Here is a 57,671-nt window from a genome sequence, read left to right as displayed (position 1 = left end):
AAGAAGCGACAATCTATATAAAACTACCATCGCAGTATGAAAAGAAGTTGTTAAATCAGGTTACAAAAATATTGTTTCACTATTCAGGTTTTGCGAAAGTACTAATTTATTATGAAAAGGAACATAAAATGGTACAATTATCTCGTAGTTTGTCAATCCATCCAAGTGAAGAATGTTTAGGCGCACTTCGTGAAATAGTCGGTAAGGAAAATGTCGTAGTGAAAATATAATGGACAATTTCCCTATAGTTCGATTATTATAGTAATAGTGTTCGTGGTCAGACCACTTGGAGAGAATGATAGCAGCAAGAATAATTTGAGGAGAGTGGATAGTTTGTCAACACTTCGTGAAGAAGCACTTCACATGCATAAAGTGCATCAAGGAAAATTAGAAACTGTGTCAAAAGTAAAAGTAGAAAATGCTAAAGATTTAAGTCTTGCGTATTCTCCAGGGGTTGCAGAACCTTGTAAAGAAATTTATGACGATAAAAGTAAGGTATATGAATATACAATGAAGGGAAACATGGTAGCAGTTGTGACGGATGGAACAGCTGTACTTGGTCTTGGTAACATTGGACCAGAAGCATCTCTTCCAGTAATGGAAGGTAAAGCTGTATTATTCAAGAGCTTTGCTGGCGTAGATGCATTCCCAATTGCCTTAAATACAAACGATGTAGATAAGATTGTTGAAACTGTAAAATTAATGGAGCCAACATTTGGCGGTGTAAACTTAGAAGATATCGCAGCACCAAACTGCTTTATCATTGAAGAACGTTTGAAAAAAGAAACAAATATTCCTGTATTCCATGATGATCAACACGGAACAGCTATCGTAACAGTAGCGGGTCTTGTAAACGCGCTTAAGCTAGTTGGAAAGAAAATGTCTGACATTAAAGTTGTAGCAAATGGTGCAGGTGCAGCGGGTATTGCAATCATTAAACTTTTATATCGCTACGGTGTACGCGACATTATTATGTGTGACCGAAAAGGCGCGATTTATGAAGGTCGTCCGGTTGGTATGAATCCTGTAAAAGATGAAGTTGCAAAATATACGAATAAAAATCGTGTAGCAGGTTCATTAGCAGATGTTGTAAAAGATGCGGATGTATTTATCGGTGTATCTGTAGAGGGTGCATTAACTGAAGAAATGGTTCGTACAATGAATGACGATGCGATTATCTTTGCGATGGCGAATCCGGTTCCAGAAATTATGCCAGAAATTGCGAAAGCAGCAGGCGCAGCTGTTGTTGGAACTGGTCGCTCTGACTTCCCGAACCAAGTAAATAATGTACTAGCGTTCCCTGGTATTTTCCGTGGTGCACTTGATGTACATGCTACGCAAATTAATGAAGAAATGAAAATGGCAGCTGTAGAGGCCATTGCAGAGCTTGTAGCGGCAGATAAGCTAAATGCAGACTATATCATTCCAGCGCCGTTTGACCCGCGTGTAGCGCCTCAGGTGGCCGCTTACGTTGCGAAAGCTGCGATGGAAACAGGAGTAGCTCGCCGTCAAGTAGATCCCAATGAAGTTGCTGAGAAAACAAAACAATTAGCATTGATTGGTAAAGAATAAGCGAGGAATTTCTATTGACATCATCAAATACAAAAGTATATCTCGAAATTGTAAAGAAAATCCGTTCCATTATGGAAGAGGATGGTTTAGTGGCAGGTGACCGCTTACCATCTGAGCGTGAGTTAAGTGCGCGTTTAAACGTTGGGCGTTCATCTGTACGGGAAGCATTACGAGCTTTAGAACTCGTAGGATTAATTGAAACAAGGCGCGGTGAAGGGACGTTTATTCGAAACTTCTATGACAATGGCCTTGTTCAGTTAATCGCACCATTTCTATTACAAGATGAGAAAACAATTCGTGATTTATTACAGACGAAACGATTGCTCGAAAAAGATATTCTTCGAATCGTATGTGATTTACCGAAAGAAACGTTCTCTAGTGTATTAAGTATGTTGCAACAGGTTCTTAAAAAGGACAAGAGTTCTATTCAGGAGTTTCATCAAACGTTTTTTAAAACACTTATTGAACAAGTGGACAATTATTTATTATATCGAATTTGGAGAATTGTAAATGATTATGTTGCGACTCTTTCTTCTGAAATTTCACTAGAGTCTGTAGAAATTTATAGAAAACTTTATGAAGCGCTATACGCAAAAAAAGAAGAAGAGGCGCTAAAAATTTATGATGAATTGATGGAAATGTACAGTTTCATTCGTAATGTATAAAATTTGTCGAAATGACCATGACACGTTATGACAAACAATCTATCGCATAGCGGTTAAAGTTAAACGTAAAGAGAGAGGTTATTAGACAGGGTTCAAAAAGGAGGATAAAGAGAGCCGAGCAGTTCGAGGCACGGAAGCCAGGAGGACACGGAGTGTAGATGGAACTACATAAGTGCCGGACTGGCGAAGTAACGAAGAAATGCGAAAGCTATCTTTACCGGAATTTTTGAACATCCTCTATTAGACAGATTAGGAAAAGAAGGCTAACATCGATCTTTGATGTTAGCCCCATTTTCTTCCTAACCTAACCTTAGCTCTCAACAAAGGGGGTCAAATTGTGCTAAGAGATTTATTCGTAAAAAAGAAAAAGTACGCTGCAATTCCTTCGGAACAAGTACGAAAAGATGTACCGGACGGTGTTATGACAAAATGTCCGAAATGTAAGAAAATCATGTATACAAAAGAGCTTCTTAAAAATTTAAAAGTATGTGTAAACTGTGGTTATCATCACCCTATGAATGCGTGGGAACGCCTTGATAGTGTATTGGACGAAGGATCATTTCATGAGTATGACAAAGAGATGGTTTCGTTAAATCCACTCCAGTTCCCAAATTATGAAGAAAAATTAGAGAGTGATCGAAAAAAAACAGAATTAAATGAAGCTGTTGTGACAGGTGAAGGAACAATTGATGACATGCTAGTTGTAGTTGCAGTAATGGATTCTCGCTTTCGAATGGGCAGCATGGGCTCTGTTGTAGGAGAAAAAATTGCACGTGCAGTTGAAAAAGCATACGAATTACAAGTTCCATTTATTATCTTTACTGCATCGGGCGGTGCGCGTATGCAAGAAGGTATTTTAAGTTTAATGCAAATGGCAAAAACGAGCGTAGCTTTGAAAAAGCATAGCAATGCTGGAGGATTATTTATTTCTGTTATGACTCATCCGACGACAGGCGGTGTTTCAGCGAGTTTTGCTTCACTTGGTGACTATAATCTTGCAGAGCCAGGTGCACTTATCGGATTTGCTGGTAGACGTGTAATTGAACAAACAGTGCGTGAGAAGCTGCCAGAAGACTTTCAAACGGCAGAATTTTTACTAGAGCACGGTCAATTAGATGCGGTTCTGCATCGCGATAATATGAAAGATTCACTCCGTAAGATTTTAGAAGTTCATCAAGGAGGGGAAACGGCGATATGGCAGAGTTAGAATTTGAGAAACCAGTTGTGGAGCTAAGAAATAAGATTCGAGAACTGAAAGACTATACGAAAAACAGCCAGATGGACTTCAGTGAGGAGATTCGTATTTTGGAAGATAAGCTAGAAAATCTAGAGGAAGAAATATACGGCAATATGAAAGTATGGGACCGCGTTCAAATTGCTCGTCATGCAGAGAGACCGACAACGCTCGATTATATTGAGCACTTATTTACTGATTTTTTTGAATGTCATGGAGATCGTCTATTCGGCGATGATGCAGCGATTGTCGGCGGCATTGCGAAGTATAAAGGAATGCCTGTAACAGTAATTGGGCACCAGCGCGGGAAAGATACGAAAGAAAATATTCATCGTAATTTTGGAATGCCTCATCCAGAAGGATATCGAAAGGCGCTACGTTTAATGAAACAAGCGGAGAAATTTAATCGTCCCATTATTTGTTTCATTGATACGAAAGGCGCTTATCCTGGTAAAGCAGCTGAAGAACGTGGCCAAAGTGAAGCGATTGCACGTAATTTATTTGAAATGGCAGGGCTTACTGTACCTGTTATTTGTATTGTTATCGGTGAAGGTGGTAGCGGTGGTGCGCTAGGTTTAGGGGTAGGCGATTACATTTACATGCTAGAAAATTCCACTTATTCTGTTATTAGTCCAGAAGGTGCGGCGACAATTCTTTGGAAAGATGCTACGAAAGCAAAAGATGCCGCTGAAGCTTTAAAAATTACAGCAGCGGATTTGAAAGAATTAGGTGTAATTGACGAAATTATTCCAGAAGCGCGCGGCGGTGCACATCGTAATATTTTAAAACAGTCTGAAAATATCGATCTAATGATCGGAAAAACTTTCCAACAATTAAACGGTATTTCGAAAGAGGAATTAATCGAAAAACGTTATGAAAAATATATGAAAATTGGGCAAGTTTCGTTTTCAAACGCTTCCATTTGGATAAAATAAGAAAAGCGTGCGTTCCATTTCGCGAATGCACGTTTTTATTGTGAAAAGACACATCTTCTCCATTGTTTTTTTGTATTTTTTCGTGTTATTTTATTATAAGGCAAATAATCTTTATGAGGTGAGTACAAATGAAACGTATTGGTGTATTAACAAGTGGTGGAGATTCGCCTGGTATGAATGCTGCCATTCGTGCAGTTGTTCGTAAAGCGATCTTTCATGATATAGAAGTATATGGTATTTACCATGGATACGCTGGATTAATTTCTGGTCACATTGAAAAATTAGAACTTGGTTCTGTTGGTGATATTATCCATCGCGGTGGTACAAAATTATATACAGCAAGATGTCCTGAGTTTAAAGACCCAGAAGTAAGGGAAAAAGGAATCCAGCAATTAAAGAAACTTGGTATTGAAGGACTTGTTGTTATTGGTGGCGATGGTTCTTACCAAGGTGCTAAAAAATTAACAGAGCAAGGATTCCCATGTGTCGGTGTACCAGGTACAATCGATAATGATATTCCTGGAACAGACTTCACAATCGGGTTCGATACAGCGTTAAATACTGTTATTGATGCGATTGATAAAATTCGTGATACTGCTACATCTCATGAACGTACATATGTGATCGAAGTAATGGGACGTCATGCTGGAGATATCGCATTATGGGCTGGTTTGGCTGATGGTGCAGAAACAATCTTAATTCCAGAAGAAGAGCATGATATGGAAGATGTTATTGCTCGTTTAAAACGCGGTAGTGAGCGTGGTAAAAAGCATAGTATCATCGTTGTAGCTGAAGGTGTTGGAAGTGCAATTGACATCGGTAAGCATATCGAAGAAGCAACAAACTTTGATACTCGCGTAACTGTATTAGGTCACGTACAACGTGGTGGATCACCAAGTGCACAAGACCGTGTATTAGCAAGTCGCCTTGGCGCAAGAGCAGTTGAACTGTTGATTGAAGGTAAAGGTGGACGTTGCGTTGGTATCCAAAACAACCAACTTGTTGATCATGATATTATCGAAGCGTTAGCTCAAAAACATACGATTGATAAAGACATGTATCAATTATCTAAAGAATTATCCATCTAATCGGCTTAATGTCGAATATTTGGGAACGGTTTCATAATTTTCGGAGGTGCAATATGCGTAAAACAAAAATTGTATGTACTATAGGTCCTGCTAGTGAAAGTATTGAGAAATTAGAGCAGTTAATCGAAGCGGGTATGAACGTTGCTCGTTTAAACTTCTCTCATGGTAGCCATGAAGAGCACGGAGCACGTATTAAAAACATTCGTGAAGCTTCAAAGAAAACTGGTAAAACAGTTGCAATCTTACTTGATACAAAAGGTCCAGAAATCCGTACACATGACTTTGTAGACGGACAAGCTGAACTAGTAACAGGTGCAGAGGTAGTTATTTCTACAGAGCAAGTATTAGGAACTGCAGAGAAATTCTCTGTATCTTATGCTGGTCTTTATGATGATGTAGACCCAGGTTCTCGCATTCTAATCGATGACGGTCTTATCGAACTAGAAGTAATCGAGAAAGCTGACGGAAACATCCGTACAAAAGTATTAAACAGCGGAACTGTCAAAAATAAAAAAGGTGTTAACGTACCAAATGTAAGCATTAAGCTTCCTGGTATCACTGAAAAAGACGTAAAAGATATCATCTTCGGTATCGAGCAAAAAGTTGATTTCATCGCAGCATCTTTCGTGCGTAAAGCAGCTGACGTATTAGAAATTCGTGAATTATTAGAAGAGCATGGTGCACAATACATTCAAATCGTGCCAAAAATTGAAAACCAAGAAGGTATCGATAACATCGATTCTATCTTAGAAGTTTCTGACGGTTTAATGGTAGCTCGTGGTGACATGGGTGTAGAAATTCCACCAGAAGAAGTACCATTAGTGCAAAAGCGTCTAATCAAAAAATGTAACGTATTAGGCAAACCGGTTATTACTGCAACACAAATGTTAGATTCTATGCAACGTAACCCACGTCCAACTCGTGCGGAAGCAAGTGACGTAGCGAACGCGATCTTCGATGGTACAGATGCAATCATGCTTTCAGGTGAAACTGCAGCAGGACAATACCCAGTAGAAGCAGTAACAATGATGGCAAACATTGCAGTGCGTGTTGAAAAATCATTACAATATGAAGATATGTTCAAAAAACGTATTAAAGAGTTCACGCCAACAATTACAGATGCGATTAGCCAATCTGTTGCACATACAGCACTTGCTCTTGATGTAGCTGCAATCGTAGCTCCAACAGAAAGTGGCTACACTGCGAAGATGATCTCTAAATATCGTCCGAAATCTCCAATCGTTGCTGTAACATCTGACGAGCAAGTGGGTCGTCGTCTTGCACTTGTTTGGGGTGTACAGGCATTTATGGCTGGAAAACGTGCAGCATCTACTGATGAAATGTTAGATACTGCAATTCAAACAGGTATGGATGCAGGTCTAATTGGACTTGGAGATACTGTTGTAATTACTGCGGGTGTACCAGTTGCTGAAACTGGTACAACAAACTTAATGAAAATCCATGTTGTTGGTGAAGAAATCGCTAAAGGGCAAGGGATTGGTCGTAAAGCTGCAAAAGGTAAAGTAGTTGTAGCGAAAACAGCTGAGGAAGCTGTAGCGAACGTAACAGAAGGTGATATTCTTGTTACAACAAGCACTGATAAAGATATGATTCCTGCAATTGAAAAAGCTGCAGCCCTAGTTGTAGAAGAAGGTGGCTTAACAAGTCATGCAGCTGTTGTAGGTGTATCAATCGGTATTCCGGTTATCGTTGGTGTGAATGGTGTAACAGCCACTTTAAAAAATGGCCAAGAAGTAACAGTTGATGCGGCGCGCGGAATTGTTTATAATGGACATGCGGAAGTGCTATAAGAAGTAATGTGAAGAGAGGGATGGGAGTCCTTCTCTTTTTTTACCTCTAGAACAAAAAATATAGTGAAGATATCAGGTTCATAGCGATAGGGATCCCGTTATTAACGTCTAGGAGGCTCTTAGAGGGTTGTTTGCTGGATAAGGTTTTCTTATATAAGAAGGGAAATGAAACGTTATTTTGAGGGTGTAGGAGATGTGAAGAGAGTTCTTTTGGTGAAAGGAGTGGGAGAATGAAGTGGATGTTGTTTCTTTTTATTTTAATTCCAGGACTTGAAGTTACGGTGCTAATTGGCTCTAGTCATTTGATTGGTATGTGGCCAACGTTCGCTATGATTGTATTTACGGGTGCCTTAGGTGTCTATTTAGCAAAACGACAAGGGTTTATGGTATTGAGGGAGATTCAATTAAGGCTGAATAGAGGTGAGATGCCAGGTGAGGCTGTATTAGATGGTATTTTTGTCCTTGTGGGCGGAATGCTTCTGTTGGTGCCTGGATACGTAACGGATGTAATAGGAGTTATTTTTATATTTCCGGCAACAAGAAAGTTATGTAAACCTGTAATAATGAAATGGTTAGAGCGGAAATTAAGAAGGAATACAACCGTTATAGTACAAAAATAACACTTAGAACACGAATCGTTCTAAGTGTTATTTTTTGTCGAATTGTAAAGTGAATATTTATTCATTTGTAGAAAAAGGAAGAAAAGGGAATAATAAAAATGTGGAAAATAGAATAAAAATGTAAAACGAACCTTAAAAGTGTCATTTTGCGCAAAAAACAAGGGAATTATCCATTTGTTATGGGTAATTCCCTTGTTTTATTTTTTGAAGAAAATTTGAATGCAAGACTTGGATGAGAGTGAAAATTTTATTTTAATGGTGGACCTTTAATAAATTTCCATAAATCATGAAATACATGGGCTTTGTGCAATGTGTTTAATAGTACCAATGTAACTGGGCCGATGATTAATCCTAAAAAACCATACAGCTTAAACCCGACGAATAATGCGATAAGTGTTGGTAATGGATCAAGTCCTATATTGGATGATAACACTTTTGGTTCCATGATTTGCCTTTGAACAATGACAACAATGTATAAAATAAGCAGACCAATTGCGAATGCTGTGTCTCCTGTGAAAAATACATATATAACCCAGGGGACAAAAACTGCTCCGGTTCCTAAATAAGGAAGTAAGTCTACAATTCCTGTAATGATTGCGATTGTAATGGCATATGGTACGCGCAAAATTAATAGTCCAATTAGTACGATGATGGTTGTCATAGATACAAGGGTGAGCTGCGCTTTTACAAATCCGAATAAAGCTTTTCGTAAATCGACAAAAATAGTCTTTCCGTATCCGTGTACGCGATTTGGAAGCAATCGTTTTACTTTATTAGCAAGCGTATGCCAATCAAAACTAATAAAGAAAGTTGCTAATAAGATGAAGACGAGGACTGTTAAAGTCGTTGGAAGTGCACTGATGAAGTTTGTTAAGCCACTTATAATAGCGGTCAACAATTCTTTCATCTGCTTTGTTGCTTCCGTTCCTAGATTTTGAATATTTTGTGTAATTGTAAATTGCTGTGATTCACCAAGATGATTAAATTTAGAAATTAAATCATCATATAAAGGCATAATATTATTGAGTGCAAACTGCTGTGCATACTGTACAATTGCTGGGAACTTTTCTGTGACAATTTGCAGTAAGTAAGTTGTGGCGGAAATTGCTTCTGTCACAAGGTATGTAACAAGTCCGACGATGGCGCCGAACACCAGAATTAAGCTGACGAGTACCGCTAAGGCACGAGGGAATTGTAGTTTTTGGTTGAGAAAATTTACGACTGGATTGATCAAATAAGCAAAAGCTAATGCGATGATAAAAGGGTATATAAGGCCTGAGACATATAAAAGTGCATAAAACCCAATTATTGTTGCAAAAATGACAAATATAAGTCGTAATATGATATACAATGAATTTCGATTCAAAGGTGCTTACCTCCCATTCCAAATGGTATTTATCCTGCTATTTGCGGACAGTAACAATCTCGCATTAAAGTTCAGCGGGAACAGAAAAGTTAGATGGGAGATGAACTGTCTGTAAAAGCTCGATTGGTGAATGCTAATAACCAGTAGAGATAGAGCTCCGCGCTGATTAAAGTTTCACTTTATGTTATAGTGGAATGATGGATTTATCCTGCCGTTTGCAAGTCTCAAGGCATGAAACAATCTGTTCGTAAACCCCTGATGGGAATTGCTAATCAGGGGTGGGAATTTTCTTTGTATTGATTGGCAAGAGTCTCATTTTATCTATCTTTTATTTTACCTGTTTCTTATAAGAAAAGAAAGAAGTGTGCTTTTCTTTCTTGGTAAGTATAAACATCTCATTCAAGGTTTTGGAAGTTTGTGTGTATCATCTATATTGATAGATGAACACTTTCATCTATAGCATGTATAATGATATGTTTAACAGCAATTTATTTTGTAAACAGGTTCATTATTTTCAGAAAGGAAGTGTAATCATGATTAGTCAATCAACGTTATTTTTATTCATACTACTTATTATTGGACTTATTGCTAAAAATCAATCACTTACTGTAGCGGTTGGTGTTTTATTTTTATTAAAATGGACGTTTTTAGGAGATAAAATTCTTCCATATCTACAAACAAAAGGAATTAATCTTGGTGTAACGGTTATTACGATTGCGGTCCTTGTTCCGATCGCTACGGGTGAAATTGGATTTAAGCAGCTAGGTGAAGCGACTAAATCTTATTATGCGTGGATTGCTTTAGCTTCAGGAATAGCGGTTGCTCTCTTGGCAAAAGGGGGAGTACAGTTATTAACGAGTGATCCTCATATTACAACTGCGCTCGTATTTGGCACGATTATAGCAGTTGCGTTATTTAATGGAGTCGCTGTAGGACCGTTAATTGGAGCGGGAATTGCCTATGCTGTGATGAACATTATACAGATGTTTAAATGAGAAATTTTATAGTAATATAAATTTTTTGAATTCTTTCCATTCACAAAAGTCAGATAATTGTTTATAATAGGATTAGAAGACATGTAAAAGCTACATAGCAACGAAGACTTACACCAGATAAAATAAAAACAACATAAAATAATTTATCTGCTGATATTGTTTTATGTTGTTTTTATCATAAACTCTTCGAAACTAGTTTTCCTCACCATCTGTTGTTCTAAGCGTGAGGATTCGGGGAGAAACTCACGCTCATGCTCGGATAAAGCAATGGAACAACGAGATGGGAACATCACAACAAATTTGCATGATCGTGCATTTTGCTTGCCTAAAGAGTGAACGGGTGTTCATAATCTAGAAGGAAAGCAAACGGATACAAGGGAGCAAGGTTGGGAGAATTTTCAGGAAAAGGAGAGAGTGTAATGACTGTTATTCGAGGATTAGAAGGGGTAGTAGCAACAACGTCATCCGTGAGTTCAATTATTGATGATACATTAACGTATGTTGGGTATAATATTGATGATTTAGCGGAAAATGCTACGTTTGAAGAAGTGGTATACTTATTATGGCACCGCAAGCTTCCTAACGAAGAGGAATTAAATGAGTTAAAAGAAACTCTATCTGAATATTCTAAAGTTCCAAGTGAGATTTTAACATACTTAAAACAAGTAGATTTAAAGATTGCTCATCCGATGTCTGTTTTACGAACAGCGATTTCCATGTTATCATTATACGATGAGAGTGCTGAATTAATGGATGAAAAGTCCAATTATTTGAAAGCGGTTAAATTACAAGCTCAAGTAGGTACTCTTGTTGCAGCGTATGCAAGAATTCGTAAAGGTTTAGAAGTTGTTGAGCCACGAAAAGATTTATCATTAGCTGCAAACTTTATCTATATGTTAAATGATCGCGAACCAAATGAAGTGGAAATTGAAGCTTTTGATAAAGCGCTTGTGCTTCATGCGGATCATGAGTTAAATGCTTCTACATTTACAGCGCGTGTCTGCGTTGCGACACTTTCAGATGTATATTCTGGTATTACTGCAGCAATTGGCGCGTTAAAAGGTCCTCTTCACGGCGGGGCAAATGAAAATGTAATGAAGATGTTAAAAGAAATTGGCGAAGAAGAAAATGTAGAATCCTATATTCATAATGCACTTCAAAATAAAGTGAAAATTATGGGATTTGGCCATCGCGTATATGAGCACGGTGATCCTCGTGCGAAACATTTGCGTGAAATGTCTAAGAAATTATGCGTGCTTTTAGGGGAAAAGAAATGGTATAATATGTCTATCAAAATCGAAGACATTGTCACAAAAGAAAAAGGTCTTCCACCAAATGTCGATTTCTATTCTGCTTCTGTTTACCATTGTTTAGGAATTGATCATGACTTATTTACACCAATCTTTGCAATTAGCCGTATGTCAGGATGGTTAGCTCATATTCTAGAACAATATGAAAATAATCGCTTAATCCGTCCGCGTGCTGATTACAATGGACCAACGCATCAACGTTATGTACCACTGGCACAACGATAAGCTAAAAACACTATTTGGATAGTGTAAATACGCTTTCAAAAGTCAGATTTTTTGGGAAAGATGTAATGATTGGAATATTTTAATTTGACTAACGGTTTGAACTGAGGGTTTTATTCCCTCAGTTTCATACATATGAAATTTCAAACATGGGGGTTATCACAGTGATGACAGGACAAAAAATTACTGTAACGAATGGTGTTATGAATGTACCAAACAATCCAATTATTCCTTTTATTGAAGGAGATGGAATTGGACCAGATATTTGGGCTGCAGCATCTCGTGTATTAGAAGCAGCTGTTGAAAAAGCTTATGATGGTGAGAAGAAAATCGTTTGGAAAGAAGTGCTTGCAGGGGAAAAAGCATTTAACCAAACAGGCGAATGGTTACCAGAAGAGACGCTAAATGTGATTCGTGAATATTTAATCGCAATTAAAGGCCCGCTTACAACTCCTGTTGGTGGCGGTATCCGCTCTCTAAACGTAGCACTTCGTCAAGAGTTAGACTTATACGTATGTTTACGTCCAGTTCGTTATTTTGAAGGTGTTCCTTCACCTGTAAAACGTCCGGAAGATACTGATATGGTAATTTTCCGTGAAAATACAGAAGACATTTATGCAGGTATTGAATATGCACAAGGATCTCCAGAAGCAAAAAAAGTTCTTGAGTTCTTAAAAGAGGCAATGGGTGTAAACAAAATTCGCTTCCCAGAAACATCGGGAATTGGTATTAAACCAATTTCAGAAGAAGGGACAAAGCGTCTTGTTCGTGCTGCGATTCAATATGCAATTAATGAAAAGCGTTCTTCTGTTACATTAGTTCATAAAGGAAATATTATGAAATTTACAGAAGGAGCTTTCAAAAACTGGGGTTATGAAGTTGCGGAACAAGAATTTGGTGATAAAGTATTTACTTGGGCTGAATATGACCGCATTGTTGAAAAAGATGGTAAAGATGCAGCGAATAAAGCAATGACAGAAGCTGAAGCAGCTGGTAAAATCATTGTGAAAGATTCTATTGCAGATATCTTCTTACAACAAATTTTAACACGTCCACGTGAGTTCGATGTTGTTGCAACAATGAACTTAAATGGAGATTATATTTCTGATGCGCTTGCAGCACAAGTAGGTGGCATTGGTATTGCACCTGGTGCAAACATTAACTATGTTACTGGACATGCTATTTTTGAAGCGACACATGGTACAGCTCCAAAATATGCAGGTTTAGATAAAGTAAACCCATCTTCTGTTCTTCTTTCAGGAGTATTATTATTAGAGCATTTAGGATGGAATGAAGCTGCGAAATTAGTAACTGCTTCAGTAGAAAAAACAATTGCTTCAAAAGTGGTAACATATGACTTCGCACGTCTTATGGATGGTGCAACTGAAGTGAAATGTTCCGAATTTGCTGATGCCCTTATCAACAATATGGACTTAGCGGTAATCAAAAACGCATAATTCAGAGTGGGGGAGAAATTATGACAATCAAACGCAAAAAAGTTTCAGTCATCGGTGCAGGATTTACAGGAGCGACAACAGCGTTTTTATTAGCTCAAAAAGAGCTTGCAGATGTTGTATTAGTGGACATTCCACAACTGGAAAATCCAACAAAAGGGAAAGCGTTAGATATGTTAGAAGCAAGCCCTGTACAAGGTTTTGATGCTAACATTATCGGCACATCTGATTACGCAGATACTGCTGATTCTGACGTTGTCGTTATTACAGCAGGTATTGCACGTAAACCAGGAATGAGTCGTGATGATTTAGTAGCAACCAACTCTAAAATTATGAAAAGTATCACGCAAGATATTGCAAAACATTCACCAAACGCAATTATTGTTGTGTTAACAAATCCAGTTGACGCAATGACATATTCTGTATTTAAAGAAGCTGGATTCCCGAAAGAGCGCGTTATCGGCCAATCTGGTGTATTAGATACAGCTCGTTTCCGTACATTTATCGCGCAAGAATTGAATCTTTCTGTAAAAGACATTACAGGATTCGTTCTTGGTGGTCATGGTGATGATATGGTACCTCTTGTACGTTACTCTTATGCAGGTGGTATTCCGTTAGAAACCTTAATTCCGAAAGATCGCTTGGAAGCAATCGTAGAACGTACGCGTAAAGGCGGCGGTGAAATTGTAAGCTTACTAGGAAACGGTAGTGCATACTACGCGCCAGCTGCTTCCTTAGTTGAAATGACTGAAGCGATCTTAAAAGATCAACGCCGCGTATTGCCAGCTATCGCATACCTTGAAGGTGAATATGGCTATAGCGACCTTTACCTAGGTGTACCAGTAATTCTAGGTGGTAACGGAATTGAAAAAATTATTGAATTAGAACTTCGTGAAGAAGAAAAAGAAGCGTTAAATCGTTCAGTAGAATCTGTACGTAACGTTATGAAAGTTCTTTCTTAATACAAAATATATGTTAGGAAAAAGATTCGGAATCCCGAATCTTTTTCTACTATTTATTGGATTGTTTTTTTGAAATAATATGAAAGCGTTATCATTTGTGTATCCTACAATGGGAAACATAGACTTATAATATACATTGCCCTCATTATAGTAGCATTTCGGATAATATCTTGCTTTTGGTAGGATAATAAAATAAAACTTGGAGGGGGATTGTAACATGTTAAAGAAAAAAGTTCAAATTGGTCGTCGAATGGATGAAATTACAGTAGGGGAAAAGTTATCTATCACTGAAAAAATTGAGGATAAAGATCTATTATTGTATTTAGGGTTAACAAATGATTCAAACCCACTATATATCCAGCATGATTATGCATCCCAAACTCCGTATGAAAAACCGATTGTACCAAGCATTATGTTAACGGGCATGGTTACAACAGCGGTAACGAAATATTTGCCAGGTCCAGGCAGTCATGTTGTTAGGAAGGATCTTACTTTTGTGAAGCCTGTGCATCATTATGAAACTTTGCAAATTCATTTTGAAGTTGTAGCTGTTTCTCACGAGGAGCATACAATTGATATGCGTGTATTCGCTTATGATGAAAAAGAAGCAGTGGTTGTAAAAGGGGTATTAACAGTAGCGCCGCCTTACAAATCAGCTTCTATTTTAGAAAAAGCGTTGGATAATTTTTAATAATGAGTTAGTAAGAGTGTAATGAAAAATAGTGCTATCCTACTGTTATATGCTAGGTTAGCACTATTTTTTTAGATTGAATGTAAGTATAACTTAACTGAAAAAACCTTTTACAAACCCTTCTGAGAAATCAGAGATGCCAGTTTGTAATGCTTCCCAGTTTGAAAAGCCGGCAGTAAAACCAACTACAAATAATAAAGCAAGGCAAGATAGTACCCAATTTTTACGATTCATTTTGAAGTTGCTCCTTAATGTTTTAATCTCTATATAATAATTTTATTATATTGATTATTATATTTTAAGGAGATATAAGTCAAATGTGTATCTGTTTTTAGCCACGTGGCCAAAGAATGATAAATACACCGACAAGGCAAATGGCTGCACCAGCCCAGTCAAAGATATCTGGTGTTTTCTTATCAATCATCCATCCCCATAATAAACTCATCACAATAAAAACGCCGCCATAAGCTGCATATACACGTCCGAAGCTAGAAAATACTTGAAATGTAGCGATTACGCCGTATAAACATAAAACGATTCCTCCAATTAGACCGAACCAAATGGAGCCACCTTCTCGTAGCCATTTCCAAATGAGATAACCGCCACCGTCCGGCAAGAATGAAAATAACAGCTGCTTTAAACATGAATAGGTACCATCTCTTTCTATTAAATATATTTTCCTGTTTAACTATATTACAATCAAACTTAGTGAATGGACAATTCTATTGAGAGGGGGATTGTTTTTTAGTATGATGGGAATAGTGGGGAAATACTAGGATGAAGAAGGTTTCAAGTCTATTACTTGGAGGAAGAGAATGAGCAATCGAATTTTAGTTGTTGATGATGAGGAGTTTATTTTAACTTTAATTGAATTTAATTTGCAGCAAGCAGGGTTTGAAGTTATAACAGCGATGGATGGTGAAGTAGCGCTTCATAAAGCGACAACGGAACGTCCAGATCTAATTATATTAGATTTAATGCTTCCAAAAATGGATGGTATGGAAGTGTGTAAAGAATTACGTTTGCAACGTATTATGACACCTATTTTAATGCTAACAGCGAAAGATGATGAGTTCGATAAAGTGTTAGGTCTTGAGCTTGGGGCTGATGATTATATGACAAAGCCATTTAGCCCAAGGGAAGTTGTCGCACGTGTGAAGGCAATTTTACGTCGTACGAAATTACAAGAAGAACAAGCTCCAGAAGTGCAGGACGAAAATAGTATCAATATTGTTGATTTGAAAATTTTACCTGAATTTTATGAGGCGTATTTCCAAGGGGAAAAGTTAGAGCTGACGCCAAAAGAATTTGAGTTACTTGTATATTTAGCAAGAAATAAGGGGCGTGTGTTAACACGTGATCAGTTATTAAGTGCGGTATGGAATTATGACTTTGCTGGCGATACAAGGATCGTCGATGTTCATATTAGCCATTTAAGAGATAAAATTGAAAAGAATACGAAAAAACCAGCATACATTAAAACAATTCGTGGATTAGGTTATAAATTAGAGGAGCCAAAGGGGGATGAATAAATTTCGTTCGAGGCTTCTCTTTACATTTGTGTCTCTTATTATTCTTATTTTAGTTGGACTAGGAGTACTCTTGGAAACGGTGTTTGAGAATTATTATATTGATCATGCGAAAGAGCGGACAATAAAAGAGACACGTTATGTTGCTTCATTAGTAGAGGCAGAGGGCGTTGATCATGTTTTAAAAGTGCCAAGCATATTTGAAAAATTAGAAGAGCAAGTTCCTGTTTCGATTGTATTTGCTGATGAAGAGAAGAAAGTCCAATATAGTAAAGGGAAAGAGCCTATATTCAATCAAGCGTCAATCGAGGAACTTTCCTCTGAAACAGCAAAACAAAAGAATAGAGTAATTACGAAGGAAACAAATGATAAGAATGTATTTCACCATGCAATATTTGTCCAAGATGCCCATGGTAAGCAAGGGTATATTCTTATAAAAAGTATGATAGCTCCTTTGAAAGATGTTCACCAAAAAACGTGGGGATTATTAATTATAGGATTTGTAATTGCTTGTCTTGTCGTTGTCTTTCTTGGTGTGAAAATTACAGGGCAATATATTCGTCCGATAGAGTCTGTTACGAAAGTAGCGATTGAATTGGCGAAGGGGAACTATAAGGCGCGTGCTTATGAAAATCATTCAGATGAAACAGGGATGTTAAGCAAGGCAATCAATATTTTAGCACGTAATTTACAAGAAATGACATTAGAGCAAGAAATGCAACAAGATCGTTTACATACACTGATTGAAAATATGGGAAGCGGTATGATTTTAATTGATAGTCGTGGTTATATAAGCCTTGTAAATCGTTCATATAAAGAAATCTTTCATGTAACAGATGAAGAATATTTAGATCGCTTATATTATGAAGCGTTTCTTCATGCAGAAATCATTGAACTTGTGGAAGAAATTTTTATGACGGAAGTAAAAGTGCGGAAGCAAATGCTATTGCCACTTGGAATTGAAAGAAAACACTTTGAAGTATATGGCGCGCCAATTATTGGGACGAATCATGAGTGGAAAGGAATTGTTCTTGTATTCCACGATATAACAGAACTAAAGAAACTAGAGCAAATGCGAAAAGACTTTTTAGCAAACGTTTCACACGAACTAAAAACGCCAATTACTTCTATTAAGGGCTTTTCTGAAACATTACTTGATGGTGCGATGGAAAATCAGCAATTTTGTGAGCATTTCTTGCATATTATTTTAAAGGAAAGCGAGCGTATGCAAGGGTTAATCGAAGACTTATTAGATTTATCAAAAATTGAACAACAAGGCTTTAAGTTAAATATAGGTACTGTTGATATGAAGGAATTACTTGGAGAAATCAAAATGGTACTGGAGAATAAATCACAAGATAAAGAAATCTCCTTGCAAGTTGATGTACTGAGACATGTATCTGTGATAGGAGATCCAAGCCGATTAAAGCAAATCTTTATCAATTTAGTTAATAATGCAATTGTATATACGCCAGCCGGTGGGACAGTTTCTGTAGAGTTGTTAGAAGATGAGCATAATGCTTATATAAAAGTATCTGATACGGGAATTGGGATTAGTAGCGAAGAAATCCCGCGTATTTTTGAACGTTTCTATCGCGTGGATAAAGCAAGAAGTCGAAATACAGGCGGTACAGGTCTAGGATTATCGATTGTAAAACATTTAGTAGAAGCGCATCAAGGGACGATTACTGTGGAGAGTACAGTAGGAGAAGGTACGACATTTACAGTAGCTTTGCCAAAAGCGGATTTGGAGAAGTAATGATAGTGTGAAACTTTTATTAGATGAGGGTTATATAAATTCATTTTAATTTTCCAATATTTAAGTCGCCATGGGGCAGGAAGAGGATCTGACTGCTTTTATGCATGACCGGATGCTCTTTCTCCTAAAAAGAAAGGGTTTATGTTGTTTTTTAAAATTTGGGTTTATATATGAAGAGCCTTGGACGGAATATATTTACATTATATTAACAATAGCTTCATTAAATATTAATAAAGTCCTGTTAATATAATACATGAAAACCCCTTCATCCAAGGAGTAGTTTTGGACGAGGATAGTGCTCTATTCTCGTCACTTCCCTTTTTGCGTAGCAAAACATGTTTTTTGTTAAGATAGAGATAGAACGAATTCAAGCGTGGTTGCTTGTTGTGAAAATAGAGCTTGTCTGGTGGTTGTCGTTCACCTATACCATTCGAAAGTCGCAAAGAGAATAAACCGTAAATCTGTGACACGAAAACCAAGTGTCAAATCAAAAGCCAACACTGAAATACCATACGATTTTCGTAGGAATCCCACGCTTCAAGCGTTAGCTAAGTGGGAGTAGTTCAAATGCCTAAATGTATGTAATAGAAAGAACCGTTATTTTTCTTCTCTCTCGTAGTCGTGTTAATATAGAGAGAAGGAAAAGGCGGTTTTTTCTATATAAAAGAATCGTTTTAAATTTGTATGGGGAGGTTTCTGATTTGGAAAAAAAGGTCGTATTAGTCGATGGAAACAATATCGCATATCGTGCTTTCTTTGCACTGCCGCTTTTAAATAACGACAAGGGGATACATACGAACGCAATTTACGGTTTTACGATGATGTTAATGAGAATATTAGAAGAGGAAAAACCAACGCATATGCTTGTTGCGTTTGATGCGGGTAAAACAACATTTCGTCACAAAACATTTAGCGAATATAAAGGAGGACGTCAAAAAACGCCACCTGAATTGTCAGAGCAATTCCCATTTATTCGTGAACTGTTAGACGCGTTTCACGTACCACGCTATGAATTAGAGAACTATGAAGCAGATGACATTATGGGAACACTCGCGAAAGAAGCGAGTGAACAAGGTGCTCACGTTAAAGTGATTTCTGGAGATAAAGATTTATTGCAACTTGTTTCTGACAACACACTTGTATGTATTCCGCGTAAAGGAATTACAGAAGTAGATGAATATACGAAAGAAGCTCTATTTGAAAAATATAGTTTATCACCAAAGCAAATTATCGATATGAAAGGTTTAATGGGAGACCAATCTGATAATATCCCAGGTGTACCAGGAGTTGGTGAGAAGACTGCGATTAAACTGTTAACGCAATTTGAAACAGTAGAAGCAGTATATGAGAATTTAGACCAAGTGAGCGGAAAGAAACTAAAAGAAAAGCTAGAAGCGAATAAAGAGCAAGCGCTTATGAGTAAAGAGCTTGCAACGATTATTACGGATGCTCCGATAACGGTACATGTAGATGATATCGAATATAAAGGATACGAAGCAAGCGACGTCATTCCAATGTTCGAGAATTTAGGGTTTACTTCGTTATTAAATAAGCTAGGTGCTACTCCTGAGGAAACAGCGTCAGCTGAATTAGATGAGATTTCATTTGATATTGTAGAAGAAGTGACAGATGAAATGCTGCAGCAAGATAGTGCAATTATCGTTGAAGTACAGGAAGATAACTACCATAAAGCTGATATTCAAGGATTTGGTATTCAAAATGAAAATGGTTGTTATTTCATTCCATCTGATGTTGCGCTCAACTCTAACGCTTTTACGAAGTGGCTTGCAGATGATGAAATGAGAAAATATACGTTTGATGCGAAGCGTGCAATTGTTGCACTTAAGTGGAAAGGTGTAGAAATCAGAGGGATTGACTTTGACTTACTAATTGCCGCTTATTTACTTGACCCAGCTGATACAGATAAAGATTTCCGTGCCGTAGCAAAAATGAAAGAGACGCACGCTGTTAAATCTGATGAAGAGGTATATGGAAAAGGTGCGAAACGTGCAGTTCCAGAACAAGGTGTAGTTGCGGAGCATGTAGCGCGCAAAGTACATGTATTATATGATGTTCAACCAACATTTGTAGAAGAGTTGCAAAACAATGAACAGTATGAACTGTTTACAGATCTTGAAATGCCACTTGCGCGCGTGTTAGCTGAAATGGAAGTAAAAGGTGTTAAGGTTGATACAGAGCGCTTACGTAATATGGGAGATGAGCTTGCTGGTAGACTGAAAGAAATGGAACGAGAGATTTATGAGCTTGCTGGGACAGAGTTTAACATTAACTCACCAAAGCAGCTTGGTGTTGTTCTATTTGAAAACTTAAACTTACCAGTTATTAAAAAGACGAAAACAGGATATTCTACATCAGCTGATGTACTGGATAAGTTAATGGATCATCATGAAATTATCCCGAAAATTTTACACTATCGTCAATTAGGGAAATTAAATTCAACATATATTGAAGGATTATTAAAAGTTGTTCATGAAGATTCTGCTAAAATTCATACGCGCTTTAATCAAGTGTTAACACAAACAGGTCGATTAAGTTCTACAGATCCAAACTTACAAAATATCCCGATTCGTTTAGAGGAAGGAAGGAAGATTCGTCAAGCGTTTATTCCTTCAAAAGAAGGGTGGGTTATGTATGCTGCCGATTATTCACAAATTGAGTTGCGCGTACTAGCACACATTGCAAAAGACAAAGGGCTAGTAGAAGCGTTCCAACATGATATGGACATTCATACGAAAACAGCAATGGACGTGTTTGGCGTTGGAAAAGATGACGTAACATCGAATATGAGACGTCAGGCAAAAGCGGTTAACTTCGGAATTGTGTATGGTATTAGTGATTATGGCCTTTCGCAAAACTTAGGAATTACACGAAAAGCAGCAGGGGAATTTATTGAAAAGTATTTCGCAAGCTTCCCTGGTGTAAAAGAATATATGGATGAGATTGTACAAGAAGCGAAGCAAAAAGGGTATGTGTCTACATTATTAAATCGTCGTCGTTATATCCCAGAAATTACGAGTCGTAATTTTAATTTGCGCAGCTTTGCGGAGCGTACTGCAATGAATACGCCAATTCAAGGTAGTGCGGCAGATATTATTAAAAAAGCAATGATTATTATGGCGGATCGCTTAAACGAAGAAGGATTACAAGCTCGTCTTCTCCTGCAAGTGCACGATGAATTAATCTTTGAAGTGCCGAAAGAAGAGGTAGAAAAACTAGAGAAGATTGTACCTGAAGTAATGGAACATGCGATTGAACTTGCTGTTCCGCTAAAAGTGGATTATTCTTCTGGTCCAACTTGGTATGACGCAAAATAAGGAAGTGATTGAATGCCTGAACTACCAGAGGTTGAAAACGTTAGAAGGACTCTTGAAAACCTTGTAACGGGAAAGATAATTAAAGATGTAATTGTAACATATCCGAAATTAGTAAAGCGACCTGATGACGCTGAGCTTTTTAAAGAAATGTTACGCGGTGAAAAGATTGAACGAATTGAGCGAAGAGGTAAGTTTTTACTTCTATATGTAACAAAATATGTGATTGTTTCACATTTGCGTATGGAAGGCAAGTATTTGCTTCATGAAGGCGATGAACCAATTGATAAACATACGCATGTGCGTTTTCAGTTTACAGATGGGACGGAATTGCACTATAAAGATGTAAGAAAGTTTGGTACGATGCATCTCTTTAGAAAAGGAGAAGAATTCGACCAAATGCCACTTGCAGATTTAGGGCCTGAGCCGTTTGATGCAAAATTGTCACCAGTGTATTTACAAGAAAGACTGCAAAAAACAAACCGCAAAATAAAAGTTGTATTGCTAGACCAACGTCTTTTAGTTGGGCTTGGTAATATCTATGTAGATGAAGTTTTATTCCGTTCCGGGATTCATCCGGAACGAGAAGCTTCGTCTTTAACGAAAGCTGAAATAGAAAAGATTCATGCGGCAACCGTTGAGACGTTAGGAGAAGCGGTTAAGCGTGGTGGAAGTACAATTAGAACGTATATCAATTCACAAGGACAAATCGGCTCGTTTCAGGAGCTTTTAAATGTGTACGGAAGAAAAGGTGAACCGTGCGTAACTTGTGGGAACGTGATTGAAAAGACAGTTGTTGGTGGACGAGGGACACACTATTGTCCTATATGCCAGCCAAAAAGCTAAGAAAGATATTTTTTCTAATAACATCGGATAGGCATTTGTCATATACATACAGCAAAGCTATGTATAGGGAAGGAGCTTACCGATGTATCAATATTTCTCTCTTATTTTATTAGCTTTTACATTAAGTTTGGATAGCTGTAGTGTAGGGCTTACTTATGGTCTGCGGAGCGTACGGATTCCGTTAAAATCGATACTCATCATTGGAATGTGTTCAGCGGCTGTTATGCTTGTGTCGATGGGAATTGGACATATGATTGCCAAAGTGTTTTCCCCAGTGATTGCAACGCGTATTGGCGGAATCGTTCTAATAGCTATTGGAGCGTGGGTTGTATATCAATTTTTTCGGAGTGAGAAAAAAGATGAGCCGCAGCACGAAGAGAAAGTTTGGAAATTAGAAATTGCTTCACTTGGATTAGTCATTCAAATTTTGCGGAAACCGACTGTTGCCGATTTTGATAAATCAGGCACAATTTCTAGTGGAGAAGCATTGCTGCTAGGTATCGCTCTTTCTGTAGACTCGTTTGGAGCAGGGATTGGTGCATCCTTACTGGGATATACACCAGCCATGATGGCAGTGTTAGTTGCCGTTATGAGTTCTTTGTTTTTATTTATCGGAATGAGGCTAGGAACTGTTTTATCAAATATGCGATGGTTACAAAAATTTACGTTCCTACCTGGGATTTTACTCATTATTATTGGTATTTGGAAGATGTAAGTGGGAGCGTGAAACATAAGTTTCACGCTCTTATTCATAAGGAGGGAGCATAATGACAATTGTTATTGGTTTAACGGGAGGTATTGCAAGCGGAAAAAGTACGGTTTCACAAATGTTTCGTGAGCTGAGTATACCTGTTATTGATGCGGATATTATTGCAAGAGAAGTTGTAGAACAAGGTAAAGAAGCGTATAAAGAAATTGTAGAGGTATTTGGTGAAGAAATATTACAAGCAGATGGTGAACTTGATCGTCTGAAGCTTGGGAGTATTGTATTTCATAATGAAGAAAAACGATTGCATTTAAACAAAATCGTTCATCCAGCTGTCCGCAAAGAAATGAATGCTCAGAAGAATATGTACATAAAGGAAGGTGTGCAAGCGGTTGTGCTAGACATTCCGCTGTTATTTGAAAGTAAGTTAACAGAAATTGTGGATCAAATTTTAGTTGTAGCTGTATCGCCTAGTACACAGTTAGAACGCTTAATGAAGCGGAATGGCTTTACAGAAGAGGAAGCAAAAGCGCGCATTGGTTCGCAAATGTCTTTAGCAGAGAAAGTAACATTAGCTAATAAAGTTATTTATAATGATGGCACAATTACTGAGACAAAAGCACAATTACAACTCATTTTAAAAGAGTGGAACATCATTAATTAAAAAAATATGAAATTAGTGAAAATGCTTAGTGACATATCTTCTTTTTGTGTTATACTATTATTGGGATTGGAGATAAATAGTATAACGCATTCAAGGGGGATAACATATTATGATTCGTGTGGCAATTAATGGATTTGGACGTATTGGAAGAATGGTATTTCGTCAAGCAATAAAAGAAAGCGCATTCGAAATTGTAGCAATCAACGCAAGCTATCCATCAGAAACATTAGCACATTTAATCAAGTATGATACAGTTCATGGCAAGTTTGACGGAACAGTGGAAGCATTTGAAGATCATTTATTAGTGGATGGGAAAATGATTCGCCTTCTAAATAACCGCGATCCAAAAGAATTGCCTTGGAAAGAACTAGGGGTTGAAGTTGTAATCGAAGCAACTGGTAAATTTAATGCGAAAGAAAAAGCAATTCTTCATGTGGAAGCTGGGGCGAAAAAAGTTATTTTAACAGCACCTGGTAAAAATGAAGATGTAACAGTTGTAGTTGGTGTAAACGAAGAACAATTAGATATTACAAAACATACTGTGATTTCAAATGCATCTTGTACAACAAACTGTTTAGCGCCTGTTGTTAAGGTGTTAGATGAGCAGTTCGGAATTGAAAACGGTTTAATGACAACTGTTCATGCTTATACAAATGACCAAAAAAATATTGATAACCCACATAAAGATTTACGAAGAGCACGTGCTTGTGGACAGTCTATTATTCCTACAACAACAGGTGCTGCGAAAGCCTTAGCGAAAGTTCTTCCGCATTTAAATGGAAAGCTTCATGGGATGGCACTTCGCGTTCCGACACCAAACGTGTCTCTTGTTGACTTAGTAGTAGATGTGAAACGTGATGTAACAGTTGAGGAAATTAATGAAGCGTTTAAAACTGTTGCGAACGGTGCATTGAAAGGGATTATTGAGTTCAGTGAGGAACCTTTAGTTTCAATTGACTTTAATACAAATACACATTCAGCTATCATTGATGGTTTATCTACAATGGTAATGGGTGAACGCAAAGTGAAAGTACTAGCTTGGTATGATAACGAGTGGGGTTACTCTCGCCGTGTTGTAGATCTTGTGAAGCTAGTTGTTACTGAATTAGCGAAACAAGAAAGTGTACAACACATTTAATGATACAAGGAAGGCAAGCGATTGCTTGTCTTCTTTTTTATGTTTTCTTCTGAAAAGAAAAAAATTATACAAGCATATTTTTGCGAATGGTACATAGGAAAAACCATTGTGATTACTGCATTTGTGAATCAATTAATTTATTTTGTGAAAAGTAAAGGAGAGAATATGACAAAAAATCGAAAAAACTGTTGTTGCAAAATGAAAATAAACAAAGTATACTAACACTCGTAAACTTAAGAGCTGAGGTACGTAGTCACTACTTAAAGGGTTAGGACCTCTCTGGACTAACTTTCCCCCGTGGTAGTGGAGCAAGCCAAATTGCAAATTAGTTTTCAATTCGAACAGTTAGATTAAATTTTTATGAGGGGGAACTGTAGAATGGATACTATGGACACGATGGGTCGTCACGTAATCGCTGAACTTTGGGATTGCGATTTCGACAAGCTTAATGATATGCCGTTTATTGAACAATTATTTGTGGATGCAGCACTAAGAGCTGGTGCTGAAGTACGTGAGGTTGCTTTTCATAAATTTGCGCCGCAGGGTGTAAGTGGAGTTGTAATCATTTCGGAATCACATTTAACAATTCATAGCTTTCCAGAACACGGCTATGCAAGTATTGATGTTTATACTTGCGGGGATCGTATTGATCCAAATGTTGCTGCAGAATACATTGCAGAAGGTTTAAATGCGAAAACGCGAGAGAGCATCGAGCTTCCTCGAGGCACAGGTAGCTTCGAAATTAAGCATAGAGAAACAAAAGCTCTTTAAAAAAGAACATAATTGATTTAAAATGTAAAGAGGTGTATAATGCACCTCTTTTTTAGTTTATATAAATGGAAGTAGTAAGCGTAGACAAATAGGTTATATAATATTGTATATATATTTTCACATGTAGATGAAATGAGAAGAATGAAGATTAAATTGCAAGGGAGTGAATGAGTTGCGTTGTCCAACCTGTTTTCATAATGGTACAAGAGTATTGGATTCACGTCCAGTAGATGAGGGGCGCTCCATTCGAAGAAGAAGAGAGTGTGAAAGTTGTTTAAATCGATTTACGACATTTGAGCGAGTAGAAGAACCACCTCTTATTGTTGTAAAAAAAGAGGGAACACGAGAAGAGTTTAATAAAGAAAAGATTTTGCGTGGACTAATTAAAGCGTGTGAAAAAAGACCTGTATCGTTAAAACAATTAGAAGAAGTAACGCAAAATGTAGAGCGTGAACTTCGTAATTTAGGAATATCAGAAGTGAAAAGCGATATGATCGGTGAAATCGTAATGGAAGCACTTCGAGATATTGACGATGTTGCTTATGTACGATTTGCGTCTGTATACCGTCAATTTAAAGATTTAAATGTATTCATCGAGGAATTAAAAGATATACTGCAAAAAGAAAGAGAATAAGGTAAAACTCTGATTCGCGGTGGCTGTCTCTTCGTTTCATTTCTTTTGGGGATGATGGAAGAATTGAACCCGCAAATTACGTGAAAAAGAGCTATAAGCGTAAGCTGTTAGCTCTTTTTTACTAATAAAATACGTAAAATGGACAAAAGAAAGGAATTGCCAGAATGGAAAAACAGTCATGGATGGAGCTATTGCCAATCGATCGTTATAAAGTAAGTGCAAAAGGGCTATTGCATAATTACGATCGGAAGGTATTAACGATGTTATATCAACCATTAGTGGGTAGCAAGGCTTTTAGCCTATACATGACGCTGTGGGGAGAACTAGAGCAGGATCGTGTATTTGGAAAAGAGAATACACATCACTCTCTTATGGTGACAATGCAAATGCAGCTTCCTGAAGTATATGAAGAACGGATAAAATTAGAAGCAATTGGGCTTTTAAACGTATACATTAAAAAAGAGAAAGATATTCGAATGTTTATATACGAATTGCAGCCACCGCTAACTCCAAAACAATTTTTTGATGATATTGTTTTGAGCATTTTCTTGTACAACAGATTAAGTCGGGCGAAATATAATCAAGTTAAGCAATACTTCTTAGAAGAAGAGTTCGATTTTACTTCATATGAAAATGTTACACGTTCTTTTAATGAAGTATTTGGTTCATTTAATCCAGGTCAATTTGAGCATGCGCAAGAGGAAGTTCGTATTCCAAAGACAACGGTCATGCCTGGAAATGAACAAGGGGCTGCCCCTAAGGTTTGGAATGATTTCTTTGATTTTTCTTTATTTGTAGAAGGGTTATCAACGCTTGTCCCAAGAAAAGCAATTACGGATCAAATACGGGAATGTGTCATTACGCTAGCCTACGTGTATGACGTTGATGTATTATCGATGCAAAATATAGTTCTTGGTGCAATGACAGAAGTGCAAACAATTGATATGGAAAGGCTTCGTAAAGGAGCGCGTGATTGGTATCAATTTGAAAACGGCCAAGCACTTCCGGTGTTAAGTGAACGGGTGCAACCTCATTCTGCGCGTACGATGAAAGAGAAAGAGCCAACTACGCAAGAAGAGATGCTTATCAAACAGCTTGAGGAAATTTCACCGAAACAATTATTAAAAGAAATATCAGGCGGGGCAGAACCGACAAAAGCAGATTTGCAAATTGTAGAAGAAGTGATGTTGAGTCAAAAACTAGCGCCTGGTGTTGTCAACGTACTCATTTATTATGTTATGCTCCGTTCTGATATGAAACTGGCTAAATCATATGTCGAGAAAATTGCGGGGCATTGGGCGCGAAAAAAGGTTGGTACCGTATCAGAAGCAATGACTTTAGCAAAAGAAGAGAATCGTCAATATCAAGAGTGGGCTGAGACGAAAAAGAAAGGTCGTACAACGAAGAAAGCAGTACGGACAGAGATGGTGCCAGATTGGCTTAAGGAAGAAACGAAAGAAAAACCGAAAGAACAATTACCAAAAGGTGCAAGTTCAAAAGAAAATCCGAGCAAGCTAGAAGAAGAACGAAAGAGATTGGAAGAAGAGTTGAAAAAATATAAGCGTGATTAATAGAGGAGAATGAACGCTCTTTGAGGTGAGAAAATGGAGCATATTCAAAATTCATTTGCAAAGTTGATGCAAAATGAGAATTTTAAAAATAGATATGAAGTGTTAAAAGCGGAAGTGATGGCACATCCGCGTGTGAAAGAGTTTATCGAAGAACATAAAGGTGAAGTAACGACTTCTATGATAGAACGAAGTCTTGTGAAGCTATATGAATACATTGGGCAAAGTGTTGGATGCGCAGATTGTCCGAACTTAGAATCATGTAAAAATATGATTCAAGGATATGAGCCGAAATTGATTATTCAAGGTAAGATGATTGATATTCAATATGATCGTTGCGTAAGAAAAGTGGCTTATGATGAAAGAAAAAAACAAGAGAAGCTTATTCAAAGTGTATACATGCCTAAGGATATATTGCAGGCGTCTATGTCTTCTCTTGATCTGTCTGATGGAAATCGTTTCGAAGCAATCCGTGCTGCGAATGAATTTTTAAGTGAGTATGAGCCGGGGAAAAAAGTACAAGCATTGTACTTCCATGGACCGTTTGGCGTTGGAAAAACATTCGTTTTAGGAGCAATTGCAAATGAATTAGCGCAGCGGAAAGTGAGTTCAATGATTGTGTACTTACCGGAATTTTTGCGTGAAATTAAAAGTTCACTACAAAATAATACGATTGGCGAGAAAATTGATGCAGTAAAGTATGTACCAGTCTTAATGCTCGATGATATCGGGGCAGAAGCGATGTCCAGTTTCGTGCGTGATGATGTCTTAGGAGCTATACTGCAGTTCCGTATGCTAGAAAATTTACCGACGTTCTTTACGTCTAATTTTGATTTTAAACAGTTAGAACATCATTTAACGTATACGCAGCGCGGAGAAGCAGAAGAAATGAAAGCAGCCCGTATTATGGAGCGTATTAAATATTTAGCAAAACCGGTTGCGATTGGCGGGAAGAATCGTCGTCATGCTTAAAGCAGGAAAGAAATAGGAGAAAGTTATTTTTAATGTGTACTTAAAAAAGAGTCTGTTTTGTATGAAAACAGACTCTTTTTTTATGCTTGGTTAAGCAATGGGAATATATTGATAATCTAAAAATTCATGCGAGCTTGTATCATTTTTTTCTCCCACCGTTAATATATATAAAATTAGCAAGAAATATCGAGTGAAGACTTTCAGCGATAAGGGATTTATTTCTACTTAGAGTGAGGCTTCACAGATCGGACTCTTATGGATGTTTGCCTCACTTCGTTTTGAGCTGAGAGGTTAACGGTCCTTTAGAGCGGGATAAAAGGGGGGACAAGAGTGATTGAAATCTGCTTCGAAGAAAAAAATGATGCTGTGCACGTATATCAACAACTGATAAAGAGAACGGAAAAGATATATAAAGAAACGAGTGTTTATTTATATGAACAAAAGGTAACAATTCATATTCCAATATGCGAATCGAATTATATGGAGAAAGTTTTGATACCGGTACTCCTTTATTTTATTGTTACTATAAAACAAAATGAATGGCTTCGTGCTATTTTAAAAGAAAAGTTTTTTTATGAAGAGGAAGAAGAATGCCATCAAATTTTACATATGGCACAAGCTATTTTAAATGGAAAAAGAAAAGGAATTACCCGGGATTTAACACGTAATCAAATCGAGACTCATGTTATGGCTTCTTTAAAAGGGTGGCTCTGTGACCCGCTTTCATTTTCGTTTTCGTCTTATATTCGTTTTCGCCTGCGTACATATAGGGAAATGGTGCACAGGCTTGCGGAAGTAGCGATTGATGAATATAAAATGGAGCAAGAATATCAAATGTTTGTAGAAATGCTACGGCAACAAGTGAGTAGCCGAAAATCACGGTTATCCTGCTTACATCTTGTATTTGATGAAAGTTTTATTTTTTATGATGAAAAAGGAATACGTTTAAAACAAGAAAAATTGGTTCAATATATAGACGAGGAGTTACTAACTAAGCAAGGTGTGTACATTGATACGAAGGTAATTGCACCGCTTCTTTCTATTTCGCCGAAAATGATTTATTTGTATACGAAAGAACAAGATCACAATATGATTGTTACCCTTCAAAATGTATTTCAAGAACGAGTTCAATTATGTGCCCTGCATGAATTTGAACACAACGTTAAAAATTTAAAAAATAAAGGGAACGCCCTTGATTTTCTAAGTTTTTGAGCATATAATTACCTACATAAATGAAATATATTGAAATGTCACGATGAGGACATGAGTAATTTACTACGATTTTCAGAGAGGGAAGCCTTAGGGTGTGAGCTTCCTAGTACGGGTTTATTACTTACCACCTCTAAACTTTAGCAGTGAACGTTTTTCTAGTAATTGCTAACGGCCAACACCGTTATGTTGTACTTGAGCAATTAACAGTTTTGTTAATTGGAACAAGGGTGGAACCACGAATTCAACACTCGTCCCTTTTTATGGGACGAGTGTTTTTTATTTTGAGAAAAAAGGAGTGACCAGTGATGGCAGATGTAGTTAAAATTACTTTCCCTGATGGAGCTGTGAAGGAGTTTCCTAAAGGAACAACAACTGAAGAAATCGCAGCTTCTATTAGCCCAGGCTTAAAGAAAAAAGCTGTGGCTGGAAAATTAAATGATGAGATGATCGATCTTTCTACACCAATCGAAGAAGATGGTGCAGTTTCTATCATTACATTAGATTCTGAAGAGGGCTTATATATTTTACGCCACTCAACAGCCCATCTTTTAGCACAAGCGTTAAAACGTTTATATAAAGATGTGAAACTTGGTATCGGTCCAGTAATTGAAAATGGCTTCTACTACGATATCGATATGGAAGAAGCAATTACAGTTGAAGACTTCAAAAAAATCGAAAAAGAAATGCAAAAAATTGTGAACGAGAACTTAGAAATCGTTCGTCACGAAGTACCACGTGCAGAAGCACTTCGTCGTTATGAAGAAATTGGCGATGAGTTAAAATTAGATTTAATTAACGATCTTCCAGAAGATGCAGTTATTTCAATTTACGAACAAGGCGAATTCTTCGACCTTTGTCGTGGTGTTCACCTTCCATCTACAGGAAAGATTAAAGTATTTAAATTATTAAGCGTGGCAGGTGCTTACTGGCGCGGCGATAGCAACAATAAAATGCTACAACGTATTTACGGTACTGCATTCGTGAAAAAAGCAGAATTAGATGAGCACTTGCGTATGCTTGAAGAAGCGAAAGAGCGTGACCACCGTAAATTAGGTAAAGAGTTAAAACTATTTACAAATAGCCAAAAAGTAGGACAAGGTTTACCCCTTTGGTTACCAAAAGGTGCAACAATCCGTCGTATTATTGAGCGTTATATCGTCGATAAAGAAGCAAGCCTAGGATATGACCATGTATACACTCCAGTACTAGGAAGCAGAGAGCTTTATGAAACTTCCGGTCACTGGAATCACTACCGTGATGGCATGTTCCCATCAATGGAAATGGATAACGAAGAATTAGTACTTCGTCCAATGAACTGTCCTCACCATATGATGGTTTATAAAAACGATATTCACAGCTATCGTGAATTACCAATCCGTATTGCGGAGCTTGGAACAATGCACCGCTATGAAATGTCTGGTGCACTATCTGGATTGCAACGTGTACGCGGAATGACTTTAAATGATGCGCATATTTTCGTTCGTCCAGATCAAATTAAAGAAGAATTGAAACGCGTTGTAAACTTAACTTTAGAAGTATACAAAGATTTTGGTTTAGAGAATTATTCATTCCGTCTATCTTATCGTGATCCAGAAGATACTAAAAAGTATTATGCTGACGATGAGATGTGGGAAAAAGCACAAGGTATGCTAAAAGAAGCTATGGATGAAATGGGTCTTGAGTACTATGAGGCTGAAGGTGAAGCTGCATTCTATGGTCCAAAACTTGATGTTCAAGTTCGTACTGCACTTGGAAAAGACGAAACACTTTCAACTGTACAATTAGACTTCTTACTTCCAGAACGCTTTGAATTAACTTACGTTGGTGAAGATGGTAAACAACATCGTCCAGTTGTAATTCACCGCGGTGTTGTATCAACTATGGAACGTTTCGTTGCTTTCTTAATCGAAGAATACAAAGGTGCATTCCCAACTTGGTTAGCTCCAGTTCAAGTACAAGTAATTCCAGTTTCTCCGCAAGTACATTTAGACTACGCGAAGAAAGTACAGGAAGACTTGCAACGTGCTGGTATCCGTGTTGAAGTGGATACTCGCGAAGAGAAAATTGGTTACAAAATTCGTGAAGCACAAATGCAAAAAATTCCGTACATGCTTGTAGTAGGTGACAATGAAGTTGCTGAAAACGGCGTAAACGTACGTAAATACGGTGAGCAAAAATCAGAAACAATCGCATTAGATGCGTTTGTCGATATGATTAAAGTTGAAGGAAAACGCTAATGAAAAGTCGCGGCATGCCGCGACTTTTTTGCATAATACAAGTAATAGGAATTAGAAATAATAACCAAACAATACTTATCATAAAAAAGTATTGCATGTATTCGTGTTGTTTGTTACAATATTTCTTGTTGTTAGTAAAGCGCGTCTTCTTGACAGACGTTATATCCTGTGGTAAACTCATCAAGGATAATAGAATATGGTTTTGTAGAACAAGTAGAAGCACCCGCTTCTCACCTGATTGACGCATATGCAGTTAGCAGGTAAATGTCTTTCTTACTTTAGATTGTACAAGTGTGGGTGTTCGTATGCCCACACTTTTTTGTTTGGGTTCTACGACTACAAACGTATTCTAAGAAAACCTTGGAGGTGGCTTACTATTAGCAAGGATATGATGATTAACGAGCAAATTCGTGCACGTGAAGTACGTTTAGTTGGTGCGAATGGTGATCAACTTGGCATCAAGTCTCGTAATGACGCTTTAGACTTAGCTGCAAATCTTAATCTTGATTTAGTATTGGTTGCTCCAAATGCGAAACCGCCAGTATGCCGCATTATGGACTACGGTAAATTCCGCTTTGAGCAACAAAAGAAAGAAAAAGAACAGCGTAAAAATCAAAAAGTAATTAGCATGAAAGAAGTTCGTTTAAGTCCAACAATTGATGAACACGACTTTAACACAAAACTTCGTAATGCTATCAAGTTTTTAGAGAAAGGCGACAAGGTTAAAGCATCAATTCGCTTTAAAGGACGTGCCATTACTCATAAAGAAATCGGTCAACGTGTCTTAGATCGTTTCGCTGAAGCTTGTGCTGAAGTTAGTACAATCGAATCTAAGCCTAAAATGGAAGGACGCAGTATGTTCTTAGTTTTAGCACCGAAAAACGATAAGTAATAGATAGAGGAGGAAATACCTATGCCTAAACAAAAAACTCATCGCGGCGCTGCAAAGCGTTTCAAAAAGACTGGATCTGGTAAACTTAAGCGTTCTCACGCTTACACAAGCCACTTATTCGCTAACAAATCTACAAAAGCTAAACGTAAACTACGTAAAGCTGGTGTAGTAAGCGCTGGTGACTTCAAACGTATTCGTCAAATGCTTGACAACTTAAAATAAGTTCGGGTTATATATAGAACAATCTAGGAGGTAATATTATGCCAAGAGTAAAAGGTGGTACAGTTACTCGTAAACGTCGTAAAAAAATGATTAAACTAGCGAAAGGTTACTACGGTTCTAAAAATACTTTATTCAAAGTTGCTAACCAACAAGTAATGAAGTCTTTATTATATGCGTTCCGTGACCGTCGTCAAAAGAAACGTGACTTCCGTAAATTATGGATCACTCGTATTAACGCAGCTGCTCGCATGAATGGTCTTTCTTACAGCCGTTTAATGCACGGTTTAAAACTTGCTGGTATCGAAGTTAACCGCAAAATGCTTGCTGACTTAGCTGTTCATGACGAAAAAGCTTTCGCTGAATTAGCAACAGTTGCAAAAAGCAACTTAAAATAATTGTCTAAAAACCTTAGAAGATTTTCTTCTAAGGTTTTTTTTATTTATTTGAATGATACAACTCTAGCAGGAAACAAAGAAAAGGATTAGAAATAGAAATGAGCATGGAAAAAGATACGAGGGGGGACTACATGGCAAAGCTAATTTATCATATTGCAGTTACGGCGGATAGCTTTATTGCTGACTTAGATGGTGATGCTACTGATTCGACTTTTTTATATGAAGGTGAACATGTATCAGATTTTATTGCCGATGTCGAGGAATATAATGCGGTATTAATGGGGAGAAAAACATATGAGTTTGGATTTCAATTTGGTGCGAAGCCAGGAGAGCCAGGTTATTTTAAAGAATTAAAGCATTATATCTTTTCAAATACTATGCAATTTGAATCGAGTGATAAAGTAGAACTTGTTAGGGAAGATGCAGTCGAGTTTATCACAAACTTAAAAATGAAAGAAGCTGGTAATCTGTGGCTCTGCGGGGGCGGAGAACTGGCTGGCTCGTTAGTTCAGCAAAAACTAATTGACCAAGTAGTATTGAAAATAAATCCAGTCATAATTGGTGAAGGAACACCTTTATTTGGTAACGTGAAACCGCGTTTAAAATTAAAATTAGTTGATGCGAAACACTATGTAAATGGTGTCGTTAAATCAACTTATAATATTATTTATTCTTAGAAACATTTACATGGAAGACGCGGTGGTGCATGTGTAGCAGTAGGATTATCGCCAGAAATGATGGAAGTACCAATCTTTGATACAGTATTAAATGCAGTGAAAATAGTTGGCTCTATTGTTGGAACGCGTAAAGATTTACAGGAAGCACTCCAATTTGCTGCAGAAGGAAAAGTGAAAGCGATTATAGAAACACGTCAGCTTGATGAAATTAATGAGATATTTAGTGAAATGGAAGAAGGAAAGATTAAGGGACGTGTTGTACTTGATATGACAAAATAAGCATAAAGGCTATAACAATATAGAAGAATATACAGTGAAAAAGTCGGAGGAGCTTCCTTTGGCTTTTTTTACTGTCATTTAAAGGCATCTTTCCTAGTAGAAACGACACTGCTATAATGGAAAGATGATATGGAAGTTTCATCATATGTAGATAATGTTTGAAACGTACTGATGATTTAGGGACAAGCTATCTTATAAGGGGATAAAAAGCGAATCATAAAGGGTAGGGTTTTTAAGCTTACAATAAATATGAGATGAAACAACATTGTATTTAGGCAATGTTGGAGGAGGAATAGAATGGACTTACTACAACTATTTAAATTACAAAAAGAATTAGATGATCGGATTGTAAAGGAACATGACTTACAACCAAAGAAGTTATTAAAAGAAAAAATGTTAGCACTGCTTGTTGAAATTGGGGAACTTGCAAATGAAACACGTTGTTTTAAATATTGGAGCAAAAAACCAGCAGCTGAGCGTGAAGTTATTCTTGAAGAATATGTAGATGGTTTGCACTTTATTTTATCGATTGGAATTGACTTAGGAATTGATAAAAACTTCTTGTTTTATAAATGTGCTCAAACGAACAAAACACAAGTTGAAATTTTCTTAGACACGTATGCGAAAGTGATTCGTTTTACTGATCAGCCATCTATTACAAATTATATTGAACTATTTACAAGCTACCTTCGCCTTGGGCAAGCCCTTGATTTTGGACAAGAAGAAATTGAAAAAGCATATTTAGATAAAAATGAAGTGAACCATCAGCGCCAAACACAAGGATATTGAGTTGTTTTTTGAATATTTTGACGCGATTTTGTATAATGAAGTGACTGAAGAAAAAGGAGGTATTGACAATGACAAAATTAGATGCGACATTGACAATGCTAAAAGAATTAACAGATGCACGTGGTATTGCAGGTAATGAGCGCGAACCACGTGAAGTAATGAAAAAGTATATCGAGCCGTTTGCAGATGAACTTTCTACAGATAATTTAGGGAGTTTAGTTGCGAAAAAAGTAGGGGAAGAAAACGGTCCGAAAATTATGGTAGCTGGTCACTTAGATGAAGTTGGTTTTATGATTACGCAAATTGATGACAAAGGTTTCCTTCGTTTCCAAACAGTTGGTGGCTGGTGGTCACAAGTTATGCTTGCGCAGCGCGTAACAATCGTAACGCGTAAGGGGGATGTAACTGGTGTAATTGGTTCAAAACCACCTCATATTTTACCAGCAGAAGCTCGTAAAAAACCGGTTGAAATTAAGGATATGTTCATTGATATCGGTGCTTCTAGCAAAGAAGAAGCAATGGAATGGGGCGTACGACCAGGAGATCAAGTTGTACCATACTTTGAATTCCAAGTGATGAAAAATGAAAAGATGTTACTTGCAAAAGCGTGGGATAATCGCATTGGCTGTGCAATTGCAATTGATGTGTTAAAACAATTAAAAGATGAAAAGCATCCAAACGTTGTATACGGCGTTGGAACTGTGCAAGAAGAAGTAGGTCTGCGCGGTGCGAAAACATCTGCACATTATATTAAACCTGATATCGCGTTTGCAGTAGATGTTGGTATTGCTGGTGATACACCAGGAGTAACCGAAAAAGAAGCGCAAAGTAAAATGGGTGATGGACCACAAATCATTTTATATGATGCATCTGTCATTGGGCATACTGGACTTCGCAATTTCGTAGTTGATGTGGCAGATGAATTAAACATCCCTTATCAATATGATTCTGTAGCTGGTGGCGGCACTGACGCAGGTGCAATTCATATTTCTGTAAATGGTATTCCGTCTATGGCGATTACGATTGCAACTCGTTACATTCACTCTCATGCGGCAATGTTACACCGTGATGACTATGAAAATGCAGTGAAGTTAATTGTAGAAGTGATCAAACGTCTTGATAAAGAGGCTGTACATAATATCACATTTAATTAATAAGAAAAAGCGAAGGAAGTTCCTTCGCTTTTTCTATTTTTATTACGCTCTTATTATTGTTCTTGTATCATTTTCATCAGTAATAAATTGTATATTTTCAAATCCGAAGTCTTTTGCGTTCTTATAAAGCAATTCGAGTTTTTCTTTATCTTTGCAATAAATGACGGTATAGTAGCTATCTACTACGAAAAGAACAAGTTCACATTCACTTTTAACGAATTCTTCATAAGTGTCAATTTCTGAAACTTTGCCTTTCGGATATGCTTGTAAATCAGCAAAAATAATCCGATAGACATTATTTTCTAATAGATTTTTAAGATCCGTACCTTCCATTATTTCATTATCTGTTTCAAAAGATCTTGATCTAGATCTAACTCATCATTAACCACTAAATAAGACTCTACGGGGCTAACTCTCCAATCGAAAGTGGAAAGGTCTATTGGTTTTAATACATCTCCAAGACAAGAGTCATAGTTATTAGTATTAGGTAGTTGAAAACTTATTCCTCTTTTCATAAAGCAATACTCTCCCCCCGTTGATTTTGTAAATGTTATCAAAGAATATATGAAAGGTTGTTGATCCATTATAAATAAGGCTTTTTAAAAAGGTCTCTCTAACCCAGCGGCAGTATGAGCCCCTAAAATAATTAAGCGGGTGAGCTGCATCGCCATAAAGTGTGGCGTATAAATCATCCCTCTTTTTAACCATGACATAATCATCCCGATATGTGCACCTGTTACGTAGCTAATGAGAATGTCACGAGGAACCATAAGTTCTTCATCATCTGGCTGAGAAATAGATAAGCTTAATGTTAAATGTGTTTGAATGGTCTTCATCATTTTATAAGAATAGTTTCCAGCTGCTTTATCACCGAGCATTACGTTGTAAAAGGTAGCATTATCAGCGATGTGTTCAAATAGGGCTAGAAAAATTGGATGTGGTGAATTAAAGGTAAGTTGCAAATCTTCTTTTGTTTGCTTTTTGGGCTTAATCACTTCTGATAAAGATGCTAGCATTTCCTCGATACACTTATCTAATAAATCGTATTTATCATGATAATGGCTATAAAAGGTAGCGCGATTGACAGGAGCACGTTCAGCGATATGCTGTACTGTTACATTTTCAAACCCTTTTTCGCCTACTAAAGCGACAAAAGCATCCTGTATCAATTGTCTCGTTCGTTTTACACGCGGATCGTTTGTATTTTTAATAGACATTTTGCTTCTCCTTGCTGAATTTTGATTACTTAAACAACAAATTTATAGTGTAGTGTTGGATAACCAACATATAAGCTCAAATTGTCGGTTGTAGATTCAAAATAATTATTTATAATTATATACGATATTCCTTTAGAAAACAGCACCGGTAGCATACAAGCAAAGGATTGGTTTGCTATGCGCAAGGTGTGCTTTTTTAGTTTAATTGTTAATATAATTAACAATTAAACAGTATAAATAAAAGGGGTAGAAATAGTTTAGAAAAAAATTATATGCGATATAAGGAGAGGAATGCAATGAATCAGTTTCGAAGAATGGTGATTATCAATATTATCACATTAATTGTATTAGTTGGCGGTGGTATCGGCGGTTATTACTACTATAACCAAGCTGAAAATTACTTGAAAACAGATAATGCGAAAATCGATGGGAAAGTAATCCCAATCGCATCACCTGTAGCAGGGAAATTAACAGAATGGAATGCAGAAATAGGTAAGAGTTACAATGAAAATGATAAATTAGGTTCTGTTTCTGTACCAAGTCAAAATGGTGAGCAAACGATGGATGTAACAATTCCACATAGTGCAACAGTTGTTCAATCAAATGCTACAACAAATGCTTTCGTGGCGGCAGGTAGTCCAATTGCGTATGCATACGATATGAGTGATTTATGGGTAACAGCAAATATTGAAGAAACAGATGTTGATGATGTGCAAAAAGGTCAAGAAGTTGATGTGTATGTAGATGCATATCCTGATACAACTTTAACAGGAAAAGTAGAACAAGTTGGATTAACAACGGCAAATACATTCTCTATGCTGCCATCAAGTAACGCAACAGCGAACTATACGAAAGTAACACAAGTTGTACCAGTTAAAGTTTCACTAGATCATAGTAAATCAGTAAATATTGTTCCTGGAATGAATGTGACAGTTCGTATTCATAAGTAAGGGGGGAAGATAAAATGTCCTCAGGTTTAATTGCAGGATATGCATTATTTTGTATCATCGTCTTCTTCCTTGTAAATCGTCTTTTAAGAAAGAAAAAAACGAACGCGGGAGAAGAACAAGTCCCAGCCGTAAGTAAGATAGAAATAAAGCCACCAGAGCAAGAAACTTCAAATGTAGTTGAATTAGAAGCATCAAAACAAGAAACGAAAAAGCAAGAAAGATCGAAACGGCAAATGCCGGTAGAGAATGTCAATGTAAAAGCCGTTGTAGCGGTATTAATTCTCGGTATGTTCGTGTCGATTTTAAACCAAACAATTATTAATGTTGCCTTGCCTCCATTAATGAACGAGTTCAATGTATCAACTTCAACAGCGCAATGGTTAATTACAGGCTTTATGCTTGTGAACGGGATTTTAGTGCCAATTAGTGCGTTCTTAGTTTCCAGGTTTACGTACCGTAAGTTATTTGTAGCAGCGATGCTGTTCTTCACAGTAGGTTCTATTATTTGTGCTATATCTGGAAACTTCACAATGATGATGATAGGACGCGTCATTCAAGCAGTTGGCGCAGGGATTTTAATGCCAGTTGGTATGAATATTTTCATGACTTTGTTCCCGCCGCATAAGCGCGGAGCTGCGATGGGATTACTTGGAGTGGCGATGATTTTAGCGCCAGCAATCGGACCAACTGTAACAGGTTGGGTTATTGAAAATTACAGCTGGAACTTAATGTTCTATGCGATGTTTGCCATCGGTTTAGTTATTACATTATTATCTTTAAAATTCTTTACACTGGCTCAGCCAGTTTCAAAAACAAAGCTAGATATGTTTGGGGTTATTAGTTCGAGTATTGGACTTGGTAGCTTACTGTATGGATTCAGTGAAGCTGGAAATAACAGCTGGAGCAGTGCTGAAGTTGTGATTTCGCTTATCATTGGTGTAATTGGCATAGCGTTATTTATTTGGAGAGAAATGACGACAGATAACAAAATGCTAGATTTACATGTATTTAAATACCCAACGTTTACTTTTACCTTATTAATTAACGCGATTGTAACAATGGCATTATTCGGTGGTATGTTATTACTTCCTGTATATCTTCAAAATATTCGCGGGTTTACGCCGATTGAATCAGGTCTTCTACTTCTTCCTGGATCATTAATTATGGGAATTATGGGACCGATTGCAGGAAAGTTATTTGATAAATACGGTATTCGCCCGTTAGCAATCGTTGGATTAGCGATTACAACATATGCAACATATGAATTTACGCAGTTATCGATGGATACACCATATAGCGTCATTATGACGGACTATATTATCCGTTCATTTGGGATGTCATTTATTATGATGCCAATTATGACAGCTGGTATGAACGCGCTGCCGATGAAATTAATTTCTCACGGTACAGCAACGCAAAATACATCAAGACAAGTAGCGGGTTCAATTGGTACAGCGATCTTAATTACAATTATGACGCAACAAACAACGAATCACGTTGCAGATTATGGAAATATGATAACAAAAACAAACCCAATTTTAGTTGATCAAGTACATGGAATGGGACAAAGTTTAGCATCCGTGGCTGGATCAGCACAAGCTGGAGATGCGATGAGCTCACAGCTATTATTTGGACAAATTTCGAAGCTATCCGCAATCAACGGTATTAATGATGCGTTCTTAGTTGCAACAATATTAGCAGGTATTGCTTGGGTGTTATCATTTTTCTTACAATCAGGTAATAAGCCAAATCGAAAAGCAGAGAATTAATTTCTCTGCTTTTTTGTTTTGATATTAAAATGAGAAAATTACATTATCCTGGAATGGAGAATGAATCAGGTATAGACATTAATTGATAGAAAATGGCTCCCAGTATCCCTACAGTAAAAATAATCATTCCCATATTGCGAATACTAATCGTTTTGTTACGTATTCCACTTATACCTGCGAACAAACCAGCTAACGCGAAAAGAACCCAATACAGGACAGTTGGAATGGGTAAGACCTTCTCACCATCAATCCCCATTTCCCAGAAAACAAAAGGTATAGCGACAAATGAAAAGCAAAGTGTTATTCGAAAACATTTATCTTCTTTAGAAAGCGTACATGAAGAATGTATGGATGATATATTACTAGCAATTTGGAATCATATTGAAAAAATTAGACGATAGTGTTACAACAATTATGTTTACTCCGACAGTCACATCAGGTAAAGAAGGAGAAAAGAAAACAGATTATCGGAAAGTGCTAAAAGAGCAAGCTTTTGAAGTCATTGTAAAATAATAAAAGAGGTATCACTTTGTAGCGATGCCTCTTTTTCATTGGTAGACTTGTTCTGCTTTTTTGTTAGATTTTGCTTGCTGCACTTGTAATTCACGCTCTACCATTCGATCTAATTGCTGAATGGCTTTCAATGCTTTTTCATAAGAAATTGTTCGGTAGTGATGTGCTCCGCTCGGTTCTTCGTCTGCTTCGTCCGCCCATTTAATAATATTTTGTAGAGGTGTTCTTTCAATTTCTTGTTTTACTAAGAAAGAATCCGTATGAAGAAGAATGGCGATAGAAATTTCTTTTGCAAGCTTAGGATGTTCACCTAATCTAATAAGCAATTTGTGAGCTCGTTCTGCCCCTTTAATTGCATGTATATCATTCTTTTTATACAAATCATAGTCCCATTCACCGCCTGTGTACCATGTATGATGTCCTATGTCATGAAGAAAACCAGCCTTTGTTGCCGCATCAACTGAGGCGTGATGTTTTTTAGCTAAGTGAAACGCATGGTAAGCGACGGCGATCGCATGGACCATTCCAGAACGGTTGACATATTTTTGTGTGATATGATGTTGAAAAATTTGTTCAAGCGTAATACGGTGCATAAAACATTCACTCCTTTTATCTATTGATATATATAAAGAAAATCGATAGGTTTAAATGTATTTTGAACATTGTACTCCATCACGCTGTGTTAGTAAAGTAGAAATGTTTAGGAGGAGAGAATTTTTTATGCACATAAAAATCACCCTAGCTCATGCCAAGGTGATTTTTAATTCTTTACTTTTTTAGCCCTTGCTCAAGTGTTTCTAACATTTCATGTTTTCCATTTTCGTCGGCATTTTGCCAAATGACTTCAAATAAAACACCAAGCCCTGGAAGCATTTTTTCTTCACCGCTTTGAATTGCTTCTACAATTGTCTCTTGTAATTCGCCTTGTGTATTTCCTGCAACGTTTGCTAATACGGCGCCGCGTAGATTAAAGTTCATTACTTTCACCTCTTCTTCTGAATTGAAACTGACATTAGTTTTTGTTTTTTTTTATGTAAATATGTATGAAAAATAGGCTATAATGAGAAGACAAGAAGAGAGGGAATACATATTATGAAAAACATTGATTCAGTACAAAATCCGCGCGTAAAGCAGTGGAAAAAGCTGCAGACGAAAAAAGAGCGCGATAAAAAAGGCCTATTCTTTGTAGAAGGATTCCACTTAGTCGAGGAAGCTTTAAAGGCAGGGGTTGTCACAGAACTTATTGTCTCAGATCAGACAGATCTTCCAAAAGATTGGGCGGTTACGGATGTTGAAATGTATATTGTGCCGGAAGCAATTGTAAAAGTACTTCGTGAAACAGAAACGACGCAAGGTGTATTTGCTGTTTGTGAGAAGCATGAGAAAGAAATCGCTCTTACAGATGGGAAATTTTTATTATTAGATGGCCTACAAGACCCAGGTAATTTAGGGACAATTATTCGTACAGCTGATGCAGCTGGTATTCATGCCGTTGTGCTTGGAGAAGGGTGCGTCGATGCTTATAATAGTAAAGTACTTCGTTCTACACAAGGTTCTATCTTCCATTTACCGATTGTAAAAGGGAACTTAGAAGAATGGGTAGATAAGTTACAAGAAAAGAATGTTCCTGTATACGGAACAGCTCTTGAAAACGGAGTTCCATATGGTGAAGTAACGCCGAAAGGAAGTTTTGCATTAATTGTAGGAAACGAAGGAAATGGTGTGCGCCAAGAAATTCTTACAAAATGTGATCAAAACTTGTATATTCCGATTTACGGCGGGGCAGAATCGTTAAATGTTGCGGTTGCTGCAGGGATTTTAACGTATTATTTACAAAGCCCAGTTGCGAACAGGTAAAAAACTTCTTATAATAAGTTGAAGTACATGTTCATAATGAACAGATAATAAAAGTAAAATAATGAAAAACGTTGATAGAGAAGAGTAGCTTGCAAAATCGCCATATAGGGAGAGAGTGCCGTAGACTGAAAGCATTCTTATGGTAGACGGAAGTGAATTCACCTCTGGAGTTGACGCCAGGACCATTGATATGTAAAGGCGTTCCGGTCAAAGCTGACCGTTATAATGAATTGAGTGGGCAGACTTGTTCTGTCAATTTAGGGTGGTACCGCGAATTTACCTCGTCCCTTTTTAGGGAGCGAGGTTTTTTTATTTTTAAAATTAGGAGGGTTCCAAATGGAAGCACGTTTAAAAGAGCTAAAGCAAAAAGCGTTAGAGCTGATTGAAGAAGCGAAAGAGCTAAAGGGCTTAAACGATGTACGCGTAGCGTATTTAGGAAAAAAAGGTCCGATTACAGAAGTATTACGCGGCATGGGAAAATTATCTCCAGAAGAGCGTCCACGTATGGGAGCTTTAGTAAATGAAGTGCGTGAAGCAATTCAAACGCGTTTAGAAGAAAAAATTAACAATATCGAAAAAGCAGTAATCGAAGCAAAATTAGCTTCTGAAACAATTGATGTTACATTACCAGGTCGTCCTGTAGAAACAGGTTGCCACCATCCGTTAACAGCTGTTGTTGAACAAATTGAAGATGTATTTATCGGGATGGGGTATGAAGTAGCTGAAGGAACAGAAGTAGAGAAAGACTATTACAACTTTGAAGCATTAAACTTACCAAAAGATCACCCAGCGCGTGATATGCAAGATACTTTCTACATTACAGAAGAAACATTACTACGCACACATACATCTTCTGTGCAAGCAAGAACAATGGAAAATAATAAAGAAAAAGGTCCAATTAAAATTATTTGCCCAGGTAAAGTGTATCGCCGTGATGATGACGATGCAACGCATTCACACCAGTTCATGCAAATTGAAGGTCTTGTCATCGACAAAAACATTCGCATGAGTGACTTAAAAGGTACACTGCAAGTATTCGTGAAAAAGATGTTCGGTGAAGATCGTGAAATTCGTCTTCGTCCAAGTTTCTTCCCATTCACAGAGCCATCTGTTGAGATGGATATTTCTTGTATGATGTGTCACGGAAAAGGTTGCGGCACATGTAAAGGAACTGGCTGGATTGAAATTTTAGGAGCGGGTATGGTTCATCCGAACGTACTTGAAATGGCTGGCTATGATTCAAAAGAATATCAAGGTTTCGCATTCGGTATGGGTGCAGAGCGTATTGCAATGTTGAAATACGGCGTTGATGACATTCGTCATTTCTATACAAATGATGTACGTTTCTTACAACAATTCAAACGAGCGTAAGGGAAGGAGAGGATAAATATGTTCGTATCATATCGTTGGTTACAAGAGTATGTAGATATTAAAGATGTAACGGCACAAGAACTAGCAGATAAAATCACGAAAAGTGGTATTGAAGTAGAAGGCGTTGAAGTATTAAACAAAGGTGTAAAAGGTGTTGTTGTTGGTCACGTATTGGAATGTGAAAAACACCCAGAAGCTGATAAATTAAGTAAATGTCTGATCGACATCGGTGAAGAAGAACCAGTACAAATTATTTGCGGTGCTCCTAACATTGCAAAAGGATTAAAAGTACCAGTTGCAAAAGTTGGCGCTGTTCTTCCTGGTAACTTCAAAATTAAAAAAGCAAAATTACGCGGGGAAGCTTCTCACGGTATGGTTTGTGCCCTGCAAGAGCTTGGCATTGACGGAAAACTAGTTGCGAAAGAATATGCAGACGGTATCTTTATCTTCCCAAGTGACGCTGAAGTTGGTGCAGATGCGCTTGAAATCTTAAACTTACATGATGAAGTACTAGAACTTGGTTTAACTCCAAACCGTGCGGATTGCTTAAACATGTTAGGTGTTGCATATGAAGTAGCTGCTATTTATGGCCGTGAAGTGAAGCTTCCAGCTGTAGATTTACAAGAATCAGCAGAAAAAACTTCTGATTATATTTCTGTAAGTGTAGAAGCAACTGGGCAAAACCCATTATACATTGCGAAAATGGTGAAAAACGTAAAAGTCGGCCCATCACCAATGTGGATGCAAACGCGCCTTATGGCAGCTGGCATTCGCCCAATTAGCAACGTAGTTGATATTACAAACTACATTTTAATTGAATATGGTCAACCATTACACGCGTTTGACTATGATAAATTAGGTTCAAAAGAAATCGTTGTTCGTCTTGCAAAAGAAGGCGAGAAGATTCAAACATTAGATGATCAAGAGCGTACATTACAAGCGCATCACCTAGCTATTACAAACGGAACAAAAGCATTAGCTGTTGCTGGTGTAATGGGCGGAGCTGAATCAGAAGTTGATAACGATACAGTAAACGTTCTAATCGAATCTGCATACTTTGAAGGTCAAACAGTGCGCCGCACATCAAAAGACTTAGGTCTTCGCAGTGAATCAAGTGCACGTTTCGAAAAAGGAATTGATCCAACACGTACATTCGAAGCGATTCAACATGCAGCTGCTTTAATGGCGAAATACGCTGGTGGCGAAGCACTTGAAGGTGTAGTAGAAGTTGATAACTTACAAGTACAAGAGCGTACGGTATCCGTTACAGCTGAAAAAGTAAACCGTGTATTAGGTACAGAAATCTCTGCTAGTGAAATGGGTACAATCTTCACAAACTTGAAGTTCCCATTCACAGAAGTAGAAGGAACATTCCATGTGAATGTCCCAGCACGTCGCCCTGATATTACAATTGCAGAAGACTTAGTAGAAGAAGTAGGTCGTCTATACGGATACGATCATATTCCGGTTACATTACCAACTGGTACAATGACGCGTGGTAAATTAACAGCGGCACAAACAAAACGTCGTAAAGTACGTCGCGTATTAGAAGGTGCTGGTTTATATGAAGCGATTACGTATTCATTAACAAGCGCGGACAAAGCGAAACAATATATGGTTGAGCCAAACCAAAAAGCGCCTGTTAACCTTGCACTTCCAATGAGTGAAGAGCGCAGCCAACTTCGTTTAAGCTTAGTACCACAATTACTAGAAGCAGTTTCATATAACAACGCTCGTAAAAACGACAGTGTTGCATTATACGAAGTAGGTTCTATCTTCTTACCAACAGCAGAAGGAGAACTTCCGAAAGAAGAACAACATCTTGCTGGTGTTATGACAGGTCTTGCACTTCACCATGCATGGCAAGGTGAGAAGAAAGTTGTAGACTTCTTCGTTGTTAAAGGTGTGTTAGAAGGATTATTTGATGTACTTGGCGTTGCGAATAGCATCACGTATGCTCCAGCAAAACGTGAAGGTATGCATCCAGGACGTACAGCTGATATCTTATTAGACGGAGAAGTAATTGGTTTCATCGGTCAGTTGCATCCAGAAGCACAAAAACAATTAGATGTGAAAGATACATTTGTATTTGAACTATCTCTTGTAAAAGTATTCGGTGCAGACGTAGAGGAAACTTACTACTCAGCAATTCCACGTTTCCCATCTATGACACGTGATATGGCGGTTGTAGTGGCTAAAGAAGTAAAAGCTGGCGAAATGAAGCAAGTAATTGCGGAAGCTGGTGGAGAACTTCTAAAAGAAGTAACACTATTCGATTTATACGAAGGTGAAAAAATGGAAGAAGGCAAGAAATCACTTGCATTCTCTATGAATTACTTCGATCCAGAACGTACATTAACAGACGAAGAAGTAACAGAAGCACATAACCGTGTATTAACAGCGGTGGAAGAGAAATTTGGTGCGGAGTTACGTAAGTAATATAAAAAAAGCAGCCGTTTGGTTGCTTTTTTTATTTGTTTTTGACTACGATATTTTGTTATGCACAAGATTGAGAGAGCAGCTGATTCTTTAAAAGGGATATGTTTGTAACAGGAATCTAGCAGTATATTTAAAAACGAATTATTTTTATATAGAAGAAAAAGAAATATCTTTTCATCGTGTATTGTCTATAATTAGGAATAAATATTTAGTTTGACGGAGGGGATTTATGAAGAAAATAGCTGAACAATTAAAGCCATATTTAAAAGTGAACGAACATGTAGAATTATGCACAGTTGCTTTAGAAAATGAAGAGAATATATTTGAGATTGGTGAGAAAAATACAGAGCAGATAATAGCGTGTTATGGATTGAATGAAAATAGAGAAATAGATTATTTTCAATCGTATATAGAGTTAGAGGAAGTAGAAGATAACCAATTATCCCATGTTGAAATATATGAAAAAGTACAATCTTTTATAAATATGTTTACCCCGCATCTCATACAGTCCGTTCTTTTTGCATATATAATTGAATTTGATATGATGTATCACATTGTTTATGAAAAGAAAGATGAGAAACTTGGGTTGTTTTTACCGAATTCTGGTATAACGATTGATATGACAAAAGATGGTCGTATGTATCAGCTTCTTTGTCAGGTAGATGAATATCAAATTTATTATCCGGAAAATCCAATTTCAAAAGAAGATGCGAAAGCGAAGTATATGGAAAACTTGGAGTTTGAATTAATGATCTCAAAGGCTGATAAAGAAACATTTGCAAACAGTGATGATACATATCATCTTGTATATGTACCGAAAGACTATGTGTTTCACATTGGACCGCATGGAGAAATACAAACAATAGAAAATTATGATGGATTTCTTCCACAATATGAAAAAATAGAAAAACGTACAGAGCAAAAAGATGGGATTCATGAGCTCATTGGATTAAGTGATAAACATATAAAGTTTCATACAAATACAATGGATGATAAGGTTATAGAATTGTGGGCGAGAAAAGAGCAGGTTCAACATATCGTCCGAAGAGAAGAGGAACTATCGTCGCAGGTGATTCAAGTTTGCTTAGATAAAGAGACTGGACAATATATGAGTATAGTGAATAATGAACAATATAAACAGAATAAAGAAGCATTGACAGAAGAAAAAGCGAAAGAGAGAGCGCTACAGTTTTTATTTGCTCGTTATCCAGATGCAAATGATAGATTTATGATGGAGAAAAGCCATCCATCTCATCACCTTATGTGGGAAGAAGGGGATGAATACGAATCGGAGTATGTTTTTTATTTTCAACATATTTATAATGATGTCAAAGTAGATGTGTATAGTATGACAATTAACGTAGGGAAAGAATCCGGAAATATCATTCGTTTTCAAGCATGTGACTTTGATGAAAAGGAAATTGTAGGTATTTCTCTAGAACCAAATATTTCAATTGAAGAAGCAAAAGAAATTGTCATGAACGCTGTAGATATGGAGTTTTCATGGGGAAAAGAAGTTGAAGAAGACGTGACAAGCTATCATGCGTGCTATATGCCTGCCTTTCCGAAGACTAATGGGCATGTGAAGATGATTGAAGCACATACAGGTAAAGCCTTTTACATTGATACAGGATGTATTATAAAAGAAGCGTGAACTATTTTTTAAGATGTGGTTTATTATTCGAAGATTGCACAGAAAAGGAATTTAAGTTTGATTTAGCGGAGGGATATGATGAAACTTGAAGAATTAGCAAAGCATCAGCCAACAATTAACTGGACTGATAGAATGAATGAAGGAGACGATATTTTCACGGATGAAAACATTAAAGAAACCGCAAATGTTTTAAATCATTATGTAAGAGATTTACAAAATGTTGGTGAGCAGCCAGCGGAACAAGAGATTATGAAATGCGTAGAGAATGTGGTAGTTGCACTAAATGAATTAAATGAAAAATACGATTATTTTATTGAGACGTTAGAGCGGGAAGAATTATATGAGTTTATTACAGAAGCAGCGGCAATAGCTGGTTTAGAAGTAGACGAAGATATAACAGAAGAATGGCGTGAGTGGTAAGACGTTTAAAGACATCTTGCATCTTTCTCTCGAATGTAGTACATTAATTTTAGTTTAACAAAATGAAAGACGATGATAAGGAAAAGTAGTATATACTATAATCCATAGCGAGTCAGGGACGGTGAGAGCCTGATGAGGCGGTATATGTGAAGAACACCTTGGAGTTGCTAACCGAAATTGAAACTTGTATTCAAGAGTAGACTTAGACGGGAATCCGGCCTGTTACAAACCGGGAAGTATGTATTACATACGAGTTAAAGTTGGTCTTTATGACAAATTGGGTGGTACCGCGAAGTTTAACCTTTCGTCCCTTTATGGATGAAAGGTTTTTTTGTATTTAAATATATCAGCAAAGGAGAAATTCACTATGGAAAACACATTAGTAAAAAGTCTGTATAGAGATACAGATAAATATGTAGATCAAACAGTACAAGTATCAGGTTGGATTCGTAACTTACGTGATTCAAAAGTATTCGGTTTTATCGAATTAAACGATGGTAGCTTTTTCAAAAGCGTTCAAATCGTTTTCGATACAGAATTAGATAATTTTAAAGAAATTGCGAAGCTTCCGCTTAGCTCCTCTATTAAAGTAGAAGGTAAGCTAGTTGCAACGCCAGGGGCAAAACAACCATTTGAAATTAAAGCAGAAAAAATCGATATCGAGGGCTTATCAGATTCTGATTACCCACTTCAAAAGAAACGTCATACGTTTGAATATTTACGTACAATCGCTCATTTACGTCCAAGAACAAATGCATTCTCTGCAACATTCCGCGTACGTTCTATCGCAGCGTTTGCGATTCACCAGTTCTTCCAAGAGCGTGGTTTCGTACATGTTCACACACCAATTATCACTGGTAGTGATACAGAAGGTGCGGGCGAAATGTTCCGCGTAACAACGCAAGATCTGAACAACTTACCAAAAAATGAAGAAGGACAAGTTGATGAATCAAAAGACTTCTTCGGTAAAGAAACAAACTTAACAGTAAGTGGACAACTTAATGCTGAAGCTTATGCATTAGCGTTCCGTGATGTATACACATTCGGACCTACATTCCGTGCTGAAAACTCAAACACAACTCGCCACGCTGCTGAGTTCTGGATGGTTGAGCCTGAGATTGCATTCGCTGAACTTGAAGATGTAATGGATCTTACAGAAGATATGCTAAAATATGCAATGAAATACGTACTAGAGCATGCACCAGAAGAAATGGAATTCTTCAACAGCTTTGTTGATAAAACAGTTCTTGAGCGCATGAACAACGTAATTAACTCTGACTTCGGTCGTATCACATATACAGAAGCAATTAAAGTGCTTCAAGAATCAGATGCAGACTTCAAATACCCAGTAGAATGGGGTATTGACTTACAAACAGAGCACGAAAGATACTTATCAGAAGAAATCTTTAAACGTCCTGTATTCGTAACAGACTATCCAAAAGACATTAAAGCATTCTACATGCGTATGAACGATGACGGTAAAACAGTAGCTGCTACTGACCTTCTAGTTCCTGGCATCGGCGAATTAATCGGCGGAAGCCAACGTGAAGAAAGAATGGACGTTTTAGTAGACAGAATTAAAGAATTAGGCATGAATGAAGAAGACTACTGGTGGTACTTAGAACTTAGAAAATACGGCGGTACAAAACATGCTGGATTTGGTCTAGGTTTCGAACGTTTCCTAATGTATATCACTGGTATGGCAAACATCCGTGACGTAATTCCATTCCCAAGAACTCCAGGTTCTTCAGAGTTTTAAGATATGCAAAAAGAGAGAGGAAAATCCTCTCTCTTTTTTGTGCTGTATACTTTCTTATTTCTAAGTAAAAAGTAACAAAAAGGGGTGAATGAAATGGGTAAAAAAGTAAAAAAAGATCCTTCTAGAGCAAGCCTTGGTTCCTCGCAAGTTGAAGGGCAAGGAACTACAACGCACGAAACTGGTTCCTTTAAAGTGCCTTCATCAAATAAGAGACAAAAGCGTAGTTAACCGTATAAAAAGAGTAGTCAAGATGACTACTCTTTTTATACGGTTTTATTTTTCTTATTTTCAATTTCTTTCACAATTTTATTGTAAAGTGATTCAATAGCTGCTCTTTTTTAGGTGAATATTCCTATCTCTGACTTATTATAGGTATTGTCATTTTGAAACCATTTTCTCAAGCTCTTTACAAAATTGTTCAAGTTTTTTAGGGGTATGAATCAATTCGTAAGCATCATAAGTACCAATATATTTGCGAACTCGAAATTTTAATAGGATAGATCTGCCATACCGTTCTATTAATTCATTAAACTTTGGTTCTTCGTTTAATAATCGGATATTTTCTCTAATCCTGCTTTGTTTTTCATGTGGTTTACCTATTAAAACATTCAAAATCATTTGTAGTAATAACAAAGTAATCCCCTCTTTTGTATAGTTTTATAATGAGTGTGTAAAGAATTGAATTTTAATAAAATGAAATTTCTGTATATTTAAATTATAACAAAAAACAAGGCGAAAAGAAATACGGATTCTTTTCGCCTTGTTTAGTTCATTTATATATTGTAGATACTAAAAAATAGTTATTTTTTCAATAAACGAAATGCTTTTTCTGTATTTGCAAAGTGAAGTTTCACAAACTCAGGAAGTCGTTCTTTCCCTAGTTTTTGAATCAGTTTAGCTGCGGCGATATCAACTTGTTTGCCTGCTCCTTTCGGAAGTGGCATACCTGCTTTTTTGCTTAGCTCATTAAACTGTTTTACGAATGAGTAGCGGGCTAAAATGGAAGCTGCGGCAACTGCTAAATGAACACTTTCACCTTTAGTCGCAAAATACACGTTTTCGCGTTGTACCTGTTTTTGCTTTGCCAAGTATTTATAATATGTATCAGGCTGCGTGAATTGGTCGATTAGGATGCCTTCAGGCTTTGTTGGCGCGATCTTTGCCAGTAAATTTGTAAGAGCCTTATTGTGTAAGAGCGCTTTTAATTTACCTTGATTGTTTCCTTTTTCGAACATTTCGTTATATTTTTCATTATGCAAAACGAGAGAGCTATAAGGAACAACGCTAAGCAGCTGCTTTGCAATTTCAGCGATCTGTGCATCATTTAAGTTTTTAGAGTCTTTTACACCAAGTTCTTTTAATAAAGGAATTTGCTTTGCATCTACATATACAGCAACAACTGTCATGGGGCCGAAGTAATCTCCAGTACCAACTTCATCAGATCCGGCTATAGACATTGTTCCAATGGTAGCGGGCGGAGCATAGGGATGCGAATTTACTGTTTTCTTACCAGGAGATTTTGGTGCTTGGGAAACATCTTGCCAGCGTGCTGCTTCTTCCTGAGCACGAATACCTTGAAACATTACTTTACCGGATTTATAGGCCGTAATGGTACAAGATGGGAGTTTTGCCATAAAGACACCGCCTTGCGGAACTTTCGGGGCAATTGCTTGTTTATACTTTTGTTTCATGTCTTCAATTGTTGCAGGATTTGTTTGGATTACGATAGAATTTGACAAAGTAGTCGCTCCTTTTTCAATATTGTTATTTTTATCATATCGGATTGTTCTTTCTGTTTCCATATTATGATGGTTCATGGTATGATAAACTTTAGGATTCTGTACGTGATTGGAGGCCGGTGAGTTGTCACAACAAAAGGGAAATAAAAGTCGAATTAATGTAGAAATCTATGGTCAGCAATATTCAGTTGTTGGCGATGAAAGTACAAGTCATATCCGCATGGTAGCAGCGATTGTGGATGATAAAATGCGCGAACTCAATGCCAAGAATCCTTCGCTTGATACGAGTAGACTAGCGGTATTGACGGCGGTAAACGTCATACACGATTACATAAAATTAAAAGATGAACATGAAAAATTGAAAGAAAGTATGACAAAAAAAGGAATGGAATAACATGATTGATATTATTATCATTGTACTGCTTGTTATGGGATTTTTCCTCGGTTTAAGAAGAGGGTTTGTCTTGCAACTTGTAAAGTTAACAAGCTTTATTATCGCATACCTTGTTGCATACTGGTACTGTAAAGATTTAGCGCCAGTGCTTGAGAAATTTATTCCGTATCCATTTGATAAGAACGTATCTGTTCCAGAATGGATTGATGCGAATAATATCGAAGCAGTATTCTATCAAGCAATTGCGTTTATTGTATTGTTTATTATTACAAAAATCGCACTTTCATTGCTTGGGAATCTCCTGAATATGTTTACAGAAATTCCCGTTTTAAAGCAAGTAAATGCATTTGCTGGGGCACTTCTTGGCTTTTTAGAAGTGTATATTATCTTGTTTGTCTTAATTATTATTGGAACAATTCTTCCGATTGAACAAGTACAAACACCATTACAAAAATCATCAATTAGCAAAATAATTGTAGACGATACACCGATTCTTTCTGAAAAGGTGAAGGAACTATGGCAGACTGGTAGCAGAGTATAACTTCTCTTTTTTCGGAAAGAGGAGTTTTTTTTCTATGAAAGAAAGGCGGGGCAAGAATGAAAGTGAATAAAAAACAAGTGATTAAATTACTAGAGACAATCGGCCTTTTTATGGAGCTAAAGGGCGAAAATCCATTTAAAATATCAGCATTTCGTAAAGCGGCAGCAGCATTGGAAAGCGACGATCGTAGTCTTTCCGAAATTGAAGATTTTACAAAAATTCCAGGCATCGGAAAAGGAACAGCGGCGGTAATTCAAGAATATATTGAAGCTGGAACTTCAGAAGTATTAGAGGAGCTTGAAAAGGAAGTACCGAGCAGCCTATTACCATTATTAAAATTGCCAGGGCTTGGCGGCAAGAAAGTAGCGAAGTTGTACAAAGAACTTGGTGTTATTGATATGGAGACATTGCAAAAAGCGTGTGAAGAGAATAAAGTACAGCTACTGGCGGGATTCGGTAAGAAAACGGAAGAGAAAATATTAGAAGCAATCGCTCAAGTTGGCTCTCGTCCGGAGCGTTTACCGATTGCAATGGTCCTGCCTATTGCCGGGGAAATAGAAGAGAAATTGTCGAATATCCAGGAAATTGTTCGATTTTCTCGCGCTGGGAGTTTGCGACGTATTCGCGAAACAGTGAAAGATTTAGATTTCATTATTGCAACGGAAAATCCAGCAGCAGTACGTGAACATTTATTGCAATTTGATAATATGATTGAAGTGATTGCAAGTGGTGATACAAAGGTATCTGTTCGTCTTCAATATGAATACGATATTTCAATTGATTTCCGTCTTGTAAAACCTGAAGAATTTATTACAACGCTTCATCATTTTACAGGGTCCAAGGATCATAACGTAAGAATGCGCCAAATTGCGAAAGATAAAGGTGAAAAAATTAGTGAATATGGTGTGGAAGACTTAGAAACAGGTGAAGTGAAAACATTTGAAACAGAAGAGGCATTCTTTGCTCATTTTGGCCTGCCATTCATCCCACCAGAAGTGCGTGAAGATGGAAAGGAGATTGAGTTAATTAAAGAATATCCGAATTTAATTCAGTTCTCTGATATACAAGGTGATTTACATATGCATACAACATGGAGCGACGGTGCTTTTTCGATTGAAGAAATGGTACAGGCATGCCGCGCGCGTGGGTATAAATTTATGGCAATTACCGACCATTCACAATACTTGAAAGTAGCAAATGGTTTAACGAAAGAACGTCTTCGTGAGCAAGGAAAAGAAATTGAGCGTATTAACGAAAAATACCCAGATATCACAATTTTACGCGGAATCGAAATGGATATTTTACCAGATGCAACGCTAGATTTTGATGATGAAGTATTAGCGGAGCTTGATTATGTAATTGGAGCAATCCACTCTAGCTTCTCACAAGATCGTGAAACAATTATGAAACGCTTGCGCACAGCGATTGAAAATAAGCATGTTACAATGATTGCTCACCCAACAGGTCGTCTTCTTGGACGCCGCGAAGGGTACGATGTAGATACAGATTTACTGATTGAACTCGCAAAAGAAACTGATACAGTTTTAGAATTAAATGCGAATCCGAACCGTCTAGATTTAAGTGCAAAGCTATTAAAACAAGCACAAGATGCTGGTGTAAAAGTAGCAATTAATACGGATGCCCATACACTTGAAATGTTAGAAGATATGGAAACAGGTGTAGCGGTAGCTCGTAAAGGTTGGATTCAAAAAGATAACGTGATTAATACATGGGATATTGAACGTTTATTAGATTTTATTAAACGGAATAAGTAACACAAGGGGGACGTGCAACTATGTTAGAACGAACGTTGCGTGTATTAGAATATAACAAAGTAAAAGAGCAATTACTTGAGCATGTTGCATCTTCGCTTGGTCGTGATAAAGTGAAGAGCCTTATGCCAAGTACAAATTTTGAAGAAATTGTAGAAATGCAAGAAACAACGGATGAAGCAGCGAAAGTCATTCGTTTAAAAGGACATGTACCACTCGGCGGGATTTTTGATATTCGTCCAAATGTAAAACGTGCGAAAATTGGCAGTATGTTAAGCCCACATGAACTGCTTGATATCGCAAGTACGATGTATGGTAGTCGCCAAATGAAGCGATTCATTGAAGATATGATTGATAATGGTGTAGAGCTACCAATTTTAGAAACACATGTGGCACAAATCGTATCTTTATATGATTTAGAAAAGAAAATTACAAGCTGTATTGGCGATGGTGGCGAAGTACTTGATAGCGCAAGTGATAAATTGCGTGGTATTCGTAACCAAATCCGTACTGCAGAAAGCCGCATTCGTGAGAAACTTGAAAATATGACGAGGTCTTCTAATGCACAGAAGATGTTATCAGATGCAATTGTAACAATCCGTAATGATCGCTACGTAATTCCTGTGAAACAGGAATACCGTGGTGTATATGGCGGTATTGTCCATGATCAATCAGCGTCTGGACAAACGTTATTTATTGAGCCACAAGTGATTGTGGAACTAAATAACGCCTTACAAGAAGCACGTGTGAAAGAAAAACAAGAAGTAGAACGCATCTTAATGATGTTAACAGAAGAAGTAGCAGTTGAAGCTGATATTGTATTAGCAAATGTAGAGGTTATTGCAAACCTTGACTTCATTTTCGCAAAAGCATTTTATGCAAAGCGTATTAAAGCAACGAAGCCAATTGTAAATAATGAGCGATATATGGATTTACGACAAGCGCGTCATCCACTTATCGATCCAGAAATCATCGTGCCAAATGATATTATGTTAGGTAAAGACTTCACAACAATTGTTATTACAGGTCCGAATACAGGTGGTAAGACGGTTACATTAAAAACAGTGGGTATTTGTGTATTAATGGCGCAGTCTGGTCTTCATATTCCAGTAATGGATGAATCAGAGATTTGTGTGTTTAAAAATATCTTTGCTGATATCGGTGATGAACAATCGATTGAACAAAGTTTGAGTACGTTCTCCTCACATATGGTGAACATTGTAGATATTTTAGAAAAAGCTGATTTTGAAAGCTTAGTATTATTTGATGAATTAGGTGCTGGAACAGACCCGCAAGAAGGGGCAGCCCTTGCGATTTCTATTTTAGATGAAGTATATAACCGCGGAGCGCGTGTTGTCGCAACAACGCATTATCCAGAGCTAAAAGCATATGGTTATAATCGTGAACAAGTGATTAATGCGAGTGTGGAGTTTGATGTAAATACATTAAGCCCAACTTATAAGTTATTAATAGGTGTACCGGGACGCAGTAACGCTTTTGAAATTTCCAAACGTCTTGGTTTATCTGACCGAGTAATTGATCGTGCTCGTAATCATATTAGTACCGATACGAATAAAATCGAAAATATGATTGCGAAGCTAGAAGAAAGTCAAAAAAATGCAGAGCGCGAATGGAACGAAGCAGAAGAGCATCGTAAACAATCTGAAAAACTTCATCGTGAATTACAACGTCAAATTATTGAATTTAACGATGAGCGCGATGAAAGATTATTAAAAGCGCAAAAAGAGGGCGAAGAAAAAGTAGAAGCTGCGAAAAAAGAAGCAGAAGGCATCATTCACGAACTTCGTCAGTTACGTAAAGCGCAGCTTGCAAATGTGAAAGATCACGAGTTAATTGAAGCGAAAAGCCGTCTAGAAGGGGCAGCGCCAGAGCTTGTGAAAAAACAAAAAGTAAAAGTGAAAAATACAGCGCCAAAACAACAATTAAGACCAGGCGATGAAGTAAAAGTATTAACATTTGGTCAAAAAGGCCAGTTGCTGAAAAAAGTAAGTGAGAATGAATGGAATGTCCAAATTGGTATTCTAAAAATGAAAGTAAAAGAACCTGATATGGAATACATTAACTCACCACAACCGGTTGAGAAAAAAGCAGTCGCAACTGTTAAGGGAAGAGATTATCATGTTTCCTTAGAACTTGATCTCCGCGGTGAACGATTTGAAAATGCGATGATGCGTGTAGAAAAGTATTTAGACGATGCACAGCTTGCAAACTATCCGCGCGTATCGATCATTCATGGAAAAGGAACGGGAGCACTGCGTCAAGGTGTACAAGATTACTTGAAAAAACATCGCGGCGTGAAAAACTACCGTTATGGTGATATGGGTGAGGGAGGCCTCGGCGTTACAGTTGTCGAATTAAAATAGCAAAAAAACAAGCAAAAGGGGTAAACCATTATGTTTATGGACAAACTTGCAAAAGTATTGTTAGCTTGTTGCGGCATATTTTTTGTGATTGGGGTTATTTATTTAGTGGTTTTTGCGAAGTAAGAGAGCGTCAATCTCAGCATGATTATACCGTCTGAGATTGATGCTTTTTCTTTTCGGATAATCTATAA

At 37.2% G+C, this 57,671-nt stretch carries 52 protein-coding genes, 5 pseudogenes and 4 other annotated features (1 of these 61 only partly in view); of the genes and pseudogenes, 47 read left to right on the top strand and 10 right to left on the bottom strand.

The window, feature by feature from the left end; genetic code table 11:
- The 8 genes and pseudogenes from dnaE to KFD70_RS11695 all read left to right on the top strand — a co-directional run.
- Positions 1–230, top strand: partial view of a DNA polymerase III subunit alpha gene (gene dnaE / locus KFD70_RS11730; RefSeq protein WP_336450349.1) — the final stretch only. Its footprint begins 3,097 nt before the window's first position; the window shows 230 of its 3,327 coding nt (coding positions 3,098–3,327); its start codon lies beyond the left edge, outside the window; the stop codon is at positions 228–230.
- A 133-nt stretch (positions 231–363) separates the two neighbouring features.
- Positions 364–1,572, top strand: coding sequence for an NADP-dependent malic enzyme (gene ystJ / locus KFD70_RS11725; protein WP_336450629.1), 1,209 nt, complete (start codon positions 364–366; stop codon positions 1,570–1,572).
- A 14-nt stretch (positions 1,573–1,586) separates the two neighbouring features.
- Positions 1,587–2,230: pseudogene (locus KFD70_RS11720) on the top strand (FadR/GntR family transcriptional regulator).
- 344 nt (positions 2,231–2,574) lie between these two features.
- A complete protein-coding gene (gene accD / locus KFD70_RS11715; RefSeq protein ID WP_336450347.1) occupies positions 2,575–3,444 on the top strand; it encodes an acetyl-CoA carboxylase, carboxyltransferase subunit beta in 870 nt (289 codons plus the stop codon).
- Positions 3,432–4,406, top strand: a complete 975-nt coding sequence (gene accA, locus KFD70_RS11710) for an acetyl-CoA carboxylase carboxyl transferase subunit alpha (RefSeq protein ID WP_336450346.1) — start codon at positions 3,432–3,434, stop codon at positions 4,404–4,406. Before accD ends, accA begins: the two co-directional genes overlap by 13 nt.
- Before the next feature lie 128 nt (positions 4,407–4,534).
- Positions 4,535–5,494, top strand: a complete 960-nt coding sequence (pfkA, locus tag KFD70_RS11705) for a 6-phosphofructokinase (RefSeq protein WP_336450345.1) — start codon at positions 4,535–4,537, stop codon at positions 5,492–5,494.
- A 53-nt stretch (positions 5,495–5,547) separates the two neighbouring features.
- Positions 5,548–7,305, top strand: a complete 1,758-nt coding sequence (pyk, locus tag KFD70_RS11700) for a pyruvate kinase (RefSeq protein WP_336450344.1) — start codon at positions 5,548–5,550, stop codon at positions 7,303–7,305.
- Positions 7,306–7,535: 230 nt separating this feature from the next.
- Positions 7,536–7,925 (top strand): FxsA family protein, encoded by a 390-nt coding sequence (locus KFD70_RS11695; protein ID WP_336450343.1) that lies wholly within the window; start codon positions 7,536–7,538, stop codon positions 7,923–7,925.
- 247 nt (positions 7,926–8,172) lie between these two features.
- On the opposite strand, the gene ytvI is transcribed toward KFD70_RS11695, so the two are convergent.
- The gene (gene ytvI, locus KFD70_RS11690) at positions 8,173–9,291 is read right to left on the bottom strand and encodes a sporulation integral membrane protein YtvI (protein WP_336450342.1); all 1,119 of its coding nucleotides are present in this window, start codon (positions 9,289–9,291) and stop codon (positions 8,173–8,175) included.
- A 533-nt stretch (positions 9,292–9,824) separates the two neighbouring features.
- On the opposite strand from ytvI, the gene KFD70_RS11685 reads away from it, so the two are divergent.
- The 5 genes from KFD70_RS11685 (at position 9,825) to KFD70_RS11665 (ending at position 14,925) form a co-directional block, all read left to right on the top strand.
- On the top strand, positions 9,825–10,286 hold the full coding sequence (locus KFD70_RS11685) for a DUF441 domain-containing protein (RefSeq protein WP_098338029.1): 462 nt from the start codon (positions 9,825–9,827) through the stop codon (positions 10,284–10,286).
- Between the two features lie 386 nt (positions 10,287–10,672).
- Complete coding sequence (citZ, locus tag KFD70_RS11680; RefSeq protein WP_336450341.1) at positions 10,673–11,821, top strand: citrate synthase; 1,149 nt, start codon at positions 10,673–10,675, stop codon at positions 11,819–11,821.
- A gap of 161 nt (positions 11,822–11,982) precedes the next feature.
- Positions 11,983–13,275: an NADP-dependent isocitrate dehydrogenase gene (gene icd, locus KFD70_RS11675; protein ID WP_336450340.1), complete on the top strand. Its 1,293-nt coding sequence runs from the start codon at positions 11,983–11,985 to the stop codon at positions 13,273–13,275.
- A gap of 20 nt (positions 13,276–13,295) precedes the next feature.
- Complete coding sequence (gene mdh, locus KFD70_RS11670; RefSeq protein WP_336450339.1) at positions 13,296–14,234, top strand: malate dehydrogenase; 939 nt, start codon at positions 13,296–13,298, stop codon at positions 14,232–14,234.
- Between the two features lie 217 nt (positions 14,235–14,451).
- The gene (locus KFD70_RS11665; RefSeq protein ID WP_336450338.1) at positions 14,452–14,925 is read left to right on the top strand and encodes a MaoC/PaaZ C-terminal domain-containing protein; all 474 of its coding nucleotides are present in this window, start codon (positions 14,452–14,454) and stop codon (positions 14,923–14,925) included.
- 93 nt (positions 14,926–15,018) lie between these two features.
- Here KFD70_RS11665 and KFD70_RS11660 read toward each other — a convergent pair whose 3' ends face one another.
- Positions 15,019–15,159, bottom strand: coding sequence for a hypothetical protein (locus KFD70_RS11660; protein ID WP_241815248.1), 141 nt, complete (start codon positions 15,157–15,159; stop codon positions 15,019–15,021).
- Between the two features lie 97 nt (positions 15,160–15,256).
- Positions 15,257–15,569 (bottom strand): annotated as a pseudogene (locus KFD70_RS11655) (YnfA family protein).
- A gap of 171 nt (positions 15,570–15,740) precedes the next feature.
- On the opposite strand from KFD70_RS11655, the gene KFD70_RS11650 reads away from it, so the two are divergent.
- The 20 genes and pseudogenes from KFD70_RS11650 (at position 15,741) to KFD70_RS11555 (ending at position 36,701) form a co-directional block, all read left to right on the top strand.
- Entirely contained in the window at positions 15,741–16,457 is a 717-nt protein-coding gene (locus KFD70_RS11650) for a winged helix-turn-helix domain-containing protein (RefSeq protein ID WP_336450337.1), read from the top strand.
- Entirely contained in the window at positions 16,450–18,213 is a 1,764-nt protein-coding gene (gene pnpS, locus KFD70_RS11645) for a two-component system histidine kinase PnpS (RefSeq protein WP_336450336.1), read from the top strand. The genes KFD70_RS11650 and pnpS overlap by 8 nt, the downstream gene beginning before the upstream one ends.
- Before the next feature lie 701 nt (positions 18,214–18,914).
- Entirely contained in the window at positions 18,915–21,548 is a 2,634-nt protein-coding gene (gene polA, locus KFD70_RS11640) for a DNA polymerase I (protein ID WP_336450335.1), read from the top strand.
- A 12-nt stretch (positions 21,549–21,560) separates the two neighbouring features.
- Positions 21,561–22,391, top strand: a complete 831-nt coding sequence (gene mutM, locus KFD70_RS11635) for a DNA-formamidopyrimidine glycosylase (RefSeq protein ID WP_336450334.1) — start codon at positions 21,561–21,563, stop codon at positions 22,389–22,391.
- 82 nt (positions 22,392–22,473) lie between these two features.
- Positions 22,474–23,106 carry a sporulation membrane protein YtaF gene (gene ytaF / locus KFD70_RS11630; protein ID WP_336450333.1) on the top strand — a complete coding sequence of 211 codons (633 nt, stop codon included), beginning with the start codon at positions 22,474–22,476 and terminating at the stop codon, positions 23,104–23,106.
- Positions 23,107–23,158: 52 nt separating this feature from the next.
- Positions 23,159–23,761 carry a dephospho-CoA kinase gene (coaE, locus tag KFD70_RS11625; protein ID WP_336450332.1) on the top strand — a complete coding sequence of 201 codons (603 nt, stop codon included), beginning with the start codon at positions 23,159–23,161 and terminating at the stop codon, positions 23,759–23,761.
- Positions 23,762–23,870: 109 nt separating this feature from the next.
- Entirely contained in the window at positions 23,871–24,899 is a 1,029-nt protein-coding gene (locus KFD70_RS11620; RefSeq protein WP_336450331.1) for a glyceraldehyde-3-phosphate dehydrogenase, read from the top strand.
- A 387-nt stretch (positions 24,900–25,286) separates the two neighbouring features.
- Entirely contained in the window at positions 25,287–25,670 is a 384-nt protein-coding gene (gene speD / locus KFD70_RS11615; RefSeq protein WP_006096185.1) for an adenosylmethionine decarboxylase, read from the top strand.
- 172 nt (positions 25,671–25,842) lie between these two features.
- The gene (gene nrdR, locus KFD70_RS11610) at positions 25,843–26,304 is read left to right on the top strand and encodes a transcriptional regulator NrdR (RefSeq protein ID WP_001203688.1); all 462 of its coding nucleotides are present in this window, start codon (positions 25,843–25,845) and stop codon (positions 26,302–26,304) included.
- Between the two features lie 164 nt (positions 26,305–26,468).
- Positions 26,469–27,875, top strand: coding sequence for a replication initiation and membrane attachment family protein (locus tag KFD70_RS11605; RefSeq protein WP_336450330.1), 1,407 nt, complete (start codon positions 26,469–26,471; stop codon positions 27,873–27,875).
- A gap of 33 nt (positions 27,876–27,908) precedes the next feature.
- Positions 27,909–28,844: a primosomal protein DnaI gene (gene dnaI, locus KFD70_RS11600; RefSeq protein WP_336450329.1), complete on the top strand. Its 936-nt coding sequence runs from the start codon at positions 27,909–27,911 to the stop codon at positions 28,842–28,844.
- 330 nt (positions 28,845–29,174) lie between these two features.
- Positions 29,175–30,056 (top strand): putative sporulation protein YtxC, encoded by an 882-nt coding sequence (gene ytxC, locus KFD70_RS11595; RefSeq protein WP_336450328.1) that lies wholly within the window; start codon positions 29,175–29,177, stop codon positions 30,054–30,056.
- 31 nt (positions 30,057–30,087) lie between these two features.
- Positions 30,088–30,315, top strand: a binding site (T-box leader).
- Between the two features lie 46 nt (positions 30,316–30,361).
- Positions 30,362–32,293: a threonine--tRNA ligase gene (gene thrS, locus KFD70_RS11590; protein ID WP_336450327.1), complete on the top strand. Its 1,932-nt coding sequence runs from the start codon at positions 30,362–30,364 to the stop codon at positions 32,291–32,293.
- Positions 32,294–32,498: 205 nt separating this feature from the next.
- Positions 32,499–32,620, top strand: a sequence feature (ribosomal protein L20 leader region).
- A 61-nt stretch (positions 32,621–32,681) separates the two neighbouring features.
- Positions 32,682–33,185 (top strand): translation initiation factor IF-3, encoded by a 504-nt coding sequence (gene infC, locus KFD70_RS11585; protein ID WP_174101776.1) that lies wholly within the window; start codon positions 32,682–32,684, stop codon positions 33,183–33,185.
- A 21-nt stretch (positions 33,186–33,206) separates the two neighbouring features.
- Entirely contained in the window at positions 33,207–33,407 is a 201-nt protein-coding gene (gene rpmI / locus KFD70_RS11580) for a 50S ribosomal protein L35 (protein ID WP_001125945.1), read from the top strand.
- Between the two features lie 38 nt (positions 33,408–33,445).
- Positions 33,446–33,802, top strand: a complete 357-nt coding sequence (rplT, locus tag KFD70_RS11575; protein ID WP_017153952.1) for a 50S ribosomal protein L20 — start codon at positions 33,446–33,448, stop codon at positions 33,800–33,802.
- A 131-nt stretch (positions 33,803–33,933) separates the two neighbouring features.
- Entirely contained in the window at positions 33,934–34,479 is a 546-nt protein-coding gene (locus KFD70_RS11570; protein WP_336450326.1) for a dihydrofolate reductase family protein, read from the top strand.
- Between the two features lie 15 nt (positions 34,480–34,494).
- Positions 34,495–34,758: pseudogene (locus KFD70_RS11565) on the top strand (zinc-dependent alcohol dehydrogenase); the annotation flags it as partial.
- Between the two features lie 297 nt (positions 34,759–35,055).
- A complete protein-coding gene (locus KFD70_RS11560) occupies positions 35,056–35,547 on the top strand; it encodes a dUTP diphosphatase (RefSeq protein WP_000365055.1) in 492 nt (163 codons plus the stop codon).
- 68 nt (positions 35,548–35,615) lie between these two features.
- Positions 35,616–36,701 (top strand): M42 family metallopeptidase, encoded by a 1,086-nt coding sequence (locus KFD70_RS11555; RefSeq protein ID WP_336450325.1) that lies wholly within the window; start codon positions 35,616–35,618, stop codon positions 36,699–36,701.
- Between the two features lie 42 nt (positions 36,702–36,743).
- On the opposite strand, the pseudogene KFD70_RS11550 reads toward KFD70_RS11555, so the two are convergent.
- Together KFD70_RS11550 and KFD70_RS11545 are read right to left on the bottom strand one after the other, a co-directional pair.
- Positions 36,744–37,216, bottom strand: a pseudogene (locus tag KFD70_RS11550) (DUF2691 family protein).
- An 84-nt stretch (positions 37,217–37,300) separates the two neighbouring features.
- Positions 37,301–37,918, bottom strand: coding sequence for a TetR/AcrR family transcriptional regulator (locus KFD70_RS11545; RefSeq protein ID WP_336450324.1), 618 nt, complete (start codon positions 37,916–37,918; stop codon positions 37,301–37,303).
- A gap of 296 nt (positions 37,919–38,214) precedes the next feature.
- Between KFD70_RS11545 and KFD70_RS11540 the strand changes: the two genes are divergently transcribed.
- Entirely contained in the window at positions 38,215–38,868 is a 654-nt protein-coding gene (locus KFD70_RS11540) for an HlyD family secretion protein (RefSeq protein WP_336450323.1), read from the top strand.
- A 14-nt stretch (positions 38,869–38,882) separates the two neighbouring features.
- A complete protein-coding gene (locus KFD70_RS11535) occupies positions 38,883–40,637 on the top strand; it encodes a DHA2 family efflux MFS transporter permease subunit (RefSeq protein WP_336450322.1) in 1,755 nt (584 codons plus the stop codon).
- Positions 40,638–40,680: 43 nt separating this feature from the next.
- Here KFD70_RS11535 and KFD70_RS11530 read toward each other — a convergent pair whose 3' ends face one another.
- Positions 40,681–40,995, bottom strand: a complete 315-nt coding sequence (locus tag KFD70_RS11530; RefSeq protein ID WP_336450628.1) for a DNA-binding protein — start codon at positions 40,993–40,995, stop codon at positions 40,681–40,683.
- A gap of 26 nt (positions 40,996–41,021) precedes the next feature.
- On the opposite strand from KFD70_RS11530, the pseudogene KFD70_RS11525 reads away from it, so the two are divergent.
- Positions 41,022–41,150 (top strand): annotated as a pseudogene (locus KFD70_RS11525) (DUF4179 domain-containing protein); the annotation flags it as partial.
- Positions 41,151–41,185: 35 nt separating this feature from the next.
- Here KFD70_RS11525 and KFD70_RS11520 read toward each other — a convergent pair.
- Together KFD70_RS11520 and sspI are read right to left on the bottom strand one after the other, a co-directional pair.
- Positions 41,186–41,743 carry an HD domain-containing protein gene (locus KFD70_RS11520; protein WP_336450321.1) on the bottom strand — a complete coding sequence of 186 codons (558 nt, stop codon included), beginning with the start codon at positions 41,741–41,743 and terminating at the stop codon, positions 41,186–41,188.
- A 175-nt stretch (positions 41,744–41,918) separates the two neighbouring features.
- Positions 41,919–42,128, bottom strand: coding sequence for a small acid-soluble spore protein SspI (gene sspI, locus KFD70_RS11515; RefSeq protein ID WP_017153966.1), 210 nt, complete (start codon positions 42,126–42,128; stop codon positions 41,919–41,921).
- A gap of 114 nt (positions 42,129–42,242) precedes the next feature.
- Between sspI and KFD70_RS11510 the strand changes: the two genes are divergently transcribed.
- The 7 genes from KFD70_RS11510 (at position 42,243) to KFD70_RS11480 (ending at position 50,878) form a co-directional block, all read left to right on the top strand.
- Positions 42,243–43,007, top strand: a complete 765-nt coding sequence (locus tag KFD70_RS11510; RefSeq protein WP_336450320.1) for a TrmH family RNA methyltransferase — start codon at positions 42,243–42,245, stop codon at positions 43,005–43,007.
- Between the two features lie 62 nt (positions 43,008–43,069).
- Positions 43,070–43,299 (top strand) — a binding site (T-box leader).
- 44 nt (positions 43,300–43,343) lie between these two features.
- Positions 43,344–44,378: a phenylalanine--tRNA ligase subunit alpha gene (gene pheS, locus KFD70_RS11505; RefSeq protein WP_174098778.1), complete on the top strand. Its 1,035-nt coding sequence runs from the start codon at positions 43,344–43,346 to the stop codon at positions 44,376–44,378.
- Between the two features lie 18 nt (positions 44,379–44,396).
- Positions 44,397–46,817, top strand: a complete 2,421-nt coding sequence (pheT, locus tag KFD70_RS11500; RefSeq protein ID WP_336450319.1) for a phenylalanine--tRNA ligase subunit beta — start codon at positions 44,397–44,399, stop codon at positions 46,815–46,817.
- A gap of 229 nt (positions 46,818–47,046) precedes the next feature.
- Positions 47,047–48,471 (top strand): YcdB/YcdC domain-containing protein, encoded by a 1,425-nt coding sequence (locus KFD70_RS11495; protein WP_336450318.1) that lies wholly within the window; start codon positions 47,047–47,049, stop codon positions 48,469–48,471.
- A gap of 78 nt (positions 48,472–48,549) precedes the next feature.
- Complete coding sequence (locus KFD70_RS11490; RefSeq protein ID WP_336450317.1) at positions 48,550–48,891, top strand: hypothetical protein; 342 nt, start codon at positions 48,550–48,552, stop codon at positions 48,889–48,891.
- A gap of 63 nt (positions 48,892–48,954) precedes the next feature.
- Positions 48,955–49,206: a binding site (T-box leader), on the top strand.
- Between the two features lie 52 nt (positions 49,207–49,258).
- Positions 49,259–50,650, top strand: a complete 1,392-nt coding sequence (gene asnS / locus KFD70_RS11485; RefSeq protein WP_336450316.1) for an asparagine--tRNA ligase — start codon at positions 49,259–49,261, stop codon at positions 50,648–50,650.
- A 93-nt stretch (positions 50,651–50,743) separates the two neighbouring features.
- Positions 50,744–50,878 (top strand): YuzL family protein, encoded by a 135-nt coding sequence (locus KFD70_RS11480; RefSeq protein ID WP_174098783.1) that lies wholly within the window; start codon positions 50,744–50,746, stop codon positions 50,876–50,878.
- A 150-nt stretch (positions 50,879–51,028) separates the two neighbouring features.
- Here KFD70_RS11480 and KFD70_RS11475 read toward each other — a convergent pair whose 3' ends face one another.
- Positions 51,029–51,283, bottom strand: coding sequence for a hypothetical protein (locus KFD70_RS11475; RefSeq protein WP_336450315.1), 255 nt, complete (start codon positions 51,281–51,283; stop codon positions 51,029–51,031).
- 167 nt (positions 51,284–51,450) lie between these two features.
- On the bottom strand, positions 51,451–52,389 hold the full coding sequence (rnhC, locus tag KFD70_RS11470; RefSeq protein WP_336450314.1) for a ribonuclease HIII: 939 nt from the start codon (positions 52,387–52,389) through the stop codon (positions 51,451–51,453).
- A 124-nt stretch (positions 52,390–52,513) separates the two neighbouring features.
- On the opposite strand from rnhC, the gene zapA reads away from it, so the two are divergent.
- From zapA to KFD70_RS11450, 4 genes are read left to right on the top strand one after another with little or no spacing between them, the layout of a single operon-like run.
- Entirely contained in the window at positions 52,514–52,783 is a 270-nt protein-coding gene (zapA, locus tag KFD70_RS11465; protein ID WP_000082702.1) for a cell division protein ZapA, read from the top strand.
- Between the two features lies 1 nt (position 52,784).
- Positions 52,785–53,324, top strand: coding sequence for a CvpA family protein (locus KFD70_RS11460; protein WP_336450313.1), 540 nt, complete (start codon positions 52,785–52,787; stop codon positions 53,322–53,324).
- A gap of 56 nt (positions 53,325–53,380) precedes the next feature.
- Positions 53,381–55,099: a DNA polymerase/3'-5' exonuclease PolX gene (polX, locus tag KFD70_RS11455; protein ID WP_336450312.1), complete on the top strand. Its 1,719-nt coding sequence runs from the start codon at positions 53,381–53,383 to the stop codon at positions 55,097–55,099.
- 20 nt (positions 55,100–55,119) lie between these two features.
- Positions 55,120–57,480, top strand: coding sequence for an endonuclease MutS2 (locus KFD70_RS11450; protein ID WP_336450311.1), 2,361 nt, complete (start codon positions 55,120–55,122; stop codon positions 57,478–57,480).
- Positions 57,481–57,671 lie beyond the last annotated feature (191 nt).

This window comes from Bacillus pfraonensis (genome assembly GCF_050768835.1).
GTDB lineage: Bacteria > Bacillota > Bacilli > Bacillales > Bacillaceae_G > Bacillus_A > Bacillus_A pfraonensis.
The sequence above is the reverse complement of the archived record's forward strand: the minus strand, read 5'-3'. Positions and strand labels throughout refer to the sequence as shown.

Excerpts from the sequence above, each read along its gene's own strand:
- polX (WP_336450312.1), top strand. The coding sequence starts at position 53,381 with ATGAAAGTGAATAAAAAACAAGTGATTAAATTACTAGAGACAATCGGC.
- mutM (WP_336450334.1), top strand. The coding sequence starts at position 21,561 with ATGCCTGAACTACCAGAGGTTGAAAACGTTAGAAGGACTCTTGAAAAC.
- pheS (WP_174098778.1), top strand. The coding sequence starts at position 43,344 with ATGGAAGCACGTTTAAAAGAGCTAAAGCAAAAAGCGTTAGAGCTGATT.
- infC (WP_174101776.1), top strand. The coding sequence starts at position 32,682 with ATGATGATTAACGAGCAAATTCGTGCACGTGAAGTACGTTTAGTTGGT.
- KFD70_RS11555 (WP_336450325.1), top strand. The coding sequence starts at position 35,616 with ATGACAAAATTAGATGCGACATTGACAATGCTAAAAGAATTAACAGAT.
- rpmI (WP_001125945.1), top strand. The coding sequence starts at position 33,207 with ATGCCTAAACAAAAAACTCATCGCGGCGCTGCAAAGCGTTTCAAAAAG.
- ytaF (WP_336450333.1), top strand. The coding sequence starts at position 22,474 with ATGTATCAATATTTCTCTCTTATTTTATTAGCTTTTACATTAAGTTTG.
- KFD70_RS11535 (WP_336450322.1), top strand. The coding sequence starts at position 38,883 with ATGTCCTCAGGTTTAATTGCAGGATATGCATTATTTTGTATCATCGTC.
- KFD70_RS11540 (WP_336450323.1), top strand. The coding sequence starts at position 38,215 with ATGAATCAGTTTCGAAGAATGGTGATTATCAATATTATCACATTAATT.
- KFD70_RS11650 (WP_336450337.1), top strand. The coding sequence starts at position 15,741 with ATGAGCAATCGAATTTTAGTTGTTGATGATGAGGAGTTTATTTTAACT.
- KFD70_RS11450 (WP_336450311.1), top strand. The coding sequence starts at position 55,120 with ATGTTAGAACGAACGTTGCGTGTATTAGAATATAACAAAGTAAAAGAG.
- accA (WP_336450346.1), top strand. The coding sequence starts at position 3,432 with ATGGCAGAGTTAGAATTTGAGAAACCAGTTGTGGAGCTAAGAAATAAG.
- KFD70_RS11605 (WP_336450330.1), top strand. The coding sequence starts at position 26,469 with ATGGAAAAACAGTCATGGATGGAGCTATTGCCAATCGATCGTTATAAA.
- KFD70_RS11685 (WP_098338029.1), top strand. The coding sequence starts at position 9,825 with ATGATTAGTCAATCAACGTTATTTTTATTCATACTACTTATTATTGGA.
- KFD70_RS11660 (WP_241815248.1), bottom strand. The coding sequence starts at position 15,159 with ATGAATCGTAAAAATTGGGTACTATCTTGCCTTGCTTTATTATTTGTA.
- asnS (WP_336450316.1), top strand. The coding sequence starts at position 49,259 with ATGGAAAACACATTAGTAAAAAGTCTGTATAGAGATACAGATAAATAT.
- thrS (WP_336450327.1), top strand. The coding sequence starts at position 30,362 with ATGGCAGATGTAGTTAAAATTACTTTCCCTGATGGAGCTGTGAAGGAG.
- dnaI (WP_336450329.1), top strand. The coding sequence starts at position 27,909 with ATGGAGCATATTCAAAATTCATTTGCAAAGTTGATGCAAAATGAGAAT.
- speD (WP_006096185.1), top strand. The coding sequence starts at position 25,287 with ATGGACACGATGGGTCGTCACGTAATCGCTGAACTTTGGGATTGCGAT.
- KFD70_RS11510 (WP_336450320.1), top strand. The coding sequence starts at position 42,243 with ATGAAAAACATTGATTCAGTACAAAATCCGCGCGTAAAGCAGTGGAAA.
- KFD70_RS11460 (WP_336450313.1), top strand. The coding sequence starts at position 52,785 with ATGATTGATATTATTATCATTGTACTGCTTGTTATGGGATTTTTCCTC.
- KFD70_RS11480 (WP_174098783.1), top strand. The coding sequence starts at position 50,744 with ATGGGTAAAAAAGTAAAAAAAGATCCTTCTAGAGCAAGCCTTGGTTCC.
- pyk (WP_336450344.1), top strand. The coding sequence starts at position 5,548 with ATGCGTAAAACAAAAATTGTATGTACTATAGGTCCTGCTAGTGAAAGT.
- pfkA (WP_336450345.1), top strand. The coding sequence starts at position 4,535 with ATGAAACGTATTGGTGTATTAACAAGTGGTGGAGATTCGCCTGGTATG.
- KFD70_RS11560 (WP_000365055.1), top strand. The coding sequence starts at position 35,056 with ATGGACTTACTACAACTATTTAAATTACAAAAAGAATTAGATGATCGG.
- KFD70_RS11620 (WP_336450331.1), top strand. The coding sequence starts at position 23,871 with ATGATTCGTGTGGCAATTAATGGATTTGGACGTATTGGAAGAATGGTA.
- pheT (WP_336450319.1), top strand. The coding sequence starts at position 44,397 with ATGTTCGTATCATATCGTTGGTTACAAGAGTATGTAGATATTAAAGAT.
- pnpS (WP_336450336.1), top strand. The coding sequence starts at position 16,450 with ATGAATAAATTTCGTTCGAGGCTTCTCTTTACATTTGTGTCTCTTATT.
- KFD70_RS11495 (WP_336450318.1), top strand. The coding sequence starts at position 47,047 with ATGAAGAAAATAGCTGAACAATTAAAGCCATATTTAAAAGTGAACGAA.
- coaE (WP_336450332.1), top strand. The coding sequence starts at position 23,159 with ATGACAATTGTTATTGGTTTAACGGGAGGTATTGCAAGCGGAAAAAGT.
- mdh (WP_336450339.1), top strand. The coding sequence starts at position 13,296 with ATGACAATCAAACGCAAAAAAGTTTCAGTCATCGGTGCAGGATTTACA.
- KFD70_RS11520 (WP_336450321.1), bottom strand. The coding sequence starts at position 41,743 with ATGCACCGTATTACGCTTGAACAAATTTTTCAACATCATATCACACAA.
- sspI (WP_017153966.1), bottom strand. The coding sequence starts at position 42,128 with ATGAACTTTAATCTACGCGGCGCCGTATTAGCAAACGTTGCAGGAAAT.
- KFD70_RS11695 (WP_336450343.1), top strand. The coding sequence starts at position 7,536 with ATGAAGTGGATGTTGTTTCTTTTTATTTTAATTCCAGGACTTGAAGTT.
- KFD70_RS11665 (WP_336450338.1), top strand. The coding sequence starts at position 14,452 with ATGTTAAAGAAAAAAGTTCAAATTGGTCGTCGAATGGATGAAATTACA.
- ystJ (WP_336450629.1), top strand. The coding sequence starts at position 364 with ATGCATAAAGTGCATCAAGGAAAATTAGAAACTGTGTCAAAAGTAAAA.
- KFD70_RS11545 (WP_336450324.1), bottom strand. The coding sequence starts at position 37,918 with ATGTCTATTAAAAATACAAACGATCCGCGTGTAAAACGAACGAGACAA.
- rplT (WP_017153952.1), top strand. The coding sequence starts at position 33,446 with ATGCCAAGAGTAAAAGGTGGTACAGTTACTCGTAAACGTCGTAAAAAA.
- KFD70_RS11570 (WP_336450326.1), top strand. The coding sequence starts at position 33,934 with ATGGCAAAGCTAATTTATCATATTGCAGTTACGGCGGATAGCTTTATT.
- KFD70_RS11490 (WP_336450317.1), top strand. The coding sequence starts at position 48,550 with ATGAAACTTGAAGAATTAGCAAAGCATCAGCCAACAATTAACTGGACT.